Annotated in this window: 48 protein-coding genes and 1 pseudogene (1 of these 49 only partly in view); 21 read left to right on the top strand and 28 right to left on the bottom strand. The window is 70.2% G+C overall.

What is annotated here, in order from left to right; genetic code table 11:
• Positions 1 to 76 precede the first annotated feature (76 nt).
• Entirely contained in the window at positions 77 to 4492 is a 4416-nt protein-coding gene (locus DEJ14_RS02485; RefSeq protein ID WP_284180174.1) for an Ig-like domain-containing protein, read from the top strand.
• Positions 4493 to 4637: 145 nt separating this feature from the next.
• Here DEJ14_RS02485 and DEJ14_RS02480 read toward each other — a convergent pair whose 3' ends face one another.
• A complete protein-coding gene (locus DEJ14_RS02480; RefSeq protein ID WP_111085445.1) occupies positions 4638 to 5096 on the bottom strand; it encodes a DUF3060 domain-containing protein in 459 nt (152 codons plus the stop codon).
• 98 nt (positions 5097 to 5194) lie between these two features.
• Between DEJ14_RS02480 and DEJ14_RS02475 the strand changes: the two genes are divergently transcribed.
• Positions 5195 to 6340 carry a glycosyltransferase gene (locus DEJ14_RS02475; protein ID WP_181437539.1) on the top strand — a complete coding sequence of 382 codons (1146 nt, stop codon included), beginning with the start codon at positions 5195 to 5197 and terminating at the stop codon, positions 6338 to 6340.
• An 86-nt stretch (positions 6341 to 6426) separates the two neighbouring features.
• On the opposite strand, the gene DEJ14_RS02470 is transcribed toward DEJ14_RS02475, so the two are convergent.
• The 3 genes from DEJ14_RS02470 to DEJ14_RS02460 are packed head-to-tail and all read right to left on the bottom strand — an operon-like array spanning position 6427 to position 9474.
• Positions 6427 to 7551 (bottom strand): glycosyltransferase, encoded by a 1125-nt coding sequence (locus DEJ14_RS02470; protein WP_111085443.1) that lies wholly within the window; start codon positions 7549 to 7551, stop codon positions 6427 to 6429.
• Positions 7529 to 8122, bottom strand: a complete 594-nt coding sequence (locus tag DEJ14_RS02465) for an arsenate reductase/protein-tyrosine-phosphatase family protein (RefSeq protein ID WP_181437538.1) — start codon at positions 8120 to 8122, stop codon at positions 7529 to 7531. The genes DEJ14_RS02470 and DEJ14_RS02465 overlap by 23 nt, the downstream gene beginning before the upstream one ends.
• Entirely contained in the window at positions 8119 to 9474 is a 1356-nt protein-coding gene (locus DEJ14_RS02460; RefSeq protein WP_181437537.1) for a hypothetical protein, read from the bottom strand. The genes DEJ14_RS02465 and DEJ14_RS02460 overlap by 4 nt, the downstream gene beginning before the upstream one ends.
• Positions 9475 to 9563: 89 nt before the next feature.
• Between DEJ14_RS02460 and DEJ14_RS02455 the strand changes: the two genes are divergently transcribed.
• The 3 genes from DEJ14_RS02455 to DEJ14_RS02445 are packed head-to-tail and all read left to right on the top strand — an operon-like array spanning position 9564 to position 12966.
• Positions 9564 to 10976 (top strand): tyrosine-protein kinase domain-containing protein, encoded by a 1413-nt coding sequence (locus DEJ14_RS02455; RefSeq protein ID WP_181437536.1) that lies wholly within the window; start codon positions 9564 to 9566, stop codon positions 10974 to 10976.
• Positions 10973 to 12052: a polysaccharide pyruvyl transferase family protein gene (locus DEJ14_RS02450; protein WP_111085440.1), complete on the top strand. Its 1080-nt coding sequence runs from the start codon at positions 10973 to 10975 to the stop codon at positions 12050 to 12052. Before DEJ14_RS02455 ends, DEJ14_RS02450 begins: the two co-directional genes overlap by 4 nt.
• Positions 12049 to 12966, top strand: coding sequence for a glycosyltransferase family 2 protein (locus tag DEJ14_RS02445; protein ID WP_181437535.1), 918 nt, complete (start codon positions 12049 to 12051; stop codon positions 12964 to 12966). The genes DEJ14_RS02450 and DEJ14_RS02445 overlap by 4 nt, the downstream gene beginning before the upstream one ends.
• Before the next feature lie 52 nt (positions 12967 to 13018).
• Here DEJ14_RS02445 and DEJ14_RS02440 read toward each other — a convergent pair whose 3' ends face one another.
• On the bottom strand, positions 13019 to 14629 hold the full coding sequence (locus DEJ14_RS02440) for a GH39 family glycosyl hydrolase (protein ID WP_181437534.1): 1611 nt from the start codon (positions 14627 to 14629) through the stop codon (positions 13019 to 13021).
• A gap of 186 nt (positions 14630 to 14815) precedes the next feature.
• Between DEJ14_RS02440 and DEJ14_RS02435 the strand changes: the two genes are divergently transcribed.
• Entirely contained in the window at positions 14816 to 15871 is a 1056-nt protein-coding gene (locus tag DEJ14_RS02435) for an acyltransferase family protein (protein WP_111085437.1), read from the top strand.
• Positions 15872 to 15880: 9 nt separating this feature from the next.
• Positions 15881 to 17080 carry an ankyrin repeat domain-containing protein gene (locus DEJ14_RS02430; RefSeq protein WP_146249753.1) on the top strand — a complete coding sequence of 400 codons (1200 nt, stop codon included), beginning with the start codon at positions 15881 to 15883 and terminating at the stop codon, positions 17078 to 17080.
• A gap of 13 nt (positions 17081 to 17093) precedes the next feature.
• Here DEJ14_RS02430 and DEJ14_RS02425 read toward each other — a convergent pair whose 3' ends face one another.
• From DEJ14_RS02425 to DEJ14_RS02395, 7 genes are all read right to left on the bottom strand, one after another.
• Positions 17094 to 18284, bottom strand: coding sequence for a glycoside hydrolase family 1 protein (locus DEJ14_RS02425; protein ID WP_111085435.1), 1191 nt, complete (start codon positions 18282 to 18284; stop codon positions 17094 to 17096).
• 12 nt (positions 18285 to 18296) lie between these two features.
• Entirely contained in the window at positions 18297 to 19166 is an 870-nt protein-coding gene (locus DEJ14_RS02420; RefSeq protein WP_111085434.1) for an alpha/beta fold hydrolase, read from the bottom strand.
• Positions 19163 to 21022: an ABC transporter ATP-binding protein gene (locus tag DEJ14_RS02415; RefSeq protein ID WP_258373276.1), complete on the bottom strand. Its 1860-nt coding sequence runs from the start codon at positions 21020 to 21022 to the stop codon at positions 19163 to 19165. The genes DEJ14_RS02420 and DEJ14_RS02415 overlap by 4 nt, the downstream gene beginning before the upstream one ends.
• Complete coding sequence (locus DEJ14_RS02410) at positions 21019 to 21969, bottom strand: ABC transporter permease (RefSeq protein WP_111085433.1); 951 nt, start codon at positions 21967 to 21969, stop codon at positions 21019 to 21021. Before DEJ14_RS02410 ends, DEJ14_RS02415 begins: the two co-directional genes overlap by 4 nt.
• A complete protein-coding gene (locus DEJ14_RS02405; RefSeq protein ID WP_111085432.1) occupies positions 21966 to 22946 on the bottom strand; it encodes an ABC transporter permease in 981 nt (326 codons plus the stop codon). The genes DEJ14_RS02410 and DEJ14_RS02405 overlap by 4 nt, the downstream gene beginning before the upstream one ends.
• Positions 22943 to 24700: an ABC transporter substrate-binding protein gene (locus tag DEJ14_RS02400; protein ID WP_258373275.1), complete on the bottom strand. Its 1758-nt coding sequence runs from the start codon at positions 24698 to 24700 to the stop codon at positions 22943 to 22945. The genes DEJ14_RS02405 and DEJ14_RS02400 overlap by 4 nt, the downstream gene beginning before the upstream one ends.
• Before the next feature lie 313 nt (positions 24701 to 25013).
• Complete coding sequence (locus DEJ14_RS02395) at positions 25014 to 26075, bottom strand: LacI family DNA-binding transcriptional regulator (RefSeq protein ID WP_258373274.1); 1062 nt, start codon at positions 26073 to 26075, stop codon at positions 25014 to 25016.
• A gap of 267 nt (positions 26076 to 26342) precedes the next feature.
• On the opposite strand from DEJ14_RS02395, the gene DEJ14_RS02390 reads away from it, so the two are divergent.
• Complete coding sequence (locus tag DEJ14_RS02390) at positions 26343 to 26495, top strand: hypothetical protein (RefSeq protein ID WP_159570996.1); 153 nt, start codon at positions 26343 to 26345, stop codon at positions 26493 to 26495.
• Between the two features lie 167 nt (positions 26496 to 26662).
• Here the strand turns inward: DEJ14_RS02390 and DEJ14_RS02385 are convergent, their stop codons facing one another.
• On the bottom strand, positions 26663 to 27364 hold the full coding sequence (locus DEJ14_RS02385) for a GntR family transcriptional regulator (RefSeq protein ID WP_258373273.1): 702 nt from the start codon (positions 27362 to 27364) through the stop codon (positions 26663 to 26665).
• A 75-nt stretch (positions 27365 to 27439) separates the two neighbouring features.
• Between DEJ14_RS02385 and DEJ14_RS02380 the strand changes: the two genes are divergently transcribed.
• Positions 27440 to 28657, top strand: coding sequence for an MFS transporter (locus DEJ14_RS02380; RefSeq protein WP_284180173.1), 1218 nt, complete (start codon positions 27440 to 27442; stop codon positions 28655 to 28657).
• 144 nt (positions 28658 to 28801) lie between these two features.
• Here DEJ14_RS02380 and DEJ14_RS02375 read toward each other — a convergent pair whose 3' ends face one another.
• Positions 28802 to 29965: a baeRF2 domain-containing protein gene (locus DEJ14_RS02375; protein ID WP_111085428.1), complete on the bottom strand. Its 1164-nt coding sequence runs from the start codon at positions 29963 to 29965 to the stop codon at positions 28802 to 28804.
• Positions 29966 to 30152: 187 nt separating this feature from the next.
• On the opposite strand from DEJ14_RS02375, the gene DEJ14_RS02370 reads away from it, so the two are divergent.
• The 4 genes and pseudogenes from DEJ14_RS02370 (at position 30153) to DEJ14_RS02355 (ending at position 36572) form a co-directional block, all read left to right on the top strand.
• Positions 30153 to 31511, top strand: a complete 1359-nt coding sequence (locus DEJ14_RS02370; protein WP_111085427.1) for an ABC transporter substrate-binding protein — start codon at positions 30153 to 30155, stop codon at positions 31509 to 31511.
• A pseudogene (locus DEJ14_RS02365) lies at positions 31508 to 32428 on the top strand (carbohydrate ABC transporter permease); the annotation flags it as partial. The gene DEJ14_RS02370 and the pseudogene DEJ14_RS02365, both read left to right, overlap by 4 nt.
• Before the next feature lie 167 nt (positions 32429 to 32595).
• A complete protein-coding gene (locus tag DEJ14_RS02360; RefSeq protein WP_111085425.1) occupies positions 32596 to 33531 on the top strand; it encodes a carbohydrate ABC transporter permease in 936 nt (311 codons plus the stop codon).
• A 2-nt stretch (positions 33532 to 33533) separates the two neighbouring features.
• On the top strand, positions 33534 to 36572 hold the full coding sequence (locus DEJ14_RS02355; protein ID WP_111085476.1) for a glycoside hydrolase family 2 TIM barrel-domain containing protein: 3039 nt from the start codon (positions 33534 to 33536) through the stop codon (positions 36570 to 36572).
• Positions 36573 to 36677: 105 nt separating this feature from the next.
• Here DEJ14_RS02355 and DEJ14_RS02350 read toward each other — a convergent pair whose 3' ends face one another.
• Entirely contained in the window at positions 36678 to 37103 is a 426-nt protein-coding gene (locus DEJ14_RS02350) for a DUF3151 domain-containing protein (protein WP_111085424.1), read from the bottom strand.
• Between the two features lie 273 nt (positions 37104 to 37376).
• On the opposite strand from DEJ14_RS02350, the gene DEJ14_RS02345 reads away from it, so the two are divergent.
• Positions 37377 to 38948: an ABC-F family ATP-binding cassette domain-containing protein gene (locus tag DEJ14_RS02345; RefSeq protein ID WP_111085423.1), complete on the top strand. Its 1572-nt coding sequence runs from the start codon at positions 37377 to 37379 to the stop codon at positions 38946 to 38948.
• Between the two features lie 19 nt (positions 38949 to 38967).
• On the opposite strand, the gene DEJ14_RS02340 is transcribed toward DEJ14_RS02345, so the two are convergent.
• Positions 38968 to 39663 (bottom strand): SDR family oxidoreductase, encoded by a 696-nt coding sequence (locus DEJ14_RS02340; RefSeq protein ID WP_111085422.1) that lies wholly within the window; start codon positions 39661 to 39663, stop codon positions 38968 to 38970.
• 10 nt (positions 39664 to 39673) lie between these two features.
• On the bottom strand, positions 39674 to 40165 hold the full coding sequence (locus DEJ14_RS02335; RefSeq protein WP_111085475.1) for a DedA family protein: 492 nt from the start codon (positions 40163 to 40165) through the stop codon (positions 39674 to 39676).
• Positions 40166 to 40223: 58 nt separating this feature from the next.
• Here DEJ14_RS02335 and DEJ14_RS02330 point away from each other — a divergent pair, with 58 nt between their 5' ends.
• A complete protein-coding gene (locus tag DEJ14_RS02330) occupies positions 40224 to 40985 on the top strand; it encodes a DUF3800 domain-containing protein (RefSeq protein ID WP_181437533.1) in 762 nt (253 codons plus the stop codon).
• 46 nt (positions 40986 to 41031) lie between these two features.
• Here DEJ14_RS02330 and DEJ14_RS02325 read toward each other — a convergent pair whose 3' ends face one another.
• The 9 genes from DEJ14_RS02325 to DEJ14_RS02285 form a co-directional block, all read right to left on the bottom strand.
• Positions 41032 to 42063 carry a YihY/virulence factor BrkB family protein gene (locus DEJ14_RS02325; RefSeq protein WP_111085421.1) on the bottom strand — a complete coding sequence of 344 codons (1032 nt, stop codon included), beginning with the start codon at positions 42061 to 42063 and terminating at the stop codon, positions 41032 to 41034.
• A 4-nt stretch (positions 42064 to 42067) separates the two neighbouring features.
• A complete protein-coding gene (locus tag DEJ14_RS02320; protein WP_111085420.1) occupies positions 42068 to 42583 on the bottom strand; it encodes a hypothetical protein in 516 nt (171 codons plus the stop codon).
• Positions 42584 to 42740: 157 nt separating this feature from the next.
• Positions 42741 to 43784 (bottom strand): Gfo/Idh/MocA family protein, encoded by a 1044-nt coding sequence (locus DEJ14_RS02315; RefSeq protein WP_111085419.1) that lies wholly within the window; start codon positions 43782 to 43784, stop codon positions 42741 to 42743.
• A 238-nt stretch (positions 43785 to 44022) separates the two neighbouring features.
• A complete protein-coding gene (locus tag DEJ14_RS02310; protein ID WP_111085418.1) occupies positions 44023 to 44949 on the bottom strand; it encodes a prenyltransferase in 927 nt (308 codons plus the stop codon).
• Positions 44946 to 45344 (bottom strand): lycopene cyclase domain-containing protein, encoded by a 399-nt coding sequence (locus tag DEJ14_RS02305; protein ID WP_181437532.1) that lies wholly within the window; start codon positions 45342 to 45344, stop codon positions 44946 to 44948. Before DEJ14_RS02305 ends, DEJ14_RS02310 begins: the two co-directional genes overlap by 4 nt.
• Positions 45341 to 45673, bottom strand: a complete 333-nt coding sequence (locus DEJ14_RS02300; protein WP_111085416.1) for a lycopene cyclase domain-containing protein — start codon at positions 45671 to 45673, stop codon at positions 45341 to 45343. Before DEJ14_RS02300 ends, DEJ14_RS02305 begins: the two co-directional genes overlap by 4 nt.
• Entirely contained in the window at positions 45673 to 47313 is a 1641-nt protein-coding gene (gene crtI, locus DEJ14_RS02295; protein WP_243692360.1) for a phytoene desaturase family protein, read from the bottom strand. The genes DEJ14_RS02300 and crtI overlap by 1 nt, the downstream gene beginning before the upstream one ends.
• A complete protein-coding gene (locus tag DEJ14_RS02290; protein WP_258373272.1) occupies positions 47310 to 48248 on the bottom strand; it encodes a phytoene/squalene synthase family protein in 939 nt (312 codons plus the stop codon). Before DEJ14_RS02290 ends, crtI begins: the two co-directional genes overlap by 4 nt.
• Complete coding sequence (locus tag DEJ14_RS02285; RefSeq protein WP_111085415.1) at positions 48245 to 49303, bottom strand: polyprenyl synthetase family protein; 1059 nt, start codon at positions 49301 to 49303, stop codon at positions 48245 to 48247. Before DEJ14_RS02285 ends, DEJ14_RS02290 begins: the two co-directional genes overlap by 4 nt.
• A 21-nt stretch (positions 49304 to 49324) precedes the next feature.
• Between DEJ14_RS02285 and idi the strand changes: the two genes are divergently transcribed.
• The 6 genes from idi to DEJ14_RS02255 all read left to right on the top strand — a co-directional run bounded on the left by idi (position 49325) and on the right by DEJ14_RS02255 (position 56800).
• On the top strand, positions 49325 to 49867 hold the full coding sequence (gene idi, locus DEJ14_RS02280) for an isopentenyl-diphosphate Delta-isomerase (RefSeq protein ID WP_111085474.1): 543 nt from the start codon (positions 49325 to 49327) through the stop codon (positions 49865 to 49867).
• Positions 49868 to 50215: 348 nt separating this feature from the next.
• The gene (locus tag DEJ14_RS02275) at positions 50216 to 51280 is read left to right on the top strand and encodes a magnesium and cobalt transport protein CorA (protein WP_111085414.1); all 1065 of its coding nucleotides are present in this window, start codon (positions 50216 to 50218) and stop codon (positions 51278 to 51280) included.
• A 164-nt stretch (positions 51281 to 51444) separates the two neighbouring features.
• Entirely contained in the window at positions 51445 to 52464 is a 1020-nt protein-coding gene (locus DEJ14_RS02270) for a LacI family DNA-binding transcriptional regulator (RefSeq protein WP_111085413.1), read from the top strand.
• Between the two features lie 367 nt (positions 52465 to 52831).
• Positions 52832 to 54355 carry a multiple monosaccharide ABC transporter ATP-binding protein gene (mmsA, locus tag DEJ14_RS02265; protein ID WP_181437544.1) on the top strand — a complete coding sequence of 508 codons (1524 nt, stop codon included), beginning with the start codon at positions 52832 to 52834 and terminating at the stop codon, positions 54353 to 54355.
• Positions 54352 to 55644 (top strand): multiple monosaccharide ABC transporter permease, encoded by a 1293-nt coding sequence (mmsB, locus tag DEJ14_RS02260; RefSeq protein WP_111085412.1) that lies wholly within the window; start codon positions 54352 to 54354, stop codon positions 55642 to 55644. The genes mmsA and mmsB overlap by 4 nt, the downstream gene beginning before the upstream one ends.
• A 52-nt stretch (positions 55645 to 55696) precedes the next feature.
• Positions 55697 to 56800 carry a substrate-binding domain-containing protein gene (locus DEJ14_RS02255; RefSeq protein WP_111085411.1) on the top strand — a complete coding sequence of 368 codons (1104 nt, stop codon included), beginning with the start codon at positions 55697 to 55699 and terminating at the stop codon, positions 56798 to 56800.
• Between the two features lie 163 nt (positions 56801 to 56963).
• On the opposite strand, the gene DEJ14_RS02250 is transcribed toward DEJ14_RS02255, so the two are convergent.
• On the bottom strand, positions 56964 to 57311 hold the full coding sequence (locus DEJ14_RS02250; protein WP_111085410.1) for a HepT-like ribonuclease domain-containing protein: 348 nt from the start codon (positions 57309 to 57311) through the stop codon (positions 56964 to 56966).
• Positions 57308 to 57671 carry the 3' portion of a helix-turn-helix domain-containing protein gene (locus DEJ14_RS02245; RefSeq protein WP_181437531.1) on the bottom strand. It continues 152 nt past the right edge of the window, so 364 of the gene's 516 nt are visible here — the last part of the coding sequence; the start codon falls outside the window, past its right edge; it ends in the stop codon at positions 57308 to 57310. The genes DEJ14_RS02250 and DEJ14_RS02245 overlap by 4 nt, the downstream gene beginning before the upstream one ends.

Here is a 57671-nt window from a genome sequence, read left to right as displayed (position 1 = left end):
TGCGCTGGCGTGGCTGGCGCGTGCGTATCTCCCTTCCCGAACGGTCGCGCTCTGCGACCTGTCCTGAAAGATGCACATGTCTCACAAGAAGAGGGCCTCGACGGCCTTCAAGTCCATCGGTGCGGCCGGGCTCGCCGCCGCCACCATCGTCTCCGGGTTGTCGTTCGGTGCACCCACAGCGTCTGCTGCATCCATCGTCACCACGAAGACCCCGAGTGAACGCGCCGGTGCGCGAGCGACCGACCTCGGTCAGGTCGCAATGGTCTGGAAGTCGGGTAGTTCTTGGTACGCCATTACCCGAAACCAGAACAACGATCGGGTCCCGACTGCTTTCTCGACCGAATCCGAAGCGAAGCGAGCAGCGAGCTTGACCTGGAAGCTGCAGCTCAATGACGACGGTACGTTCCGATTTGTCGTCGGTGATCGTTGCGCGACAGACCGGTATGATTCTGACACCTACCGCGCATATCTCTTCGACACCCGCATCGTGTGCGGCCAAGGCGCCGATACGTGGAAACTCGCCAGCGGTGGAAAGATCCAGAACACCGAGACGAACCGGTACGTCGGACCCGTAGCGTCATTCGTGCAGGAGAACGGCCGTCCGTGGTACGCGATGGGAACCGGAAGTGGGTATCAGTTCCCTGGAATCACCGACCTCGTTCAGGCCGCGCAGAAGCGCGCACTCGACGCGTCGATCACGAAAGTGAACAACATTGCGCGGACTGCCGTCGTCAGTGGCACGGCGACTCCGAAGGCGACAGTGTCGATCGGCAGCAAGTCCGTAACCGTCGACGATGACGGCAAGTGGTCGATGACCGTTGAAGGACTGAAGGACGGCGCGAACGACCTCATCGCGATCCAGAAGATCGACAACGTCGAGCATGACCGGAAGACGGTCACGGTGACGATCGTCGATGGTGGCACGCTCGTGGGTGTCGATCAGGGTCCGGTCGAGTTGACGCGTGGCGAGTCGGCCGAGGTGCCGTTCCTGGTGCAGAACAACGAGACCCGCACGAACATGGTCGGCTCCGTGACGCTCACCGCGCCGGAGGGCACCACCTTCGACGCCGGGCAGACCACGGTCGCCGTCGGCTACCGCTCCGGTACCAGCGGGGACTTCAAGCCCTACACCAAGCTCGACCTGAAGGACGGCGTCCGGTCCGATGACGGCCGCACGATGACCTTCACGCTGAACACCGACGGCGGCAACATGGTCACCGGTGAGCAGTACCGCTACATCCTCAAGGTCACCGCAGCCGACGATGCGGCTGCAGGTTCCGGCGAGATGGCGTTCGTCTACGCCGGCGACAGCTCCAAGGGCGACTTCCGCGCACAGGGCAAGACCACGACGACGATCGACACGGCCGTGGTCGACCTGACCGCGAAGGTCGACTCGGTCGACCACTCGGCCAAGTCCGCGGTGATCTCGGGCACCGCGACGCCCGGTGCGAAGGTCTCCGTCGGCAGCCAGGAGGTCGACGCCGACACGACGACCGGTGCATGGTCCATGACGATCACCAACCTCGACTCCGGCGCCAACCCGCTGCACGTCGTCCAGACGATCGACGGCACGGAACACGACGCCAAGGACCTCGAGGTCGTCATCAACGACGCCGCGATCTCCGGGCAGGACGGCGCGCCCGTCACCCTCGAGCGCGACGCCGAAACCTCCGTCGAGGCGCTGTTCAAGACCAACGGGTCGATCAGCCGCCCGCAGGGCACGGTCGAGTTCACCGCTCCTGAGGGCACGACCTTCGCGGCGGGTCAGAACACCATCAACGGCTCCTACAAGGTGCCCGGCGACGAGTGGACGAACACCGCGATGACGCTCTCGAACGGCGTCCGGTCCGAAGACGGTACGAAGTACACCTACGACTTCCGGACCACCACGTCGACCTGGAACCTGCCAGGCGATTCCCTCATGCGGTGGAACATCTCGGTCAACACCCCGGCGGACGCCGAGGCCGGCACGCCCTCGATGTCGACCAAGCTGGTCGGCACCGCGACCGAGGGCGCGTTCAACACCACCAGCACCACCCAGACCACGATCGAGAACGCGGAAGCTCCCGCTCCGGCCCCCCTGGTCGTCACGAGCCCGGAGAACGGCTCAGCGGTCGACGTGAAGCGTCCGGTGTTCTCGGGTACCGGTGACGAGGGCGCCACGATCGAGGTCCGCGGCAAGTCCGGCCGCCTCGTCGCGACCGCGACCGTCGAGAACGGTACCTGGAGCGCCCCGGCGGGCTTCGACCTGAACGACAACGTGTACACGCTCGACGTCTTCCAGACGCCGCTGCAGGGCTCGCAGTCGCAGACGGAAGTCACCTTCCGCGTCGCGACGAACCCGCTGACCACCGAGCTGACCGCCGTGGGCGCCTTCGACCCGGACGACGTCACCAAGCCCGCGACGATCTCCGGCGACGCCACCACCGGCGCCACCGTGATCGTCAAGGACAGCCTCGGCAACGAGGTCGGCCGCGTCGAAGCGAAGGACGGTGGGTACACGATCCCGGTCCCGCCGTCGTTCGCCCACACGGGTGTCAACGACTTCACCGTCACCCAGACGAAGAACGGCCAGACCTCTCCGGCGAAGGACGTCTCGCTCGACTACGGCACGCCGCAGCCGATCCGGATCACCAGTCCCGCGAACGGCTCGACCGTGCAGAAGCAAGGCCTGACCTTCACCGGTACCGGTGACGAGGATGCTCGCATCGATGTCCGTGGCAATGTCCGCGCGATCGCGACCGGTACCGTCAAGGACGGCACCTGGACCGCTCCGGTGATCGTGGACCTGTCGAACAACGTCTACGACCTCCGCGCGGTGCAGACCACCAAGGGTGGCCTCACCACGCAGGCGCCGATCACGATCACGATCACCGACGAGGCGCCGGTTGCTCCGCTGACCGCGACCGCCGCGTTCAACGCAACGGACGAAAACCTGCCGGCCACGATGACGGGCACCGCGAACCCGGGCGCGACCGTCACGGTCAAGACCAAGGACGGCCAGCTGGTTGGCTCCGCGGTCGCGATCAACGGCAGCTACACGATCACGATCCCGGCGGACAAGGCGCGCTTCGGTGTCAACGAGTTCACCGTCACCCAGACCGTGAAGGGTGAAGTCTCGCCCGCGCTGGAGCGTTCCCTGGACTACGGCAACCCCGCAGCTCCCGTGATCACGTCCCCGGACAACGGCGCGACCGTCACCAACGGCTCGATCCGCTTCACCGGCACCGGAGCCACCGGCGCCAAGCTCGACATGCGCGGCAACACCTCCTCCATCGGTGACACCAAGATCACCGACGGTGCGTGGACCGTGGACGTCACCCGCCAGCTCAACCCCAACGTCTACGCCCTCCACGCACTCCAGACCAGCAAGGGCGGCCTCACCCAGCGAACCGACATCACCGTCACCGTCCAGAACGAGGCGCCGGTTGCTCCGCTGACCGCGACCGCCGCGTTCAACGCAACGGACGAAAACCTGCCGGCCACGATGACGGGCACCGCGAACCCGGGCGCGACCGTCACGGTCAAGACCAAGGACGGCCAGCTGGTTGGCTCCGCGGTCGCGATCAACGGCAGCTACACGATCACGATCCCGGCGGACAAGGCGCGCTTCGGTGTCAACGAGTTCACCGTCACCCAGACCGTGAAGGGTGAAGTCTCGCCCGCGCTGGAGCGTTCCCTGGACTACGGCAACCCCGCAGCTCCCGTGATCACGTCCCCGGACAACGGCGCGACCGTCACCAACGGCTCGATCCGCTTCACCGGCACCGGAGCCACCGGCGCCAAGCTCGACATGCGCGGCAACACCTCCTCCATCGGTGACACCAAGATCACCGACGGTGCGTGGACCGTGGACGTCACCCGCCAGCTCAACCCCAACGTCTACGCCCTCCACGCACTCCAGACCAGCAAGGGCGGCCTCACCCAGCGAACCGACATCACCGTCGTGGTGCGGAACGAGCAGATCACGGACCTGACCGCGACGGGCGAGTTCCCGAAGGAGGTCGAGCAGGAGGCGTTCATCACGGGTAAGGCGCAGAACGGTGCCGACGTCATCGTGAAGGAAGGCTCCACTGTCATCAAGAGCGTCAAGGCGGTCGACAGCGCCTACACCGTCCAGGTCCCCGCGACCGTCAGCGGTGAGCGCACCTTCACCGTCACCCAGACCATCAAGGGCAAGGAGTCCGCTCCGAAGACCGTGATCCTGGACTACGGCACCCCCGCCGCGCTCTCGATCACCTCTCCCGCGAACGGCGGGATCGTTCCGGGGAACCAGATCGTGTTCACCGGCACCGGTGAGCCCGAGGCGAAGGTGGTCCTCAACGGCACCGTCAGCCGCCTCGGCTCCGCCACGGTGAACGACGAGGGTTCTTGGTCGATCACCGTCGACCGGACCCTGCGCCCGCAGGACTACACCCTGTTCACCAAGCAGATCACGAAGGGCAACCTGAACGGCCCCGCCGATCAGCGCACCATCACCGTGACGCAGTAACACCCACCAGCAACACCACCGGGCGCCCCTCCACACCAGGAGGGGCGCCCTTCCACGTCCTCGGCACTCGATCGATCAGTCGTGGCAACGCAGAAGCCGCCGGCCTCAGGGCCGGCGGCTTCTGCGGTGGAACAGGAGGTACGGGTCAGCGGGTGACGAAGACGTTCCCCGTGCCCTGGTCGTCGACCTTCGGCTTGTTGTCCGAGGTGACGCGGTTGCCGTCGGTCTCGACGCGTACCGAACCGACGGTCTTCGCAGAGACGTCGTTGATCGAACCCGAGACGACCAGCTTCTCGACGTTGCCGAGGTGCACCACGGCGTTGCCCGCCGTGATCTCCACCGACGCGCAGTCGCCGAGGGTGACGTCCTTGTTCGCCTGGTCGATGACGGCCTTGCCGTCCGTGCACTCGGCCTTCGTCTTCTCGATGTCGGCGGGCGGGTTGCTGAACTGCTTGCTGTCGGCTTCGGCGCTCGAGGTCGCGCTCGGCTTGGCAGTCGGCTTGTCAGCGCCGTCCCCGGAGCAGGCAGTCAGCGCGCCGAGGACGCCGACGACGGCGAGCCCGGTGACGAGGAAGCGGCGGATCGGGGGGATGGGGGTCGTCATGACGGTTCCGTTCTCGTGGTGTGGGCGGTTGCGGGCACTCCGTCGAGCCGATGACATTCGTATGTCACGTTCTATACAATACGCGATATGCTGCATGTGTGACAAGCAACCCGCGGCCCGTCGTGGCCTTCCTCAGCCACAGCGCAGCCCGCTCCGGGGCCGAGCTTTTCGTCGCTCGCGTCACTGCCGCGAGCACACGGATCGAACCGGTCGTCATCCTCGGAGAACACGGTCCGCTCGAGCAGGTACTGGCGAGCGCGGGGGTCCGGTACGAGGTGGTCGCGCTGGACGACGCCGTCCGCGACCACAGCGCCGGCTCGGGCAGCGGCGCGCTCAGGAAAGCCGTGTCGACGGTGCGCACGACGCGTCACCTCGGCCGAACCCTCCGTCGCCTGCACGTCGCCGTCGTGACGACGCACTCCGCGAAGGCCCACGTCTACGGCGGCCTCGCCGGCCGCCTCGCGGGGATCCCGGTGGTCGCTCACGCGCACGACGTCGTCGGCAGCGCCGGGTCGTCGCGAGCCAACACGGCGCTGCTCCGCACAACCCTCGCACTGCTCCCCCAGACCGTGATCGCCAACTCACGGACCACCGCGCGGTCGCTCGGCCGCCTGGTGCGACGAGTGACCGTCATCGGCTGCCCGACGGTGGTGCCGGACGCCGTCCCACCACGGGCCGACACGGAGCCCACGATCGGCATGGTCGGGCGCCTGACCCCGTGGAAGGGGCAGGACGTCGTGCTCCGCGCGTTCGCCGCTGCTCGGGCAGCCGGCCTCGACCCCTCGACGCGCCTCCGGTTGGTCGGTGCAGCCCACTTCGGCGACGACGAGGCGTTCGAGCGCAGACTGCACGGGCTCGCCGCCGAGCTCGGCATCGCCGACATCGTGGACTTCCGCGGCCACCAGCGCGACGTGGTCGCCGAGATCGCCGCGTGCGACGTCGTCGTCCACGCCAGCACCCGTCCGGAACCGTTCGGTCAGGTCGTCCTCGAGGCGATGGCACTCGGTCGACCCGTGATCGCCGCCGACGCGGGCGGCCCCGCCGAGGTCGTCACGGACGGGCACGACGGCCTACTCGTCCCGCCCGGCGACGTCGAGGCGCTCGCGTTCGCCTTGGTGCGGCTGGCGGCCGACCGGGAGGCCCGTACCCGACTCGCGGAGAACGGCCGTCAGACCGTCACGCGGTACGCCCTCCCCCACGTGGTCGGTCAGGTCGAGGACGTCCTGCTCGCCGCCGTGCGCTGACGCACGGCAGCGGCTCCGAGCCTTCGCCCGTCGTCGCCGTCAGCCGACCCGCAGGACGCACACCGGGCCTCCTGACCGACGCTCCGTCACACGCGCGAGACGCTGCGGATGCCGGTCCACGATGCGACCTCGTGCTGGAAGCGCGCCGTCGAGAAGGTCTCGGCGCGCTGACGACACGCGTCGGCGTCGAGCCCGACGGCCACGTCGACGGCCGAACGCAGGGTGGCGTCCGCGAAGTCGTCGAGCACGATGCCGCTGCGCCCCGCCTCGACGGAGTCGCACGCGCCGCCCGAGGCGTTCACGACGACCGGGGTGCCGAGCGCCATGGCCTCGACGGGCATGATGCCGAAGTCCTCGACCGGCGGGAACACGTAGACGGCGGCGCGCTGCAACAGGGCGGCGAGGAGTGCGTCCGAGGGGCGGACGACGAACCGGACATCCGCGCCGGACGACTGCGCGAGGTCCTGCAGTCGCTCGAGGTCGGGCCCGTCGCCCGCGAGCACCACCGGACGCCCCGAAGCGCGACCAGCCGCGATGACGACGTCGAGCCGCTTGTACGGCACGAACCGCGATGCCCCGAGTACGAAGCCCACCGGCAGGGACTCGAGCAAGGCCCGATCACAGTCGCCCAGCACGTCCGACCATTCGTCGACGGCGGTGAGTCGTTCGACACCGACCGGTGGATGGATGACCACCGAGTCGACGCCCCAGCAGTCGCGGATGCGCTGTTGCACGAACCGGCTGTTCGCGGCGACGTTGTGCAGACCGCGGGCCCGTCGGCGGTCGACCGCCCGGAGGACCGGTCCGGCGATGCGCGCGGCGGCCGAGGCACCACGGGCGTCGAGCTCCGGGTTCCAGAGGTACCGGGCCGGGGTGTGGACGTAGGTGAACTGCTGCGCCGGGTCGACGCCAGGGACGCGGGCCTGGTGCGCGAACAGGTGCGAACTGACGAGGGCCCAGTCGTACTCGTCCAGTCGCCGGAGGCCGTGTGACCACAGTGTCGGGAGGAGCGGGACCGCCAGCGCCTTCCGGCCTCGGAGCGGTGTCCGGGCGATCGTGCTCTCGATGACCCGGCGGCCGGAGTACCGGTCCGGAGCGTCGTTCCAGAGTGCGAAGAGATCGGCGTCGGGGTACTCGTCCGCCATCGCGTCGAGGACCCGCTCGGCGCCGCCGACGGCCTCGATCCACTCATGCACCAACAGTCCGCGCACGGTCCGCTCCTTCCGTTGCTCGCTCGGCGCACGCGACGAGGACGGCGATCGCCTCGTTCGCCAGCTCGCACATGCGCTCGTGGTCGGCCGCGTCGCCACGGACCGGATCGGTGATGTCGTCGTCTGCGGGTTCAGCGGGGGCGGTGGCGAGCCGCGACCGCGCGACGAGGCGCGGGAAGTCGTCCCAGAAGCCCGTGTGGACCTCGTCTTGCACCAGCAGGGGCCGAGCGAGGCGAGCGAACTCGCGGAGGGTGAACGTGCGTCGGAGCAGCACGGGGGCGAGGTCGAGGACCGCGGCCCGGTGCTCGCGCTCGAGGGTGAGCACGAGCGCGTGGTCGGCGAGCACGGCTGCGGTCAGCGGTGTCGCGGCGAAGCCCTCGGGATCGCCACCCGCGCACCGGACTGCGTCGGCGGAGCGCGGGAACATCGCGCTGTCCGCCACCGCGGCGGTACCGGCACTCGACACGCTGAACCGGCCAGGTGCGACGGCGTCGAGGCGCGCCTGCAGCACGCGTTCGACGTACGGGGAACGGCAGACGTTCCCCTCGCAGACGATGAGGATGGCGGTCACGGTCGGACTCCTGACGAGACGAGGGCGGGGGCGGTCGCGTTCGGGGCGCCCGGCGGGATACGGACCGGCGTGGGGGCCGGGTGGTCTCGGCCCCGCGTCCAGGTGGGCACGGCGCAGGCCGCGATCAGCACCCAGAGGATCGGCGTCGAGAAGTCCGGCGTGCCGACGAACTTGGCGACCACCAGGGCTCCGAGCGCGACGGCTGCTGCGACCGTGGCGGGCGTGCGGATCGCCGTGACGAGCACTCCGGACACCATCACGGCGAAGGCCGCTGCTCCGGGGATGCCGACCGTGGAGAGGAGCGACATGCCGAACGACGACGGGCGGTTGCTGCCGAGCCCCGCGCCGAGCCCGAGCGTGTCGGACAGGACGCCCCAGCTGAACGCGTCCGCGCCCGTCCGGGAGTCGTAGGACTTGCTGTCCACCTTCTCGGCCACGAGCTCCTGGATCGGAGCCAGCAGGTGGTCACCGGCGACGAGGGCCACGACGGCGGCCGTGAGCGTGCCGATCACGAGCCACGGGGTACCGACACCGCCACGGAGGACGTACCGGACGGCGAGCACGACGACACCGAGGCCGATGACCACGGCGGACGCGACCACGGCGGTCCCCGACGATGCCTGCAGGAGGTTGGAGCACGCCAGGGCGCACGCAACGGACCACAGGAAGCGCGACCGGCCCCGGGCACGGAGCGCCGCCACGATGAAGAACGCGGCCGCAGGCAGCGAGAACGCCGCGAGCTCGCTGGGCTCGCTGAACACACCGCGCAGTCGGTCGTCCGGCGTGGTCCAGGCGTAGGCGACGTTCGGCAGCGTGTCGAAGACCGGCGCGAGGACGTCTGCGCGCACCGCGAGCAGGAGCCCGCGGATGGTCGTCAGGACCGTGCCCACGGTCAGCGCGACCCCGGCCGCGACGACGGCACCGCGGACCCGCACGAGGTAGAGCGCTGCGCACGCCGCCAGCAGCAGGTACCCGAGCTGTGCGCCGTTGCTGACCGAGTACGCGAGCACTCCGGGATCCGCCACCTGACTGTCGACCCCCTCGCGGGCGACGAGCACACGGGTGCCGGCGAAGAGCCACGGTGCGAGTGCTGTGACGATCGTGGCCCAGGCGACGAAGACCGCGAACGCGTTCGCGCTCCAGTGCGCGGTCCCGAGGCGCGGGGAGCTGAGCAACGCAACGGCCGATGCCGCGGCGGCCAGAGTGAAGAGCGGGACGCCGTTGCCGCCGACGACGACACCCGCCGAGTAGGGCAGACCCGCCGCGACACCGATGACGACCGGCAGCCAGCCCCGGCGGACCGACAGGGCGATGCCGAGCGCTGCGATGAGCGCGGTCCCGAGCAGTGTCATGCCTACCTTTCACATGGCGGTTGTTTTGATATTTCACATCGGCTAACATCGAGTATCACACATCGGTCGACATGAAGGGAAGGGTCCGGATGACGCTCGCGCAGTTCATCGACGTGCTCCGGCACCGCTGGCTCTCGATCGCGGCCGTGCTGGTGCTGGCCACCGGGATCGCCGCCGCCGTGTCCGCCGTCCAACCCCCGCAGTACCGCGCGACGAGCGAGGTGTTCGTGTCCGTCGCCGGCGGCGCCTCGGTCGCCGACCTCAGCCAGGGCAACACCTTCTCGGCGGCGCGGGTCAAGTCGTACGAGGCCTTGGCCGTCACCCCGCAGGTCCTCGGGCAGGCGGCGAAACAGCTCGGACTCCCGCCCGGTTCCGGGCTTGGCCGAGTGGTCACCGCGACGTCGAAACGTGACACCGTGCTCATCTCGATCAGCGCGACCGACTCGTCCCCGACGCAGGCCGCGGCGATCGCCAACGCCGTGACCGACCAGCTCGTGAAGGTCGTCGACCGGGTCGAGCGGTCCGCGTCGGCGGCGAGCGACCTCGTGCACCTCAGCGTCTTCCAGCGCGCGACCGCGCCGAGCGCGCCGTTCGCACCGCGGCTCGCGGTGAACCTCGCCATCGGCATCCTCGCCGGACTCGCGCTCGGCGTCTCACAGGCCGTGCTGCGCGAAGTCCTCGACACCCGGCTCCGCTCGTTCGAGGCACTCCGCCGGCTCACCGACGCGAGCGTCCTCGGCGAGTTCGCGGTGGACGAGACGATCGCCAAGCAGCCGCTCGTCTCCGTGGACAACCGCTACAGCACGCGCGCAGAGGCGTTCCGGCAGCTCCGGACGCACCTGACCTACACGAACCTGGACGGCGACGCGCAGAGCATCGTCATCACGAGTGCGACCCCGGGCGAGGGCAAGTCGTCGACCGCGGTCAACCTGGCGCTCATGCTCGCGCAGAACGGCTCGAAGGTGATCCTCGTCGACGCCGACCTCCGACGTCCGACCACCGGAACCTACCTGGGGATCGAGAGTCGGGTCGGGCTGTCCACGGTGCTGACGCGTCAGGTCGATCTGGACGACGCCATCCAAGAGGTCGGGTCCGACAACCCGCTGCACGTCCTCGCCGCCGGCCGCGTCCCGCCGAACCCCAGCGAGCTCCTCAGCTCGAGCCGGATGGTCGCGCTCATCCGCGACCTCGAGTCCCGCTACGAGTACGTGATCGTCGATGCGCCGCCGATGCTCCCGGTGACCGACCCGGCAGTGCTCGGTGCGGTCTGTTCCGGCGTGCTGCTCGTGGTGAGCGTGAACGGCCAGACGAAGCGTGCCGACTTCACCGCGGCCGAGCGGACGGTGCAGCAGGTCGGCGCCCGGCTGCTCGGCCTCGTCGTCAACCGGCTCCCGGTGCAGCGGCGGGCGAAGACCTACTACAACTACGAGCCGTCCGCGCCACTCAGCGAGAGTCCTCGCCGCGCTTCCCGAGCCCGCCTCTCCTCAAAGGACCCACTATGACCCGATCCGACCGCCGTTCGCTCGTCTACCTGGGCTGGCAGGGGAACGCCAACTTCGGCGACGACCTGCTCCACGAGACCTGGCGCGCAGCCCTCGACGATCCGCTCGACATCGTGGCCCCGCTCAACGCTCGTGACTACCTCCGTGGGGCGGCCTCCTTCGCGCGCGACCGACTGCGCACCCGCCGAGCCGAGCGCGTCGTCCTGATCGGCGGCGGTACCACCGTCGGCTTCGCGGCGTGGGCGGAGCACGCACGGCTCGCTGCCCGGAACTACGGCGCGGCCGGGATCGTCGGCGTGGGACTCGGGGCAGCCGCCAGCTCGGACACGTACGCGCTCGATCGGCACCAGCAGGACTGGAAAGCCTGGCACGACCTCGACCGACTCCGGATCGCCGGTGTCCGCGGACCGATCACCGAACTCGAGGTCACGACGCACCTCGGCCCGGTCACGATCAGCGGCGATCCGGCGCTCCTCTACCCGCTCGTCCGGTCGGTGCAGCCCGCCGGCGCCCCAGGCGAGCGGCGGATCGGCGTGAGCCTCGGCTCGGACCCGACCTCGCGGTTCGACGTCGAGGCCGTGGCCACCGCGGTGGACGCGCACGCGCGTGCCACCGGAGCCGACCAGGTGGTGGCGTTCGCACTGTCCGTCCCCGATCAGTCGGTCGCACGGGCGCTGTCCGAACGACTCCGGACCCCGTCGGTCGTCCACGAGTACACCGACGTCGCCGAGACGATGTCGGTGATCGCCGGCTGCGACCTCGTCGTCTCCGAGCGCCTGCACGGTGCCGTCGCCGCGGTCTCCCTCGACGTCCCGACCGTGCCGCTGTCCTACGCATCGAAGTGCGACGACTTCTGGGCCAGCCTGACCGGCCACCCGGCACCGATCACCGTGGGGCACACCGCGGACGACCTCGTGCGCGCGATGCGGCAGGCGGACACTGTCCGATCGGCCATCACCGGAGCGGTGTTCGCGCAGCAGGAACGGCTCGAGGGCATCCGTCGTGAGCTGTCGGAATGGCGGCGCGGTGCGCGGTCGACGACGGCCCTCCTGGACCCGAGCGGGGCGTCCGCATGACCACCGCCCACACCTCGGAGCACCGGTTCCACCTGGTCATCTCGACGATCCGCCCACCCGAGCACATCGAACGTTGCCTCGAGTCCATCCGCCGCGCGAGCGTGCCCGTCTTCGTGACGGTCGTGGAACAGCGACCCGCACCCGATGCGCTCCCGTTCCTGCAGGACCTCATCGACGCCGGCCACGCCGAACACGTCCACGAGCCGGTGGTCCGCGGCGTGAGTCGTGGCCGCAACCGAGGTCTCGCGGTGCTGCGGGGGGACATCGTCGCGTTCCCGGACGATGACTGCTGGTTCGACGACGGCGTGCTCGAGCTGCTGTCCGAGCGCTTCGACGAACACCAGCTCGACGGCGCTGCGATCCCGTGCCGTGCCGCCGACGACAGCGGCACGATGCTGCGCTGGCAGCGCCGACCGAGCAGGGTGACGAGCTGGCGGGTCCCGCGGACGATCGTCGCGGCCGGCATCTTCCTGCGGCGGGAGCTGATCGAGCAGAACGGGGTGTTCGACGTCGCGCTCGGCACCGGTTCGGCGACCCCGTTCGGATCCGGGGAGGAGAACGACCTCGTCATCCGGGCGCTCCGTAACGGTGCGCGAATCGACTACATGCCGGACACGACGGTCCGCCACGGCGACTTCCGCCACGACGGCATGACGGACGAGACCTTGGCGAAGGTCCTGCGCTACAACCGTGGTTTCGGGCGGGTCCTCCGGAAGCACCGGCTGCGCGGACAGGCCGCGTACTGGATCGCACGGTCGGTGGCTGCCGTGTTCGTGGCCCGGGTGCGACGAGACCGCGACGGTCTGCGGTTCCAGCGGGCACAGCTCCATGGGCGATGGCAAGGCTGGCACGGACTCGACGACCACGGCGTCCGACACCCGTTCGACCCGACCACGACTCCGCGCGTCGCCTGACCCGACGTGCGGGACGACGGCCCCGCCGGAGCTCCGGCGGGGCCGTTCGGGGCTACTCGTCCCAGACGACGAACCGCGGGATCCACTTGGCGGACATGTCGAGCTTGCCGCCGGACCCGGTGATCGGCCGTTCCGATCCGGTGGGTTCCACGAGCCGTCCGGTCCCCCGGAGCGAGACCCGGACGGAGGTCGACCCGGACTGCGACGACGACTGCCAGACGATACGGGTGTGGTGCTTGCCGTCGGGCGAGGTGAACCGCATGTGCCGCACGGCACCGGACCGGTGCTCCGCCACGAACCGCTTGCCGGCCAGGACGCGTTGCATGGTCGCCCAACCGGCGGCCGAGGTCTTCGGTTCGTACCCACTGGCCGCGGTTCCGGTCAGTCCGAAGGTCCGGGCGAGGCCGTTCGGGTCGGCGAGTGTGGGTTCGGCCATCTCGAACAGGTACAACCGCTCGACGCCGTACCGCGCCGCGATGCCGTAGGTGCGCAGGATGTACGCGGTCTGGTCCTCGGGTTGAACCCACCCGGCACCGCCGAACCGCGTCGGCCACCCGACCTCGGTGATCCAGATGGGCAGCGGCGTCCCGTCGGCGCGCGGGTGCAGGTCGGCCGTCTTCCGGAGCCACGCGAGGGCGTCCTCGATGCACGGACTGGTCTCGACGCACGTCTCGGGCGCCCACGGATTGCTGTACGGGTGCACGCTGACGGCGTCGACGTGGTCTGCCCCACCGGCGGTGAACCAGTCGGCGAGCCAGGCACGCTCCTTCGCGGACACCGAGTTCTGGGTCGGTCCGACGATCGTGGCGGAGGGGTCCGCGTCACGGATGACCGCTGCCGTGACACTCGCGAGCGCGATGTACGCCGCCGGGGTGTCCGGCAGGGCTCCGTGGTTGTTCGTCCACTCGTTCCAGACCTCGTACGACAGGTCGGCGTCGGGGTGCCGCGCCCGCATGTGCGTGACGGCCTCGCGGACGTAGCGCTTCCATGCCGCGGCCTGAGCCGGCTTGGCCACGTCCGGCGGGACCATCGCGCCGCCGGTGTACGCGACGTGGCCGTAGTCGAGGACGAACAGCGGGCGGACGCCGCGGTCGCGCACGATCGGGTCGATCCGGGCGTCGACGGCGGCGAAGTCGAAGGTCCCGGCGACCTTCTCGACGGCGCTCCACTGCAGGTCCTGCCGGTAGGTGCCGGCGCCGAGGGCATCGAGCGTGGGGAGCGCGCCCGACACCGGGTTCACGCCCAGGCCGAAGTACGGGTCCTGGGCCGCGGGACCGGCGAGGGTCCGGAGGAAGCGGTAGGACGCGGTGGCACCACCGGGGGCGTTGACGGTCAGCCGGTAGGTGCCCGACGGGAGGTCCCGCGCGGGGTGCACCTCGACCGACTGGACGGCTGACCGCCCGGAGCCCGACTCGACGATGGTCCCCGTGGTGTCGTTGATCTTCCAGGAGACGTCGGCGGCACGTTCGACACCCCCGACCGTGAAGCGTGGCTGCTGGTCCGGCCCGAAGAGACCGCTGCCGCCGACCGGGCGGATCGTCGGCGCCACGGACGTCGGAGCCGCGGCTCGGGCGGCTCGGGACTCCGTCGGGTCCGACAGGACGGCGACGAGCGCGACCCCGGCGATCGCGGCGGCAGCGAGGCCGCGGTGACGACGGGACACGCGAGTTCGCGCGGTGCTACCAGGGGGAGGTGCGGTGAGGTGCATCCGGCCAGCCTGCGACAGGTCCGGGCGTTCGGAGTAATCCTCGGTATTCATGGCAGGTGCGAGGCGTACGAGTGATGCTCATGTGGAATACAACATGTGGAGAACTGGCCTCCGACACCACCCCGGCCGCAGTGTGGGGTGATGGCCATCTCGCGACCGACGTTCACCGGCATCCAGGTGCTGCGCTTCGTCGCCGCACTCCTGGTCGTCTGCTCCCACGTCCCGACCTACCTGCACGCACGACTCGACACATCCCCGGCGGACGTGCCGACCGGGCAGATCGGCGTCACGGTGTTCTTCGCGATCAGCGGGTTCGTGGCCGTCGTGGTCACGCGACGCATCCCGCAGCCGACCGCGTGGGGCTTCCTGCGCCGTCGACTCGTCCGGATCCTCCCGCTCGCGTGGACGGTGATGACGGTGAAGCTGCTCATGGTGGTGATCGCCCCGGCGACCCTCGAGCGCACGTCGACGTCCCCGACGTACATCGCGCTGTCGTACCTGTTCCTGCCGGGCCGCGGTCCGGACGCGGTCGTCGAGCCGTTCTACACGGTCACCTGGACGCTCTCCTTCGAACTGCTCTTCTACCTGGTCGTGACGATCGCCCTCGCCACCCGCACCGACCCGTTCCGACTCGCCGCCATCGTGTTCACCGGTCTGGCTGTCGCCTCCGCGTTCCGCGGGCCCGAAGGCTGGCCCACGTGGCAGTTCCACGCGAACCGGTTCGTCCTCTGCTTCCTGGTCGGGATGGCCGTCGGGGCCTGGGCGCTCGACCGGTCCACCCGAGTGCTCGTCGTCCGGCTCACAGCGATCGTCGCGCTCTGGCTCGCCGTCGGCGCGGTGGCGGGGGCGTCACTCCCGAGCCTCGCGCTGCTGCCGCTCGCGACGGTGGTCCTGCTGGTCACGGTGGCGAGCGAACCCCTGCTGGGCCGTCGGGTCGGCCCGGTCGGACGCACGCTCGGTGATGCCTCGTACGCGCTCTACCTGACGCACCCCATCGTCGCCCCGGCCACGGTCGCGGTCGTCGCCGCGGTCGTCTCGGGCGCCGCAGCGCCGGTGGTCGCCGCCATCGGAGCGCTGGTCGCGGCGGTTGCAGCCTCGGTCGTGGTGTGGTGGACGATCGACCGTCCCGCCACCCGGCTGCTGCAGCGCGGGCGCCGGGACCGGCGAACCCGGGGGCGTCGGGTGTCGGGCCGGTAGTGTCGAGCCGTGCGATGGAGTCGAGTGAACTGGCCGTCCGTGGGCTACGTCTCCCTCGAGGACTTCGACGGGCAGCGGGAACACGTCGCCCGGGTGCTCGAGGACGCTCCCCCGGCCGTCGCCGCGCTCCTGACCGTCAAGTGGACGGACTCCCGCATCGCGCGCTGGGACGTCGAGCACCCGGACCTCGAGCACCCGGACGACGACGATGACGACGACACCGCGACGACCGTCGACCTGCCGGGCCACGGCGTCCCCGACCCGGTCGTCGTGCACACCGAGGTCATCGTCCGCAACGACGAGGTGCTCGACACCCCCGACGGCCTGTGGCGCCGGTGGAACCACGCCAGGGTCACGCTCCGACTCCGCGACGCGGTGGTCGACCCACCGGGCACCGACCCCGCAGCACTGCTCGCCGGGGATGCCCACGTGCTGCGCGGTGAACTGGAGTACCTGCACGAACTCGACCAGTGGGAGCTCCGCCTGCTCGTGTCCCCGGTCGGCGAGGTCGCGATCCGCTTCCGGGGCGTCCGGGTCGCGATCCGCAGCGTGCCCGAGTCCGTCTACACGGAACTCGACGCGCGGCCGCCCCGCGGTTGGCACGGTCCGGTGCCGGACGGCTGGGTCGAGTACGCCACCGAGGTGGTGCGTGCCGCCGCGTACGGCGACCTGGGCGGGCTGCACCTGGCCGACGACGCGAGCGACGTCGACGACGTCGACCCGCGCTGGGGATTCGCCCCGCTGCACGCCGCCGCGTGGTTCGACCGGCCCGAGATGCTCGAGGAGCTCCTGCGTCGCGGTGCGTCGCTGCAGCTCACCGACACCGAGGGGCGGACGCCGCTGACGCTGGCGATCGACCGCGATGCGCGTCGGGCGATCAACGTGCTCGTGGCCGCGGGTGCCGACCTGGAGGCCCGGGACGCCGACGGCAACACCCCGATCGTCCGCGCCGCCTGGGGTGGCCACGCCGCGATCGTGCGGTCGCTCGCCGCCGCGGGTGCGGACACCAGGGCGCTCGGCTCACGGGGCGCGTCCCTGCTGATCGCCGCGGTCGACTCCGGTGACCTGGACACGGTGCGGTCCGTGCTCGCCCTCGACGTCGACGTGAACGCCGAGGACGACGAGGGCTCGACCGCCACCGCTCGCGCAGAACTGCTCCGCGACCGAGCGGTCGCGGAGCAGTTGGCGCACTACTACTCAGGGAGCTGATCGAGCGGGCGGGCTACTCCGCCGTCTCGAGGGCGTTCGCCTGGGCGACCCCGCCGTACCAGCGGGCCGACTCCTTCGGCGTGCGCTCGAACGTCTCGGGGTCCCACGAGACCAGGCCGAAGGTCGGCCGGAATCCGGACGCCCACTCGTAGTTGTCCAGGAGCGACCAGTGCTGGTAGCCGAGGACCTCGATGCCGTCCTCGATGCAGCGGTGGATGCCCTCGAGGGCGCCCTGCGTGTACGCCTGTCGACGGGTGTCGTCGGCGGTGGCGATGCCGTTCTCGGTGATCATCAGCGGGACGCCACCGGACAGCTCCCACGCACTGCGCAGCCCGTCGGCCGAGGCCTCCGGGTAGAACTCCCACCCGGTCAGGGTCGTCTCGACGTCGTCTGCGACCGGCAACGGCCCGTTCGGTCCGATGAACGTCCGGGTGTACGCCTGCACGCCGAGGAAGTCGTCGCCGGCGGCGTTCTCGAGGTACCAGTCGTCGCGCGGGTACCCGTACTCGCGGAGCATCGCGTCCGCGCCGGGCTCACCGTTCGACTTGAAGGCCTGGGTCGCGATGGTCCACCCGGACTGGAGGCCCGACACCTGTCCCAGCACCTCGCGCGACCGCTTGTGGCTGGCCAGCAGGGCGTCGGCGACACCGAGATCCGGGTTCGGCAGGCCGTACGCCACCAGGTTCGACGCGTCCTCGCCGCCGGCGAGCATCGCCGCGATGTTCGGCTCGTTGATCGTGCAGACGTACCGGACACCGTCGGACACCACGGGCAGCGCGGCTTCGGTGTATCGGGCGAACAGGTCGGCAGCGTCGGGTGCGCGCCAGAAGCCGTCTCGTTCGAACCAGCGGGGCACCGTGAAGTGCATGAGGGTCACGATCGGCTCGATGCCGAACTCGTGGCACGTCTCGACCATGCGGCGGTAGTGGTCGACCTCGGCGCGGCTGACGAACCCGCGCTCCGGCTCGATGCGCGCCCACTCGATGCTGAACCGGTACGAGTTCAGGCCGAGCTCGGCGGCGATCCGGATGTCCTCGCGGTAGCGGTGGTAGCTGTCCGCGGCGTCGCCGGACGGCTCGACGATGGTGGTGTCGGGCTCGTGCTCGTGCACCCACCAGTTCGAGTTGACGTTGTTGCCCTCGATCTGGTGCGCGGCGGTGGCGGCGCCCCAGAGGAAGCCCTTCGGGAAGTCGAGCGTGCTGATGACGGGGTCCTTTCAGTGGGCGTTCATGAACGCGTCGAAGACGGCGACGGTCCCGAGCGGGTTCTCGATCTGGGGGCCGTGGTAGCTCTCGGCGATCACCTCGTACGACGCACCGAGACGCGAGGCCATGTCCGCCTGCCACGGGATCGGCCAGGCGCCGTCCCAGACGCCGTGCGCGACGAGCACCGGCAGTCCGGTCGCGCGGAGTTCCTCGGTGGTGTCGGCGCGGTCCTCGAGGATCGCTGCGCCACCGAGCACGCTGAGCACGCTCGTGTGGTCGAAGCGCTCGCGGACCATCCGGGCGTCGTCGGGGAGCTCGGCGTCGGGGCGGCCGGCCCAGAGCGGGTTCTGCGCGTCGAACAGCGCACGGTTGGAGCACGTGTCGGCGACGATCGTCTTCTCCGCGGCCTTGCGGTACGACCAGCCGTGCGGGCCGGAGCAGAACATCGTCACGTCGCGGAACGACGTCGGGGAGGCGATCGCTGCGGCGCGGACGATCACGCCGCCGAGCGAGTGGCCGATGAGGTGCACCGGAGCGCCGTCGTCGAGCAGTTCGGCGACGCGGACGACGTCGGCGGCCTCCTGCTCGAGCGTGTACGCCGTGCGGTCGTCGGGCGAGACCGAGTCGGCCTGTCCACGGCGGCTGATCGCCACCGCCGACCACCCGGCGTCGCGGAGGAGCGGCAGGAACGTGCGCCAGTCCTCCTTCGAGCCGGTGTACCCGGGGACGATGAGCACGACACCCTTCGACACTCCGGACGGCACGATCCGGCACGCGGTGAGGCGGCCGATCGGCAGGTCGATCCCGACGACGTCCACGCCGTCCGGCGTCGGCAGGTGGCCGAACGCCGGCACCGCCGGGAAGTCGTGCAGCGTCGTCACAGCCGGCCCCGCTCACCGACCGAGCTCGCAGGCTCGCTCGGCACTGGCGTCGCGGCGCCGCTTCGCGACGCTCCCAGCTCCAGCGTGCGGCGGGGGTTCGGCACGGCGTCGAGCAGGGCGATCGTGTACGGGTCCTGCGGGTTCTGCAGCACCTCGGCGGTGCGGCCCCGCTCGACCACGGCACCCTCGTGGAGCACCATCATGTCGTCGGTGATGAGGCGCGCGCTGAGCAGGTCGTGCGTGATGTAGAGCAGCGAGACGCCCCACTGCTCACGCAGGTCCTCGAGCAGGGCGAGCACACCGGCGCGCAACGTCACGTCGAGCATCGAGACCGGCTCGTCGGCGATGATCACCTGCGGGTCGGATGCGAGTGCCCTGGCGATGACGACGCGCTGCCGCTGTCCGCCGGAGAGCTGGTGCGGGAGTTTCTGCGCGAACTGCTCGACCGGGGTCAGGCCCACGGTCTCGAGGAGCTCGAGCACGCGGCGCCGGGCATCCTGACCCTTCAGCTCCGTGTAGTTCGCGATCGGGCGGGACAGCGTGTACTCCACCGTGTGCAGCGGGTTGAGCGCCGCGTACGGGTCCTGGAACACCATCTGCACCTCGGAGCGGAGGTCCCGCAGGCCGCGCTTGCCCAGGCGTGCGACGTCGAGGTCGCCGAACCGGACGGTACCGGTCGTCGGCTTCTCGACCCCGGTCAGGAGCTTCGCGATGGTCGACTTGCCCGAACCGGACTGACCGACCAGGGCGAGCGACTGCCCCGGCTCGAGGGTGAACGACACGTCGCGCACCGCCTGCACGGGCTGCTCGCCGCGGCGCGGAGCCGGGTAGGTCTTCACGATGTTCGAGACGACGATCGGGTTCTTCGCCGCCGAGCGCTCACGCGAGCCGACGGTGCTGAACGACGACGTGGTCTCCTGGCGCTTCTCGCCGGAGGCAGCACGTTGCGACCGGTCCGGGAACCCGGGCAGCGACACGACCTCCGCGCGCGGGTCGGCGTAGTGCGAGAGCAGCATCTGCGTGTACTCGTCCTGCGGGTTGCGCAGGAGCTCCTTCGAGCCGCCGTCCTCGACGATGCGGCCCTCGTGCATGACGAGCACGCGCTCGGTGGCCTCGAGCACGATGCCGAGGTCGTGGCTGATCAGGATCGCCGTGAAGCCCTCTGCCTGCTGCAGCTCGATGATTGTGTCCATGACGGCGTGCTGCACGAGCACGTCGAGTGCCGTGGTCGGCTCGTCGAACACCATGAGCTGCGGTTCGAGCGACAGGGCCAGGGCGATCGAGACGCGCTGCCGCATGCCGCCGGAGAGTTCCCCCGGGAACCGGGCGAGCATCGACGTCGGCAGCTTCACCTTCTCGATGAGCTCCTTCATCCGGGCGTCCCACCGGTCGCGCGACACGTGGCCGTGCGCCTTGAAGATGTCGATGAAGTGGTTCCGGACGGTGCGCACCGGGTTGAGCGCGTTCATGCCGGACTGCAGCACCATCGCGAAGCCGCCCTGGCGCTGCTGCCGGAGCGCTTCCTCGTCGAGGTCACGGATGTCGTGGCCGTTGAAGACGATGCTGCCGCCGTTGGTGCGCGCCGGCGGCTTCTGCAGACGCGTCAGCGCGTAGCCGAGCGTCGACTTGCCCGAACCGGACTCGCCGACCAGGCCGACGAACTCGCCCTTCCGAAGCTGGAACGACACGTGGTCGACGGCTTGGACGGCCGTCTGGCCGGCCGATTCGTACACGACCGACAGGTCGCGGACGTCCAGCAGGACGCCCTGGGCGTCACCACCGTCGGACGGGAGGCCCGTGGCGGCGCCGTCCCGCACCTCCAGGCCGTCATCTGCGTACGTTCGCGAGCCGCTCATGCGGTCGCCTCCTTGCGCTTCGGGCGCGCGCCTTCGCGCAGCCGCGGGTTGGACACGGCGTCGACGCCGAAGTTGATCAGGGTGAGGCTCATCGCGAGCAGCGCGATGCAGAGGCCGGGGGCGAAGAGCAGGATCCACTGGCCGGTGAGCAGTGCGTTGGAGTTCTGCGCCCAGTAGAGGATCGTGCCCCAGCTGACGATCGACGAGTCGCCGAGCCCGAGGAACTCGAGGCCGGCCTCGGCCAGGATCGCGCTCGTGGCCGCCCCGAAGAACGAGCCGACGATGAGCGAGGTCATGTTCGGCAGGATCTCGCGGAACACGATGCGGGTCGCACCGTCACCGGAGAACTGCGCGGCCGTCACGAAGTCGCGACCGCGCAGGGACTGCGTCTGGCTGCGCAGGACGCGTGCGCCCCAGGCCCAGCCGGTGACGACGATGACCGCGATGATGACCGCGATGCCGCCGTTCTGCAGGTACGCCGCGATGACGATCATCAGGGGCAGGCCCGGGATGACCAGGAACAGGTTCACGATGAAGCCGATGACCTCGCCGATCCACCCGCGGACGTAGCCCCAGCTGAGGCCGATCGCGACGGCGACGAGCGTGGACAGGATGCCCGCGACCGCGCCGACCATCACGGAGATCCGTGCGCCGTAGATGATCTGGGACAGGACGTCCTCGCCGGCGGCGGTGGTGCCCATCCAGTGGTCGGCGGTCGCGTCTGCGGAGCGGGCGAACCCGTTCTGGCTGGCGCCGTACGGGGCCAGGAGCGGCGCGAAGATCGCGACCAGCACGAACACCGCGAGGATGATGATGCCGATCCGGGCCTTCGAGTTCGACCAGACGACGCCGAACTGCCGGGCGATGCTGCGCCAGCGGCTCGGGGCCTGCTGCTCGTCCTGGGTCCGGACGGCGACGGTTGCGTTGGGGGTGCTCGTGTTGGTCATCGACGCGTCCTCGGGTCCAGGACGCCGTACATGACGTCCACGATGAAGTTGGCGATGAGCACCGACACGGTGATCATCAGGAAGAGGGCCTGCATCAGCGGGTAGTCCTGCCCGATGACGGCGTTGAACAGCAGGTAGCCGATGCCGGGGTAGCCGAAGACCTGCTCGACCAGCACCGAACCGCCGACCACGCCACCGAGTGCCAGACCGAAGCCGGTCAGGTTCGGCAGGATCGCGTTCCGCGCCGCGTACCGCACGGCCACGGTGCGGCCGCGAAGACCGTTCGCCTCGGCGAAGGTCACGTAGTCGTCACCGAGCGTGTTGATCATCGCGTTGCGCATGCCGATGATCCAGCCGCCGAGGCTCGTCACCAGGATCGTGACCGCGGGCAGCACCGCGTGCTGCAGGGCATCGGCTGCGAACGCTCCGTTGAGCCCCGGGGTGGTGGTCGCCGAGTAGGCACCCGTGGTCGGGAACCAGTGCAGCACGTAGCCGAGGAAGAACAGCAGGAGCAGGGCGGTCCAGAAGTACGGGAACGTCGACATGAACGACCCCGACAGCGTCGGGAGCGAGTCCAGCCAGGTGCCGCGCTTCCACGCCGCCGCGACGCCGATCAGGGTGCCGAGGACGAACGCGAGGATCGTGACGACGCCGACCAGGATGAGCGTGTACGGCAGGGCCTTCGACACGAGGTCGCCGACCGGCTGCGGGTAGAACGTGTAGCTCACCCCGAAGTCGAGCGTGACGACCTGGTGCAGGTAGTTGACGTACTGGTCCCACAGGTTGCCCGTGGGGACGCCGAGCTGGGCCTCGATGGCCTTCTTGGTGGCTTCGGTGACGGGGCCGTTCTGGCTGAGCTTCGCCAGCGCGGCGTCCGACGGGCTGCCCGGCATCAGGCGTGGGAGCACGAAGTTCAGCGTGACCGCGGCCCAGAGGGTCAGGACGAAGAGGACGAGTTTCTGGAGGATGTACTTCACTTCTGGTCCTCTTGCTGCTTCAGGATCTCCTGGCCGGCTGCGCTGTCCCGGAGCCGGAGCTTCGAGAAAATGAGCAGCGGCGCGGAGTCGTAGTTCTGCGGGGCCATGTACGGGTCCTCGGCGCTGGGCCAACCGACGAACTTGCCGGTGTTGAACAGCCCCCAGAGCCCGCCGTAGTACATGCCGATCACGGGCAGGTCGTCGTACACGATCTCCTGCAGCTGGTTGAGGATCTCCTGCTGCTTCGCCGTGTCCGTCGTCGCCTTGTACTCGTCGAGGAGCTTCTGGGTGTCGGCGTTCTTGTAGCGCTCGTAGTTGTTCACCGTCGACTTGCCGACCGGCTGGTAGAAGTCGCTGCTGAGCAGGGAGTTGAACGCCTGGTAGACGTCACCGTTGCCCATGCCGCCCATCGCCATGTCGAAGGTGCCGTTGTTGATGTTCTGCTGGTACCCGGCGGGCTGCGGTGCCTGGATCGTCACCTTCACGCCGATGGCCGTCAGGTCGCGACGGACCTCCTGCGCGGCGCGGAGCCAGTCCGAGTAGCCGTTCGCGGTCATGATGGTGATGGACAGCTGCTTGCCGTCCTTCATGATCTTGCCGCCCTGCTCGGTCCAGCCGGACTTCGCGAACGCGGCCTTCGCAGCGTCGACGTCCTGCGTGATCATGCCCTTGTCCGGGATGTCCGGGTTGAGGTACTGCTCCTGGTTCGGCAGGATCAGGCCGGTCTGGCCCGCTGCCGCCAGGTTGCCCTCGGACGCGGTCTCGGCGATGTCGTCACGGTTCAGCGCGAGCGAGATGCCCTTGCGGACGTTGACGTCGTTGTACGGCGCCTTCGTCAGGTTCGGGATGAGGCCGATCACACCACCGGCCGGGAACCACCATTGGTTCGTCCCCGACGCGGCACCCCAGGTGCCCTTGACGTCCGAGATGAACGCGTACGCCCAGTCGTAGCCGCGGGTGACGGTGTCGAGCTGCGTGTTCGTCGCCGGCAGGATGAGGTGCTTGATGGCGATCTTGTCGGCCTGCCAGTACGTCGGGTTCTTGTCCATCGAGTACTGCTGGTCGGTGTAGTTGCCGAGCACGAACGGACCGGTGCCGACCGGGTTCGGGTCGCGGAACGTCGTGGGGTCCTTCACGCCGCCCCAGTGCTGCTCACCGAGGATGTACGTCGCGCCGATGATGTTCAGGCTCGGCACATCGTCGCTCTTGAGGTGGAAGACGACGTGGTCGCCGTCCACCTCGATGCTCTTGATGTGCTGCCAGGCGCCCTTGACGTCCATCGCCGGGAACTTCTTCAGCAGGTCGAACGTGAAGACGACGTCCTTCGCCGAGAACGGAGAGCCGTCGGACCACTCGACGCCCTGGCGGATCGTCATGTCGATCGTGCTGGCGTCCGGCTGGCTCCACTTGCTGGCGAGCCACGGGGTGCCCTTGCCGTCGAGGGGGTTGATCTCGATGAGCGGCTCGTACATCCACTTGGAGGCCGTGCGGGCGTTCGCGATGTACGGGTTGAAGTTGCGGTCGAACAGCGGGTTGCCGTGGTCCGCGTTGATGAGCATCGTGTCCTTGCCGATCGTGGGATCGGGTTCGGACCGGACCTGGATGCTGCAGCCGGTGGCCATGAGGGCCACGGCTGCGAGCCCGGCGATCGCCGCGACGAGGCGTCCGCGTCGTCGGGTGCTGCCGGGGCGCGTTCCGGGAGCGCGGGTCCCGGGGTCGCGCTTGCCGCGCGTGCGCTGTGGGGGAAGCGTCATTGCTCGGTCGACCTCCGTGTCGAATCGGTACTGCGCCAATGTATGCGCTTACATCGCGTCGCGCAACACCGGGGTTCTTTGCCGGGGCGGTACGCAGGCGCGGACGGCAGCAGCGAGCGTCGCACGGTGCGAGGAGCGTCGCGCATGGTGCGAGGTTCCGTTCTCGGTGCGAGATCGCCAGGCTCGCACCGAGCACGCAACCTCGCACGGGACACCTGCGGCCCGCACGGTGCGAGGCGCGGCGCCTCGCACGGGTCACCTGCGGCCCGCACGGTGCGAGGCGCGGCCGCACCGCGCGCCGCACGACCGCTCGTCACAGCGCCGGCGGGCAGCTCTCGCGCAGCAGCACCTCGACCGGCAGCCGGACGGCGCGCGGCGGCCCCTCGCGGTGGTCCAGCCGGTCGACGATCGCCCGCACCGCCGCACGCCCGAGCTCCCCCATCGGCTGGTGCACGGTGGTGAGCCGCGGCGACGAGAACCGCCCGGCGTCGATGCCGTCGAACCCGGTGACGACGACGTCCTCGGGCACGCGCAGGCCCCGGGCGGTGGCGGCGTCGAGCACCCCGAGCGCCGACTGGTCGTTCGAGCACACGATGGCCCGGGGCACCTCGTCCGCCAGCAGCGTCGCCGCCAGCTCGCGCGCCCGCGCCCGGCCGAAGTCACCGTGCACCACCCGGACCGACGACGCCGGCACCCCGTGGTCCGCCAACGCCGACCGGAAGCCCGTCGAGCGCTCCATGTCGTCCGGCGAGTCGATCGGCCCAGCGACGTACGCGAGCGACCGGATGCCGAGCCGCCCGATCACGTGCGACGCGAGCGTCCGCATGCCGGCGCTGTTGTCCACGCTCACGGAGTCGAACCCGTGCGAGCGCCGGTCGTCGGCGAGCACCACGACCGGGATCCGACGGGCGACGTGCTCGAGCAGGTCGTCCGGCACGGTCTGTGCGAGCACGGCGAGGCCGTCCACCCGGCCGGCGACGTCGTTGACGATCACGTCGCGCGAGGACCCACGACCGGCGGCGACCATGAGCGCGAGTCCGCGCTGCCAGGCCTCGGTCTCGGCACCCCGCAGGACCTCGTCGAAGTACAGGTTCGAGGAGAACGGCTGCGTCACGTGTCGGCGGTCGTCGACCACGCGGACGCCCCCGTCGGTGACCAGGTCCGGCCGTTCGTCGGGCACCACGTCGAACCCGGGCAGCAGCAGTCCGACGACGCCGGTGCGCTTGCCGGCGAGGGCTCGTGCGTTGCCGGAGGGGACGTAGCCGAGGCTGCGGATCGCCGCCTGGACGCGGTCCCGGGTGCCCTCGCGGACGGCGTCCGGCGTGCGGAGCACGCGCGAGACGGTCGCGATCGAGACGTTCGCGGCACTGGCCACGTCGTAGACCGTGGGAGGTGCGGTACGTGGTGCAGCCAAGCCGTGCCTCCCGTCCGACGTCCGCTGGTGCGCACCGGGGCGGCGCGGCCGCACCATCCTAGGCATGCTCTCCCTCGGCACTTTTCCACATGTGACGCCGGGGCCTTGCGGCGACGGAAGCGAGCGCGCGACACTGTCACGACCTCAGTACGTCCCGTGAGGAAGCGCACCGGCGGGCAGGATGCCCGCGCACACCACGATGCCCACACGCAGGGGAAGGACACCGACATGTCACAGGCGACACGATCCGGAAGCAAGCTGGCGAACCGCGCGAGCCACGACGAGGCCGAGGTGCGCGACGCGCTGCTCGAGCGCACCGACGGCGGCGGTTCGACGTTCGACCAGCTCGACGCGACGGAGGAGCGCGCGGACCGCCCGTAGCGGGTCACGCCCGGAATCGACCGGGCGACGGCCAGGAGGCGCGGACCGGCAGTTGCTGTCGGGTCACGCCTCCTGGCCGTCGCGTCCAGGGCCCTTCGCGTCACGGCGGACCGGGTCACGCCCCGCGCGTCCGACGGCTCGAGTCCCGTCAGGTCACGCGGTTCGCGTCAGCGCTCGGTGGCCCCGACGATCGTCATGCCCGCGCCGCGCAGTCGGCGGCGTTCCTGGGCGATCCAGCCGAGCAGGCGGTCGTTCGTCCCGGCGACGTGCGCTGCGACGAGCTCGGCCGCACGGTCGGCGTCGCCGTCGCGCACGGCGTCGATGATGGCGCTGTGCTCGTCCCATGCGGCGTCGCGGGCCTCGGGCGTGCGCACCTCGATCCACCGGGTGCGCTCGAGACGGGTCAGGGCATCGGCGATCGCGTCGGTGATGAACCGGTTGCCGCCGAGCGCCGCCAGGTCGAGGTGGAACGTCGAGCCCATCCGGATGCCGGCCTGCTGGTCGGGCGTTGGGCGCAGGGCGTCGAGGTGCCCACGGACCTCGGCGAGCTGTTCGGCGCTCGCCCGCTCGACCGCCAGTCGGGCGGCGGCGGGTTCGAGCACGCCCCGGAGTTCGGCGAGCGAGGCGATCTCGTCGAGGTCGATCGGGGTGACCGTCCACGAGCGACCCTCGTGCAGGATGAGGCCCTCGCGCTCGAGCCGCGACAGTGCGGCACGGACGGGGGTCCGCGAGGCGTGGAACCGCGCTTCGAGACCGCGCTCCGAGATGCGCTCGCCCGGCGCGATGTCGAGCGTCAGGATCGCGGCACGCAGGTTGTCGTAGAGCTGGGCCGTCTGCGACACCGGGGTTGCATCGGTCGTGTCGGTCACGGCCAACAACTCTAGCGGGGACGCGGTCGGAATGGTATACCGTTGTGGTATACCAACTGCTTCCGACATGGGACGATGCGAGCCACCACGATGACCGCGACCGCCGCACCACCGACGCCCACCACGATCGGCCGCAGAGCGTGGGCGATGCTCGCGCTCGGGGTCGCCGCGCAGGCCGCCGGGACCCTCGTGGTGACGGCTCCCGCTCTGCTCATCCCGTACCTGCACGCGAACGGCACGTCCCTGACCGTGGCGGGCGTGCTCGCCGCCGCGCCGACGTTCGGCATGGTCCTGACGCTCATCGCCTGGGGCGCGATCACCGACCGGATCGGCGAACGGATCGTGATCGCCGGCGGACTCGTGCTGACGACGCTCGCGGTGGTCGGGGCCTGGCTCGCCGCGGGAGACCCGGTCCTGCTCGGGCTGGCGTTCCTGCTGGGCGGCATGACGAGCGCGTCGACGAACGCCGCGAGCGGCCGGGTCGTCGTCGGGTGGTTCCCGAAGGAGCGGCGCGGGCTCGCGATGGGCATCCGGCAGATGTCGCAGCCGCTCGGGGTCACGCTCGCGGCGGTCACGGTGCCACAGCTCGCCGAGGGGTCCGGGATCCGCGCGGCCCTCGTCCTGCCGATCGTCCTCTGCGCCGTGCTCGCGGTGCTCTGCGCCGTCGGCATCCAGAACCCGCCCCGACCGGCACGGCACACGGCCCCGGCCGAGGCGACGGCGAACCCGTACCGGGCGAGCGGGTTCCTCTGGCGGATCCACGTGGTGTCGATCCTGCTCGTGGTGCCGCAGTTCACCCTGTCGACCTACGGGCTGGTGTGGCTCGTCGGACTGGGCTGGTCGACGGCCGCGGCCGGGCTGCTCGTCGGCGCGTCGCAGTTCGTCGGGGCGATCGGACGGATCCTCGTCGGGGTGTGGAGCGACCGCGCCGGCTCGCGGGTCGGACCGCTGCGGATCGTCGTGGTGAGCGCCGCCGTCGTGATGGGGCTGCTCGCGATCGTCGACGTCACCCACCTGGCGGCCGGGGCCGTGTTCCTGGTCATCGCGACGAGTGTCACCGTGGCGGACAACGGCCTGGCCTACACGGCGGTCGCCGAGGCCGCCGGGCCCTTCTGGTCCGGCCGGGCACTCGGCACGCAGAACACCGGGCAGTTCATCGCGGCGAGCGCCGTCGGTCCGGGTGTCGGCGCCCTGGTCACCGCACTCGGGTTCGCGGCGTCGTTCGGCATCGTGGCCGTCCTGCCCCTGCTGGCCCTGCCGCTGGTCCCGCGCGCGGACCGGTCGCACGACTGACCCGCGCGGGGTCGGGGCGCCGAGGTTCCACGACTCGCCGCATGCGGTTCGCCGAGGTTCCAGCGAGCCGCGGCGCGAGCCCCGAGATGCCGAGATTTCGGAACCTCGGGGCGCGCACTCCCGGGGGGCGAGAGAGAGCAGCCGCTACGCGGGGACCACCGGACCGACGGGCCAGCGGAGCAGCGCGGCGGCGGGAGCACCGCCGGGCAGCGACGCGGCGTTGACGAGCACGAGCTCGGCGTCGGTCAGCACCGCGGCCCGCACCAGCGCGCACACCGCCGGGACCGCGCCGATGACCGGCGTCCCGGCGGCCTGCTCCGGTGCGGTGGCGACCCACGGCGCCCCGGCGAGCGCGAGCAGTGTCCGGTCACCGATGGCCACGGCGTCGAGCGCGACGGTCGCGCCCTGGGCCTGCTGCAGCGCCTCGACGACGGGTCCGAGGCCGGTGACGACCTGGTTGTCGCCCCGGCCGCTGTGGGTCCGGAGCGCGTCCTCCAGGTCGTGCCGCCGGGTGGCGACGACGCGGGCGAGTGCGGTCTCGACGTGCTCGACGAACGCCTGCTTCGAGCCGGCGTCGGCGCGCGGGTCGCCCGGGAACACCGAGACGAGTGCACGGGTCTCGGACGAGAGCGCCTTCACCAGCAGCTCGCGCGCGGTGACGTCACCGGCGACGACGACGAGTCCGGGGCGGATCGTCCGAACGGCCTCGTCGACGGCGGCAGCGGTCTCCGACGAGTTCTGCTTCCAGATCTCCTCGGTGTGCTGCTGCCAGTGCGGCTGCTTCCACCCGGTGCCGGCCTTGGCGTAGTGCAGGGTGTCGTTCCGGCCCGCCACCTGCTGCTCGGCCGCGTCGGCCGCGACCGGGGCGTGGCCGAGGCGGTAGGCGCGGAACGCCCCGCCCTCCTTGCCGGCGTGGACCACCAGGAACGGCAGGTCGACGGGACGGTGGGCGACGAGCGGCACCAGGTCCGGCACGGCTCCGACGCCGACGGACTCCGATCCGTGCAGCGGCCCGGGCAGGACCTCGCTCAACACGACCTCGCCGTCGTGCACGAGCACGTACCGGGTGACGGGTGAGGGGACACCGGGCTCCTGCTCGAACTCACCGGCGACGGCGTCGACGACCTCGTCGGACGCACCCTGTGCCCGGAGCCCCTCCTCGACACCGCGGAGCTTGAGCGCCGCCTGTCGTCGGGGATCCTCGACGTTGCCGGAGACGTCGGCGTAGGCCCAGGCCCAGGTGCCGCCGCCCTCCAGTCGCTCTCCCAGGATCCGGTGCAGTTCGCTCGTCGCGTTGGTCGACGTCATGGCAGCTCCTCTCGGACGGTTGCCGGAGCCGATGAGCCCCGGCGCTCTCACGTGCGACCACACTCCACCTCGCCGCCACCGGGCGTCCACAGTCGGGAGCGAACACCCAGGCGCGAATCTGCAACGACGCTCGGTTTTGTGGTTGGCTGAGCTGGACCCCGAATCGACGACGAACCGGAGTGCGGCAATGACGCCACGACCACGACCCATCTCCAGACGACAACTCCTGGGCTTCGGCATCGGCACGGCGGCGGCAGGGCTGCTCGCCGGCTGCGCGGTCCCCGGTTCCACCAACGTGAACAAGGCCGCCCTCGTGCCGGCCGCCGCGTCGGGCGAGACCGTCCAGCTCACCTACTGGGCCTGGTTGAAGGACCTGCAGAAGGTCTGCGACGTTTGGAACAAGACGCACCCGAACATCCAGGTGTCGGCGAACTGGATCCCCGGCGGCAACAGCGGCGGGTACCAGAAGATGTACTCCGCGCTGGCGGCCGGCGGCGGTCCGGACATCGGTCAGGTCGAGCTCCGGCAGATCCCCGAGTTCATGCTCGCCAACGGTCTCGTCGACCTCGCCCGCTACGGCGCGAAGGACTTCGAGTCGAAGTACGACGAAGCCGCGTGGGCGCAGGTGTCCTTCGTGGACGGCGTCTACGGCATCCCGCAGGACACCGGCCCCATGGGCTTCTACTACCAGACCGCCCTGCTCGAGCAGGCCGGCGGCGAACCCCCGACGACGTGGGACGAGTGGCGCGACCTGGCCGAGAAGGTCCGGAAGACCGGCAAGCAGAACTACCTCGAGGTGTTCCCGGTGTCCGACGCGTCGCCGTTCGCCGCGTACGCGCAGCAGGCCGGCGCCCGCTGGTTCAAGGTCGACGGTGACGAGTGGGTCGTCGACATGACCGACGACAAGACCCTGATGGTGGCGGACTTCTTCGACGGGGTCATCGACGACGAGCTCGTCGACACCAGCGCCGGTGCGTACTCCCCCGGCTGGTACGCCTCGGCCGCGAGCGGCAAGATCGCCGCGGTCACGAGCGCGAGCTGGGGCGACGCCCTGATCGAGTCCGTGCAGGGCGGCGAGGGCAAGTGGAAGGTCGCCCCGATGCAGAAGTGGGGCGCCGACGGCTTCGGCTCGAGCGCCATCGGCGGTTCGACGGCAGCGGTCCTGGCCAACGCGAAGCACCCGAGGGAAGCGCTCGAGTTCATCACCTGGATGACCACCTCGAAGGAGGGCATCGACGCGATGATCAAGTACTGCGGCATCGGCTGGTCGCCCGCGGTCGACTACATCGGCAAGCAGCGCGAGCAGCCGTCGAAGTGGTTCTCCGGCCAGAACTACAACGAGGACGTCTTCGTGCCGGCCTCGAAGGAGCAGAACATCGACTGGTCGTGGTCCCCCGTGACCCAGTCGGCGTTCACGAGCCTGCAGAACCAGTTCCGCCGCAAGCTCACCTCCGGCCTCAAGCTCTCCGACGCGGTGGAACTCGCGCAGCGGGAGATCGTCCAGTCCTTCAAGGACAAGGGCCTCAGCGTCAGGACGGCACGATGAGCCAGCAGACCAGCACGCGACCCGCCTTCCGCACGAGCACGAAGGCCACGAGTGCGCAGAAGCGTGCTCCGTGGATCCTGCTCGCGCCGTTCCTGGCCCTGTTCCTGCTGACGTTCATCATCCCCATCATCAGTGCCCTGTTCCAGTCGTTCACGACCGTCGACCGCGAGGGTCTGTTCGGCGAGGACGGCGTCGTCGGCAAGTTCGCCGGCTTCGACAACTACGCGATCGCCCTGCAGGACTCCGGCTTCGTCGCCTCGATCGGCCGCATGTTGCTCTTCGGCATCGTGCAGGTCCCGGTGATGATCATCGCCTGCACGATCCTGGCGCTGCTGCTCGAGTCGGCGAGCGCCCGCTGGCCGGGCTTCTTCCGCGCGATCTACTTCATGCCGTACGGCGTCCCCGGCGTCATCGCGACGATCCTGTGGTCGTTCCTGTACGTGCCCGGCCTGTCGCCGATCGTGTCGCTGCTGCAGTCGATGGGGCTGCAGCCGGACTTCCTCGGCGCGAACAGCGTGCTGTGGTCGATCGCGAACATCGTCACGTGGACCTACACGGGCTACAACATGCTCATCATCGTGGCGCAGCTGAAGTCGATCCCCGGCGAGGTCTACGAGGCCGCGAAGATGGACGGCGCCGGCCCGTTCCAGGTCGCGTGGCGGATCCAGATCCCGCTCATCGCCCCGGCCCTGGTGCTCACGACGGTGTTCTCGATCATCGGCACGCTGCAGCTCTTCGCGGAGCCGCAGATCCTGTCCACGGTCGCCCCGGCGATCGACACCGAGTACACGCCGAACTACGCCGCCTACACGAACGCGTTCGCGTTCAACGAGTACGGCGTCGCGAGTGCGCAGGCGGTCATCATCGCGCTGGCCGCGTTCATCCTGTCGTTCGCGTTCCTCGCGTTGACGAACCGCGCGCCGAAGGACGAACGCGACCGGCGCAAGCGCGCCAAGCGTGACGGCCAGGAGGCCCGCACCGCGCTCCAGACGCGTGCTGCGGCGGGCAGCACGGGTACCTCCCAAGCCGCACCGGGCCTCCAGGCCAGGTCCGGTCTGCAGAACGGAACGAAGGGGGCGGACGCATGACCAGCGAAGCCATCGAAGCGCCGGCCACGGCGAAGACCGCCGTCCCCGTGGACACCACGTCGATCTCGGCGCACCAGCGCCGCAAGCTCGACCGGTCCCCGCGCTCGCAGATCGTGGTGACGGGCATCCTCGTCATCGTCGCGCTGTACTTCCTCGTCCCGCTGTACTGGGTCGTCATCGCCGCGACGAAGACCACCGGCGCGCTGTTCTCGACGAACGGGTTCTGGTTCGGCGGCGAGTTCGCGCTGTGGAGCAACCTGCAGCAGGTGTTCACCTACGACGGCGGCATCTTCGTCCGCTGGATCGCGAACAGCATCCTGTACTCCGGCGTCGGTGCGGTCCTGGCGACCTACTTCGCCGCGGCCGGCGGGTATGCCCTGGCGAAGTACGACTTCAAGGGTCGGCAGTTCGTGTTCGGCACGATCCTCGGCGGCGTGCTCGTGCCGGGGACCGCGACGGCGCTGCCGCTGTTCCTGCTGTTCTCGACGCTGGGCCTGACCGACACCTACTGGAGCGTGCTCATCCCGAGCCTCGTCTCCCCGTTCGGCTTGTTCCTGTGCCGCGTGTACGCCGCTGCGTCGGTGGACACCACGCTCCTCGAGCAGGCACGCATCGACGGCGCCAGCGAGCTCCGGATCTTCCACACCGTCGTGCTCCGCCAGATGACCCCGGCTCTGGTGACCGTGTTCCTCTTCCAGGTCGTCGGCATCTGGAACAACTTCTTCCTGCCGCTCATCATGCTGGCAGACCAGAAGCTGTACCCGATCACACTGGGGTTGAACAACTGGCGCTCGCAGGTCGACCGCCTGCCGGAGTTCTACCAGCTCACCACCGGCGGGGTGCTCGTCTCGGTCATCCCGCTCGTCATCGCCATCATCGTCCTGCAGCGCTTCTGGCGCGGGGGCCTCACGGAAGGATCGGTCAAGGGTTGACCATCTCCGCACTCGACGACCTCCACTCGACCTCGCCGGGTTCGGCATCACGGCTCCCGCCACGGGCCGCGCTCCACACCGACGCACCCTCGCTGTCGCTGAACGGCGACTGGCGCTTCCGGTGGTCGCCGGTAGCGTCGGTGTCCGACGCGTTCGCCACTGACGACGTCGTGGACGACGACCCCGCCTGGGGCGAGCTGCCGGTGCCGTCGCACTGGGTGCTGCACGGCCACGGGTCGCCGAGCTACACGAACCTGCAGTACCCGTTCCCGATCGACCCGCCGCACCCGCCGGACGAGAACCCCACCGGTGACCACCGCCGCTCGTTCGAGCTGCCGGCGTCGTTCGCGGCGGCCGGCCGTGTGCTGCTGCGCTTCGACGGGGTCGAGTCGCACTTCCGGGTCTGGCTGAACGGCACGCTCGTGGGCTGGTCGACCGGGTCCCGCCTGGCGACCGAGTTCGACGTCACCGAGCTGCTGCGACCGGGGTCGAACGACCTGGCCGTCCGGGTGCACCAGTGGTCGGCGGCCTCGTACCTGGAGGACCAGGACCAGTGGTGGCTGCCGGGCATCTTCCGCGACGTCACGCTGCTCGCCCGTCCCACGGCACCGATCGACGACGTGTTCGTCCAGGCGTCGTGGGCTCCCACCCTGGGCACCGCTGCGACGGCCGGGACCGCGGCGTCCGGACGGCCGGCGACCGGCAGCGGGACGATCACGTTCCCGACGCTCGACGCCGTGTTCCCGGTGCGGTTCGCGGTGCCCGACCTGGGTGTCGACGTGACCTGGGCGACGGCGGACGACGTCACCCCGATCGCGGTCGAGGGCGTCGAGCCGTGGAGCGCGGAGCTGCCGAAGCTGTACGACGCGACGGTGTCGACCAGCACCGATGCCGGCGGTACCGCCGGTGGCGAGACCGTTTCGTTGCGGCTCGGCTTCCGCACCGTGTCGATCGAGGGCGACCGGTTCCTGGTGAACGGCGAGCGCGTGGTGTTCCACGGCGTGAACCGGCACGAGACCCACCCCGTACGCGGCCGCGTCTTCGACGAGGAGCACGCCCGCGCGGACATGGCGCTCATGAAGCGCAACAACGTCAACGCGATCCGCACCTCGCACTACCCGCCGCACCCCCGCGTGCTCGACCTGGCCGACGAGCTCGGCTTCTGGGTGATCCTCGAGACCGACCTCGAGACCCACGGGTTCATCTTCACCGGCTGGGTCGGCAACCCCTCCGACGACCCGGCCTGGGCGGACGCCTACCTCGACCGCGTCGCACGGACCGTCGAGCGGGACAAGAACCACCCGTCCATCGTGATGTGGTCGCTCGGCAACGAGTCCGGCACCGGCCGGAACCTGGCGGCGATGTCGCAGTGGGTGCACGACCGCGACGCCGAGCGGCCCGTGCACTACGAGGGCGACTACACGGGCGAGTACACCGACGTGTACTCGCGGATGTACCCGTCGCTGCAGGAGACCGAGTCCATCGGTGGCGGCACCCCGACGCCCCTGCTCGGCTGCGGCCCCGCCGAGGCGGCACGGCAGCGCTCGAAGCCGTTCATCCACTGCGAGTACGTGCACGCCATGGGCAACGGCCCCGGCCAGATCGCCGAGTACGAGGCCCTGGTGGACCGCTACCCGCGCCTGCACGGTGGGTTCGTGTGGGAGTGGCGTGACCACGGGCTCCTGGCGCAGACGGCGTCCGGCGAGGACTACTACGCCTACGGCGGCGACTTCCACGAGGTCGTGCACGACGGCAACTTCGTGATGGACGGCCTGGTCCTGCCCGACGACTCCCCGACGCCGGGGCTCGCCGAGTTCGCGGCCGTCGTCGCCCCGATCCGCCTGGCGGTGTCGGACACCACGATCCTGGTCGAGAACCGGTACCACTCGGCCTCGACCGCCGGGCTGCGGTTCTGCTGGACCCTGTCGCGGAACGGCGTCGTCGAGGCCTCCGGCCGGTTCGCCGCCGGTGTGGTGGCCGCCCGCGAGTCGGCGACCGTCCCGGTGCCGTCCGAGGTCATCGACGCGGCCACCGCCGAACTCGCACCCGGCGACGAACTCTGGCTCGACCTGACCGCCGAACTGGCGGGCCCGACCGCGTGGGCGGACACCGGCCACGTCGTCGCACGCACCCAGCGGCTCGTCGCGAGCCGTGTGGCGGACGCACCACGGGCCTCCCGGCACGGGTGGGACGGCGACCGTCTCGGCGACGGGACGTTCTCGGACCGCGGCGACCTGGTGTCCTGGAAGGGACACGAGGTCGCAGGGCCCCGTCTCGAGCTCTGGCGCGCCCCGACCGACAACGACCGACTGGCGTCGCAGGGCGGCTACGAGACGGCGGACCCGGTGCTGACACACGGTGTCGGTGACCCCGATGCTCCCCCGTCGGCCTCGCGCTGGCGAGACCGCGGACTGGACCGGCTGACCCACCGCCTGGTGTCGGTGGCACGGACCGACTCCGGCCTGGAACAGCGGGTGCGGGTGGCGGCGGCGAACAGCGGGTGGGGCCTCGAGGTCACGCACCGCTGGACCCTGACGTCCGACGGGCTGGTGCTGCAGACCGACGCGGTGCCGTTCGGGGCGTGGGACGTCACCTGGCCGCGGATCGGGGTGCGGTTCGACCTGCCGGCCGGGTTGGCCGACGAGACGGCCACGTGGTTCGGCACCGGACCGCTCGAGTCGTACGCCGACTCGTCGCACGCTGCCAGGGTCGGTCGGTTCACCGCCCCGGTGCGGTCGCTCGGGGTGGAGTACTCCAGGCCGCAGGAGACCGGGCACCGGCCCGACCTGCGCTCGTTGTCGGTCGGGCCGTTCACGGTGTCGACCGTGGGGTCGCACCGTGCGGGCTTCACCCTGTCGCCGTGGACCGCACAGCAGATCGACCGCGCCGAGCACCCGTACGAACTGCCGACCTCGGACCACCTGTACCTGTACCTCGACGCGGCACAGCACGGGCTCGGCAGCCGGGCGTGCGGCCTCGACGTGCTGCCGGAGCACCAGCTCTGGCCGCAGGCGTTCAGTTGGAGCGTGTTGCTGGCGTAGGCGGGTCTGCGTCCGGCTCGTCCGCGCCCCGCTGGCGTCGTCGCGCCCCGTCTCTTCGGGGCGCGATGACCGCCACGGGGCGCGAGTCGTCGGCCGCGCGCCGCGCTACGCGCCGGCGGACAGCGCGCGCAGGGCCTCGGGGTCGCTCGCGTTCAGGAAGTCGGTCAGGCGCTCGGGCTCGCCGGGTTCGTCGATCGCCTCGGCCGCACGGCGCAGGGCGAACAGGGCGCGGAGCACCCCGCGGTTCGGCTCGTGCGACCACGGCACCGGACCGGCACCGCGCCACCCTGCCTTCCGCAGGGCGTCGAGCCCGCGGTGGTACCCGACGCGGGCGTAGGCGTAGGACTCCAGGCTCGCGCCGCGCTCCCAGGCCTCGTCGGCGAGCAGGGCCCACGCCAGGCTCGACGACGGGTGCGAGACCACCACGCTGGCGACGGGGGTGTCGGCGGCGAGCGCCGCGGTCACCTCGGGTTCGGCGGGGAGCAGGGTCTCGGGGTTCGTCGAGGGGTTCGGCAAGAGGTTCTCCGGCATGCCCCCAGCCTGTCATCCCTTGCGCGTCCCCGTGGCCGGGATTACCGTGGGAGGCACCTCGTCGTCATCACGAGGCCCCCGGGGCGGGAGACCGACCGGCGGCACGGATGGCGGACACGGGGGTCCCCGACGGAAGAAGACGGATTGCTGTCGATCACCGGTTCTGCTCAGCCCACGCGCTGACACCGTGATCGCGCGCCCCGTCGGGCGCTCCACCGCTGAAGCGGTGGGTTCGGTGTCGTGCGCCCAGCATCGACACCGGGAGGCATCCCCATGCCCAGCAGTCCATCCGTCGTCCTGCACGACGTCACCTTCGCCTGGCCCGACGGCACCGTCGCGCTCGACCACCTCACCGCCGCCTTCGGGCGTGGCCGGACCGGCCTGGTCGGGAGGAACGGGGCCGGCAAGTCAACGCTGGTCCGGCTCGCCACCGGCCGGCTCCACCCCACGTCGGGCACCATCTCCACGTCCGGCCCCGTCGACCACCTGCCGCAACGCCTGGCAACCGGGACCGACGACGCCGTCGCCGACCTGCTCGGCATCCGGTCGACGCTCACCGCGCTCCGGGCCGTGCTGTCCGGTGACGCGTCGCCCGAGCACTTCGAGGCGGTCGGCGACGACTGGGACCTCGAGGAACGGGCCGCCGCGGAGATCGCGAGTGTCGGACTCGACGGCGCCGATCTGGAACGCCCGGTGTCGACGCTGTCGGGCGGCCAGTCCGTGCTCGTCGCCGTCGCCGGGGTGCGGTTGCGCGGCCGTCCGATCGCGTTCCTGGACGAACCGACGAACAACCTCGACCGTCGGGCACGGGGGCTCCTGCTCGACCTGGTCGACGACTGGCGCGGCACCCTCGTGGTGGTCAGTCACGACCGGGAACTCCTCGAGCACGTCGACGAGACGTGCGAGCTCCGCGCCAGCGCGATGACCGTGTTCGGCGGGACGTTCAGCGCGTTCGAGGAGCACCTGGCCGTGCAGCAAGCGGCCGTCGAACGCGAGGTCCGGGTCGCCGAACAGCGACACCGCACCGAGAAGCGGCAGCGCATCGAGGCCGAGACGAAGATCGCCCGGCGCGCCAAGGCCGGCGAGAAGGCGGGCCGCTCGATGCCGAAGATCCTGGCGAACGAGCAGCGGAAGAAGGCACAGGAGACCGCCGGTCGGCTGCGCGTCGGGTACGCGGACGACGAGGCCGCCGCACTCGCCACCAAGCGCGAGGCCGAACTCCGGCTGCGCGACGACGAGTCCATCCACGTGACCCTGCCCGACCCGGACGTGCCGGCGTCACGACAGATCGCGACCGTCACGGTGCGCGGGCGGAACGTGATCGTGCAGGGGCCGGAGCGGATCGCGGTCACCGGGGACAACGGCGTCGGCAAGTCGACCCTGCTCGAACAGCTCGTCGGGGCGCCGGATGCCCGGGAGCACCCGCTGCCCGACACCGGCGCCGTCGCCCACGTCGAGCGGATCGCGTACCTGCCGCAGCGGAAGGACACCCTCGACGACACCGCCACGGTGCTCGACAACGTGCGCCGGGACGCTCCGCACGTCCCCGTCGCCGAGGTCCGGAACCGCCTCGCGAAGTTCCTCGTGCGCGGCGACACCGTCGACCGGCTCGCCGGGGCGCTGTCCGGCGGGGAGCGCTTCCGGGTGGCGTTGGCGAGCCTGGTGCTGGCCGACCCGCCGCCGCAGCTGCTGGTGCTCGACGAGCCGACGAACGACCTCGACCTGACGAGTGTCGACCAGCTCGTCGACGCACTGCGGGCCTACCGCGGCGCCCTCGTCGTGGTCAGCCACGACGAGACGTTCCTCGACAGGCTCGAACTCGACGCGCGCATCGAGCTGCGGTGAGGAAGCACCCGCAGCGCCGTCAGCGCCGTCGGGTCGGTCGGATCGCGAGCGACTCGACGGTGCCGCGCTCCGGCAGGTCGACGACCGTCCGGACGGCGGCGGCCACGTCCTCCGGCGCCAGGTAGTACGCGGTGTCGTAGTCCTCTCCGAGCTTGTCGGTCAGGGCACGCTGCATGTCCGAATCCGTCCGGCCCGGGTGCACGCTCGAGACCCGGACGCCGTTCGCCCGTTCCTCTTCGCGCAGGGCATCGGCGAAGGCCCGCAGCGCGAACTTCGACGCCGCGTACACGCCACCGCCGGGGCCGGAGTGGAACCCCGAGCCGCTGTTGATCGGCACGACGATGCCCCGTGCCGCCCGGAGTGCCGGGAGCGCCACCCGGGTGAGCTCGGCGACCGCGAACAGGTTCGTGGCGAAGACCTGCTCCCACACGGCGCGCGGGGTGTCGGCGATGGTCGTGCCCTGCTCGACGCCGGCGGAGTGCACGAGCACGTCGAGCCGGTCGGGCAGCGCCGGCAGGTCCCCCGCGCCGAGGTCGCCGACGAACGGCGCAGCACTCGGAAGCTCGGCGACGAGGGCGTGCACCGCGTCGGCGTTCCGTCCGCCGACGAACAGGTGGTGGGTGCGACCGAGGTCGGTCGCGATCGCGCGGCCGATGCCGCGGGTGGCACCGGTCACCAGGGCGACCGGACGGTTCTGGAGCTGTTCTGTCGTCACGTGGGCCAGCCTACGGAAGCCGGGCCGGGCCTCCCGTCCGGTTCCGGGATCTGTGGAGAACCGTCACTCCGACGACTGCCGCGACCACCAGGACGGCCACCGCTGCGATGCCCCACGGCGAGCCCGCCAGCGCGGCGACGACCGCCCAGAACACCGCGAGCCCGACCGTGGCGTAGAGGAAGGCCCACGCGACGCACCCCGGCACCATCGCGATCGTGTACCGCCACCACGCCACTCGGGCGAGCCCCGCGGCCGCGTTCATCACCGTCTGCAGCCCGACCACCACGAAGCTCACCGTCACCACCGGCAGGCCCCAGCGTTCGAGGAGGGCGGAACCGCGGCGGATCGCAGGCGAGTGCAGCCAGCCGCCCCAGCGGGAGCGGGACGCACCTGTCACCGCGAGTCGCGCGACCCAGTACGTGGCCTGCGCGCGGCAGAACACGATCACGAAGAGCGCGAGGACGAGCTGCCAGAACGGCAGCCCGTCGAGGAAGTCGGGCACGGTCGCACCGTAGCGCGCCGAGCCCCACGGACGCCGGGAGTACGTCAGTATCTGGTACATGGAACGTCACTCAGCCTCCGCCGAGCGCATGCGCCTCTTCTACGTCGATGACTCGGGGAGCGCCGAGCACGGCGGGCTGATCGTGTACGCGTGGGTCGAGGTGTCGCCGACGTCGTGGGCGCCCGCCCTCCGCACCTGGCTCGACCTGCGGAAGGAACTGGCACGGGACTTCGGGATACCGGTGTCGCGGGAACTGCACTGCACGCACTACACCCAGGGCCGCGGCAAGGTGGCAGACCACCCGCCGGCGCGACACGTTGCGAAGAGCGCAGACGGAACGATGGTCGTCCTGTGGAAGGACCTCGGGCGTGAAGTCGGCGAACGATGCCTGCGCACCCTCGCGCTCCTTCCCGGTGTCCGCGTGGGGTCGGTCTTCCGGTGGGTGCCAGAGGGCGGGAAGGCGTGGGGTGCCGCGAAGTACGAGACGTACGCCGATCTCGTGGCGATGATCGATCGCGAGCTGGCCGCCGAGGACGCCTTCGGGATCATCACGATGGACGGTGACGACGAGAACTACCGATCGGCGCATCGTGCCCTTCCGCTGGCGACGCGCCGAGTGCTCGAGGACCCGGTGGCACATGACAGCCGTCGGTCGCAGTGGGCGCAGATCGCCGACCTCGTGGCGTACACGGTGAACATCCACCTCAATCGGCACCCACGCAACGCGTTCGGATGGGATTGGTACGACCAGCACCTGCGGCCCCTGGACCGGAACGGTGCGCCGTTGCAAGTGCCCGAAGAAACAGCTAGACCCGCCTGATCCACGAGAGTGGGGCGGGTCCGCTGTACCAGTTTACCGGATTCGGTCAGTCGCCGTCGGCGCCCTGCCGGATCCTGATCCCCTCGAGGACGTCCTGCGCGCGCTTCTCGTCCTGCTTCTCGATCTGGCGGGTGTCGCGCTCGGGGAGCTGGATGTCCTCCTCTGCCCGGATGCCCGCCTGCAGCTCGCGGCCGCGCTCGATCTCGGCGTCGAACTCGGCACCGAAGAGCAGCGCGTTGTTCGTGATCCAGATCCATAGCAGGAAGACGATGACCCCACCGAGGGAGCCGTAGGTGGCGTTGTAGTTCGAGAAGTTCCCGACGTAGAAGCCGAAGCCGACGCTCGCGACGATCCAGATGAGGAGCGCCAGGATCGACCCGCCGCTGACCCAGGTGAACTTCGGCTGCTTGACGTTCGGCGACCAGTAGTAGAGCACCGCGACCACGACGATCGCGATGATCAGCAGGATCGGCCACTGCACGATGAGGAGCACCGTCGCAGCGACGTCCCCGAGGCCGATGACGTCACCGAAGCTGCGGGCGAGCGGACCGGAGACGAGCGTCAGCAGTCCGAGGACGAGCAGGATGACGGTCGCGAGCGTCACGCCGAGCATCGTCGGGCGGAGCTTCCAGATCGGACGCCCCTCGCGGACGTTGTAGATTCGGTTCATCGCCCGGCCGAACGCGCCGACGTAACCGGAGGCCGACCAGAGGGCACCGACAAGACCGACGATGAACGTGACCGGGGCGGCGGGCGAGCGGACGAGTCCCTCGATCGGGTCCTGGAGCAGGTCCGCGACCTGGCCGCCGCCGACGTTGCGGACGACATCCAGCAGCGACGTGATGGTGTCCGACGGGTTCGACACGAGACCGAGGATCGAGACGATCGCGAGCAGTCCGGGGAAGAGCGCGAGGACCGTGTAGTACGTCAGGCCCGCTGCGAGGTCGGTGCACTGGTCGCTCGAGAACTCGCGCAACGTCTTCTTCAGCGTGTAGACGAGCGTCGGCTTCGTGAGGTCGGTGGGGTTGTCCGGCTTCCGGGAGTCGTCCGGATCCGGCTTCTGCTGTTCCTGCGCCATCGGACTACCCCCGCGCCTTCAGGGCCTGCTTCGACCGCTTCACGGCGGCCTTGCGGTTCTTGTCCGCCCGTCGCTGCACCGCGGCGATGCCGGTCTGCTGCTTCACGCGGGCCTTGTGCGCCGGGTCACGGTCCAGTGCCTGCTCGGCCGCCTTCGCCCGGGCCTTGCGCCCCTTGCGGCCGGACTGCGCCTGCTCCTTCGCCGAGGGGCCGTCGCCGCGCCCGCCGAAGGGCAGCAATGCGGTGAACGCCGAACTCACCGGTGGCGTCGCCAGGTGGCCTGCGGGGCGGTTGCGGATCGCGATGCCGGTGATGATCGCCGCGATCCCGGTGAGTCCGGTGATGCCCATCGCCACGAGCGGGGTCGGGTCACGGTGCCAGCGCTGTCGGGTCTTCGCGGCTGCGAGCCGTGCCCGCGCCGGGAGGTTCGCACGGCGCTTGAGCTCGGTGACGGTGTCGGTCATGCGCTCGCGCGTGCGGACGTTCGCGAGTTCGAGCTCGGGGAGACTGTCCTTGGCCATTCCCCAGTTTCTACACGGCTGGGCCGGGGGCGCGCCCAGATGGCCGCGGTGCGGCCACCCGGTCGGTGTCGCTCCCGCGGCAGTGGGCGCGGCCCCACGGCGGACGGGAGGCCCTTGGCGGGCCCGCCACGGGCCTCCCGTCCGTCGGTCACGGCGTTCAGGACGGGACGACGACGTCCTCGGGCTGGCCGCTGGCAGCCGAACGACCAGCTGCCTCCATGAGTGCGAGGCTGCGCAGGTTGTCGCGGCCGCTCGTCGCCGGTGCCGGACCGCCCTCGACCGAACGGGCGAAGGCCTGCAGCCCACCCTGGCGGTCGGTGTGCTCGAGCACGGGCAGCTCGACGGGCTCGGCCTCGTCGTCCTGCGTGCGGCGGAGGGTGACCACGTCGCCGTCGACCGCGTTCGGTGCTCCGTCGCGGCTGGTGAACCAGAGTTCACCGTCCTCGCCCTGGATGCTCCACTCGCCGGCCCACGCCGTGCGGGGGCCGCGGCTCAGCCAGCTGCCGCGGTAGCTCACGACCAGCCCACCGTCGAGCTCGATGAGCATCGAGGCGATGGCTTCGTCCTGGTACTTGCTGTACGACGGGAAGGTCGCCTTGGCGAAGACCCGGACGGCCTCTTGTCCGGTGACCATCCGGAGCAGGTCGAAGTGGTGGATGGCCATGTCGTTGATCATGGCGTGCGGGAACTTGTAGTGCGGGTGTTCCTCGAACGCCAGGTCGTTGTCCCACTGCCGGAAGTCGACGTTGATCGCGGAGAGTTCGCCCACGGTGTTCGCAGCGAGCAGGTCCTGCACGGCACGCGGCGCCGGGTACCAGCGGTAGTTCTGGCTGACCTGCAGCACGAGGCCGAGCTCCTCGGCACGGCGCACGGCGGTGACGGCTTCGTCCGTGGTGTTGGCGAACGGCTTCTCGACCAGGACGTGCTTGCCGGCGTCCAGGGCCTCGAGCGCGAGCGGCACGTGCGTCACGGCGGGGGCGGTGATGACGACGGCGTCGGCCTCGACCCCGGCGAGCGCCTCGGTGAGTGACGCGAACGCGGCGGACGCGGGCAGCCCGAGGTCCTGCTGCACGGCGGTCAGCGTCGCCGGCACCGGGTCGACGATCCCGACCACCTCCACTTCGGAGACCTCTGGGATGGCGGTGCGGGCCCAGTTGCCGCCCCACCCTCCGAGACCGACGTGGATGATCCGGACCGTCATGCGTGCACTCCTTCGTGGCTGCCGCGTCACGACTCCCGTGACGCGTCCGTCCAGTCTGTCAGTGCTGCGCGCGGCGGGCGCTGTCGGTCCTGCGCGCGGCGGGCGTCGAGGTTCCACGACATGCCGTGTGCGCGGCGCCGAGGTTCCACGGAGCGCGCCGGGCGACGTCGAGATGCCGAGATTTCGGAACCTCGGCGGGACGCCGGAGCTCGACGGGACGCTGGAGCGGGCAGCGCGTTCAGTGCGTGAAGGCGTAGGCGATGAGCGCCATCGTCACGATGAACCCCGCCAGGTAGTTGATCCAGAGGAACCGCTTCCACCCGGCGTTCGCAGCCTCGGCCCCCTGGTCCGTGATGTTCCACCACGGCAGCACGTTGAGCGCGTACGGGATCACGACGACGGCGGCGATCGGCCCGGGGAACGCCGAGAACAGCAGCGCGACGCCGGCGACCAGGTACGCGACGAACGCGAGGCGCACGGTCGCCCGCGCACCGATGACGGTCGCGACGGAGCCGATGCCGCCGGCCCGGTCGGCGAGGACGTCCTGCACGGCGCCGAACGCGTGCGAGGCCACACCCCACAGGAAGAACGCGACGCAGACGGCGACGAGCTGCCCGGTCCAGTGCGGTCCGGCGAGCGCGAGACCGTAGATCGCGGGCGAGACGAAGTGCGTCGACGAGGTCAGGGAGTCGAGGAACGGCTTCTCCTTGAACCGCAGCCCCGGCGCCGAGTACGCGATGACGGCGAACACGCTGATCGCGAGGACGAGCCACGACCACGGCCCGTTCCCGCTCACCGCCCCGAGGACGACGAGCGCGACCAGGAACGGCACGTTCGTGATGACGACGGCCCAGAGCGTGGTGCGGTGGACGCTCTTGTCGAGCAGTGCCCCCTCGACGCCGCCCTTGCGCGGGTTGCGCAGGTCGGACTCGTAGTCGAAGACGTCGTTGATGCCGTACATCGCCAGGTTGTAGGGCACCAGGAAGTACACGACGCCGACCAGGAACGCGACGAGCGAGAACCCGCCGCCGCCCTCGACGCCGACCCCGCTGCCGAGCAGGTACGCGGCACCGAACGGGTAGGCGGTGTTCACCCAGCTGATCGGGCGCGACGAGACGAACAGTGCTCGCAGGGTCGACGGCCTGGAGGCGGTGCTGGCGTTCACTTCGTGTCCTCCGGTGGTGCGGTGGTCGGGTCGGGCGCGGGGCGCGGGCCCGTCCGGTCGAACAGGACCCACAGGCTCGGCAGCAGCACGATCGCCGCCATCGCGTACGCGAGGTCCTCGACCGGGATCGCCCCGATCTTCGCACCGCTGATGAGGGAGGGGTCGTAGGCGACGATGCGCAGGGTCACGATGACGTTGTCGAACACGATCGTCATCACGAGCAGTGCGATGCCCGCGATCACCGATGTGAGCACCGCGACCCGGCGGCCGGGCCCCGGTGCGCGTCCCGCCGCTCGTGCACGGCGCGCGGCCACGATGCCGGCGACGACCGCCACCACCGCCACGACGGCGAAGAACGGCAGGGCCAGGAGGGCGTAGGCACCGGAGCCGGTCACGGGCGCCGCCGTCCGAGCGACCGCTGCACGACGGGCCGGACGAAGCCGACCAGGTCCATCGTCGAGTAGCAGAGCAGCAGCAGGAAGAAGAGCTCCTCGAGTGGCACTTCGGGCGCCAGGAGCACCCCGGTCAGCAGGTGCTGCGGGCCGATGAAGAAGATGCCGTACGCGACCCCGGCGACGTCCCACACCATGAAGAACGCGACACCGACGACCATCACCGCAGCCGCACGCCACGGTGCTCGCCAGAAGAACAGCCGGAAGCGGGCGTCGAGCACGGTCATGCCGATCAACGACACGACCAGGCCGGCGAGGTACAGCCCCGGCATCAGACGGTGCCGGCCTGGTTCCGCGGGGTGCCGAGCGGCGTCGGCAGCGGCTCGGTGCTCGTGTCGCCGTGGATCCGCTTGAGCAGGACCTCGGCGCTGATCAGGCACATCGGCAGACCGATGCCCGGGATCGTGGACGCCCCGGCGTAGTACAGCCCCTCGACCTTGGCCGACGCGTTCTTCTCGCGGAAGAACGCACTCTGCTTGAGCGTGTGCGCGGGGCCGAGCATCGAACCGTTCCACGCGTTGAGGTCGTCGGCGAAGTCGCGCGGGCCGATCGTCCGGCGCACCCGGATGCGGTCCCGCAGGTCGGGGACGCCCGAACGCTCGGCGACGACGTCGATGGCGCGGTCGGCGATCTGCTCGACCTCGTAGTCGCCGGCACCGTCGATCCCGCCCTTGCCGATGGACAGGTCGGCGGGCAGCGGCACCAGGATGAACAGGTTGCTCGAGCCGCGGGGCGCGACGGACGGGTCGGTCTCGGACGGCGCGCAGACGTAGATCGACGCGGGGTCGGGGACGTGCCGGTCCTTGCCGAAGATCGCGCCGAAGTTCGCCTTCCAGTCCTCGGTGAAGACGAGGGTGTGGTGCAGCAGGCCGGGCGTCGGTCCGTCGATGCCGAGGTAGACGAGCACGGCGCTCGGCCCAGGGTCGCGGGTCTTCCAGTGCTCGGCGCCGTGGGTGCGGTGCTCGCGGTCGAGCAGCTGCATCTCGGTGTGCTGCAGGTCGGCGGCGCTCACGACCAGGTCGGCCGGGGCGGTGTGCTGCACACCGTCGCGGTCGCGGTGCACGACCCCGGTCGCGACGCCGTCCTCGACGACGATCCGTTCGACCTTCGCGCCGGCGATGATCTTCGCGCCCTCGGCACGGGCAACGCGCTCGACCGCGGCGATCACCTCGGTGATGCCGCCCTTCGGGTAGAGCACCCCGTCGGCGAGGTCGAGGTGGCTCATCAGGTGGTACATGCTCGGCGCGGCGTACGGGCTCGTGCCCAGGAACACCGCCGGGTAGCCCAGGATCTGCCAGAGCCGCCGGTCCTTGACCGCCGAGGCGGCACGAGACGACAGCGGCTGCAGCAGGAGCCGGGCGAGCTTCGGCAGTCGACGGAGCACGTCGGGGGCGGCGAGCTTCGTGAGGTCCTGGAACGTCGTGTACAGGAACCGGCGGATCGCCATCGCGTAGGTGTCCTCGGCCGAGGCGAGGTACTTCCGGATCCGCTTGCCGGCTCCGGGCTCGACGGACTCGAACAGCGCGATGTTCGCCTCGGCGTCGGCGCGCAGGTCGATCGGCTCGTCGTTGCCCTCGCTGTAGACGCGGTACCCGGGGTCGAGCTTCACGAGGTCGAGTTCGGCGTCGGCCGAGGTGCCGAGCAGCTGGAAGAAGTGGTCGAACACCTCGGGCATGAGGTACCACGACGGCCCGGTGTCGAACCGGAAGCCGTCGCGCTCCCACGAACCGGCACGGCCACCGAGCTGCGACCGCTGCTCGAGCACGGTCACGGCGAAGCCGTCCCGCGCGAGCAGCGCTGCGGACGCCAGTCCGCTGATGCCCCCGCCGATCACGACGGCACGTCGAGCGGGCACCTTGCGCCGGGTGGTGGCCGCGACGGCCGTCGGACGGGAGGCGCGGGGCGGGGTCATGACGTGCCTCCTGGCCGACGGGTGGCCACCTTCGACCGCACGGGGGCACGTCCGGCGAGCACCTGTGCGGCCAGGCGTGCCTTCACCGGGTTCGGGACGCGCACGCGCGTCGTCACCAGGCGCGTCGCCGGCGTGCGGGCGATGCGGTCGTTGAGTTCCTGGAACAGGGCGTGTGCGAGCCCGACGGCGTTCCGGGCGTCTGCCGGCAGCAGCCGGATGGTGCGGGCCGCGTGGTCGAGGTCAGCCTGCACGTCGGCGACCAGGCGCTCCTTCGTGGCCTCGTCGAACGAGCGGATGTCGACCCCCGGGAAGTACGAGCGGCCGAGCACCTCGAAGTCGGCGTGCAGGTCGCGCAGGAAGTTCACCTTCTGGAACGCTGCGCCGAGCGCACGGGCCCCCGCGATGAGCTCCGCCTGGTCGAAGGTCGGGCGGCCGGCGCGGTGGACGAACGCACGCAGGCACATCAGCCCCACGACCTCGGCCGAGCCGTACACGTACGCCGCGAACGAGGCGTCGTCGTGCTCGGTGCGCTCCAGGTCCATCCGCATCGACGCGAAGAACGGCTTGGTGAGCTCCGCGCCGAAGCCCGTGACCCGTGCACTCCGGGCGAACGCGTGCACGACGGGGTTCACCGAGAAGCCGAGGGCGATTGCGCGCTCTGTGTCGGCCTCGAGCTCGTCGAGGACCGTCCGTGCCAGGTCGGGGTCGAGCCCCGCCTCGGTCGCGGGACCGTCGACGACCTCGTCGGCGACGCGCACCAGCGCGTAGACGTTGCGGATGTGCTCGCGGGTGTCCTTGGCGAGCAACCGGCTCGCCAGGCCGAACGACGTCGAGTAGCGGTCGATGACGACGCTCGACGCTGCCTCGGCCGTGGCGTCGTACAGGGGCAGCCGACCGGACGGCGCGCTGCCGGTCCGGGTGGTCTCGGTCGTCACCGGGCGCGCTCCACGAGTTCGGTCACGAGGCCCTCCAGGCGGTCGGCGAGGTCGTACGGCAGTCCGGAGAGTTCGGCACGGGCGAGTGCGACGTGGTCGGCGATCCGGGACTCGGCTGCGGCACGGGCGCCGCAGGTGACCAGGGTCGCACGGAGTTCGGCCGCGCGTTCCTCGGTCAGGTCGGGGTCGCCCAGGTAGGGAGCGATGTCCGGCCAGCAGTCCGTCGTCGCCGCGTACGCGATGAGCATGGTCCGCTTGCCCTCGCGCAGGTCCCCCAGCACGCTCTTGCCGGTGGTCGTCTCGTCGCCGAACACCCCGAGCAGGTCGTCGACGATCTGGTACGCGATGCCGATCTCGCGGCCGAAGGCGCCGAGCGCGGTGACGACGGTCTCGGGCGCGCCAGCGAGCACGGCGCCGGACTGCAGCGGCGCCTCGAACGAGTACACGCTCGTCTTCGCCCGTTCCATCGCCAGGACCTCGTCCACCGTCGGCATCACGCCCAGGGCCAGGTCGACGTCGGTCATCTCACCGGCAGCGCTGGCGAACACGGCTTCGTCGAGCAGTTCGAGCAGACGCCCACGACGCTCGCCCGTCACACCGGAGGACTCGATGAACCGCGGTGCGCCGGAGAGCGCCAGGTCGCCCGCGATCACGGCGGCGCTCATCCCGCGGTGCTCGGCGGTCGGCAGCGGCAGCCCGCCGGTGGTGCCGGCGTCGCGGTAGGAGCCCGCGACGTTCGGCTGGCCGCGGCGCGCCCAGTCACGGTCGATGACGTCGTCGTGCACCACCAGCGCGGTGTGCAGGAGTTCGTAGGCAGCTGCGACGTGCGCAGCAGCGTGCACGTCGTCCCCGCCGAGGCCGAGGTACGCGGTCAACACCATGCGCGGCCGGAAGCGCTTGCCGCCCAGGCTCGCCTTGCGGAGCACCCGCCAGAGTTCCTCGGACGGACGGCCGTAGCGCGCGGCACGAGCCGAGGACACGACGAAGAAGCGCTCGAGACAGTCGTCGACGAGCGCGAGGTCGATGTGCGCCACGGTGGCCGCTTCCTCGCTCATTGGCCTAACCTATCGGTGCAGATGAGCGCTTTCCCGGAAACCGTGGTCCTGCTGGCCGACGACCGTACCCCGATCGGCACAGCGGACAAGTTCACGGTGCACACAGACCACACGCCCCTCCACCTGGCCTTCTCGTGCCACGTCCGCAACACCGACGGGGACGTCCTGGTGACCCGTCGCGCCCTGTCGAAGAAGACGTGGCCCGGTGTCTGGACGAACACGTTCTGCGGGCACCCCGGCCCCGACGAGTCGTTCGAGGACGCCATCGCCCGCCGGGCATCGCGCGAACTCGGCATCACCGTGCGCGACGTCGAGCTCGTGCTGCCGGACTTCCGGTACCGCGCGGTCGACGCCTCGGGGATCGTCGAGAACGAGGTCTGCCCGGTGTTCCGCGCCGTCACCGATGACCTGCCCGCCCCCGCGGACGACGAGGTCGCCGAGTACGCCTGGGTCTCCGAGGACTCGCTGCGGGCCGCCGTCGCCGGTGCGCCGTTCGGCTGGAGCCCCTGGCTGGGCTGGCAGCTGACCGAGCTCGAGGCCGCGGGCCTGCACATCACGCGCTGACCCGGCGCGGCCGCCTGGGCCGAGACTCGGGCTCAGCGACACTCCTCGTGCCCGCGAGCACGAGAACCGTCGCCCAGGCCGAGTCTCGGTCGAGCGCGGCCGAGCGCTTGGCTCCCTCGTGCGTCCGGAGTAGGGTCTGACGTCGGCCACGGTTGTGGCCACGAGGCTGCGCACCGCGGCCGCACGACCAGGAGAAGGGCAGGTGAGGCGCGATGTCGGGTGACCATCCTCGCGCGGGCCGGCAGCCCCTCCCCCTCGCCGCCGCGCCCGTGTCCTAGATCTCCTCCGCCCGCCGCGGTCCGCCCGCGGCATCGCGCCTGCCTGCTCCCGACCACGAGGAGCACGCGCATGGCAATGATCGACAACGCGATCTACGTCGAAGGACGTCGCATCGACTCTCCGTCGACCCTGTCGCTCGGCGCACGCCACGAGGTCGCACGGTGCGACCTGGCGTGGATCGGACTGCTCCGCCCCGACCCGAAGGAACTCGATGCCGTCGCGACCGAGTTCGACCTGCACGAGAACGCGGTCGAGGACGCCCGCAAGGGGCACCAGCGCGCGAAGCTCGAACGGTACGGCGACACGCTCTTCCTGGTGCTCCGTCCGGCCTGGTTCGACCGCACCGCGGGCACGGTCGAGTTCGGCGAGGTGCACCTGTTCGTCGGCGACCGGTTCGTGGTGAGCGTCCGGCACGCCGAGCGCCCCGACCTCGCGGCGCTCCGCGCCCAGGTCGAGGCCGACCCGGAGTTCCTGGCGCTGGGCTCGGAGGCCGTGACCGCCGCGGTGCTGGACGAGGTCGTGGACGGCTACGCCCCGGTGGTCGAGGTGCTGCAGGACGGCATCGACGCCATCGAGGACCAGCTCTTCGCCGGGCAGGTCGACCCCGGCGTCTCGAAGCGCATCTACCAGCTGCTCAGCGAGGTGCTGTCCTTCCAGCGCGCCACGAAGCCGGTGCCCGCGATGGTGAAGGGCCTGCTCCGCGGGGCCGACAAGTACGGCGTCGACGACGAGGTGCAGCACCGGCTGCGCAACGTGCTCGACCACGCCCTGCGCGTGACGGAGCGGGTCGACTCGTTCCGGTCCCTGCTCGAGAACGCCCTGACCCTGCACGCGACCCTGGTGTCGCAGGAGCAGAACGAGGCGATGCGGCGGATGACCAGTGCGAGCCTGGCGCAGGGTGAGGAGAGCCGGCAGCTCGCCCGCGCTGCACACCGACAGGGCGAGGAGGTCAAGAAGATCTCGTCGTGGGCGGCGATCCTGTTCGCCCCCGGTCTGATCGCCGGTGTCTACGGGATGAACTTCGACCACATGCCCGAGCTGCACTGGCGGTACGGCTACCCGGTCGCGATCCTCGGCATGCTCGCCCTGATGGGTGTGTTGTGGGCGATCTTCCGCAAGCGCAACTGGCTCTGAGCCACTGCGAGGGTGCAGCGAGGCTGCGGCCCGGCATGCCACCGGGCCGCAGCCTCGACGACGTTCAGGTGGCGTCGATCCGCCGGACGTGCATAATGATCTGGCCCGGAATGTGAACGTGCACATCGACGTGCCACGGCCCCGGGCGGAAACGAGCAGCAGCAATGGCGTCATCGCGGGCACAGCAACCGCGTTCGCCCAGCATCCGTGACGTCGCACGGATCGCGGGCGTCTCCCACCAGACCGTGTCGCGGGTGCTGAACAACTCCGACGCCATCCGCGACGCCACGCGCGACAAGGTGCTGGCGGCGATGGAGCAGCTGCAGTACCGGCCGAACCGTGCGGCGCGGGCCCTCGTCACGAGCCGCACACACACGATCGGCGTCCTGACGGCCCGGCGCGCCCACTACGGCCCGGCGGTCGCGCTGCAGGCGATCGAGGACGCGGCGATGCTGCGCGGGTACTCGGTGACGACGGCGAACATCGCCGAGGCGACCGACACCGCGGTCCGTGAGGGGCTCGGGCACCTGCTCGACCTGGACGTCGAGGGCATCGTCGTCATCGCACCCCAGCAGCGCGTGTTCGACCTGATCGAGGAACTCGGCATCCGCACGCCGTACGTCACGATGCGGGCCAGTGTCGGCGAGGACCCGACCGCCCTGTGGGTCGACCAGATGGAGGGCGCGAGACTCGCGACCGAGCACCTGCTCGACCTGGGCCACGAGTACATCCGGCACATCGCCGGCCCACAGGACTGGATCGAGGCGGACGCCCGCATGCAGGGCTTCCTCCGCGCCATGTCCGACCGCGACATGCCCGTCGTCCCGCCGATCCTCGGCGACTGGACGGCGGACTTCGGCTACCACGCCGGCCGCGAACTCCTGCGGTGGCGGGACTGCACCGCGGTGTTCTGCTCGAACGACCAGATGGCCCTGGGCGTCATGCACGCGGCGCGCTCCTACGGCCTCGACGTGCCGGGCGACCTGTCCGTGGTCGGCTACGACGACATCCCGGAGGCGAAGCACTTCTGGCCACCGCTCACCACGGTGCAGGTCGACTTCGCCGAGCTCGGACGCCGCTGCGTCGACCTGCTCCTGCCCGGCGAGGACGAGCTGCTCCGCCCGATCGACATCGTCCCGCAGCTCGTCGTGCGCGCGTCCACGGGAGCCCCGCGCGGCCGGTGACCCGACCGGTGGAACGTGCGGGACTCCGCACGATCACCCCAACGCGGGGGACGTGATCGGCCTGCTTCCGCCAGATCACGCAGGCCGTTACGAAAACGCGACCAATCCGAATTGACAGCCGCACCGGGGACGTGCGTAAATTACCTCCGTCCAGCCGATGTGACCGTTCACATGAGCGTCACACGAGCAGGACACCGGACGCGACAACGAAGTCCACGCAGGCCACCTGCGCCCATTCGCTGCCGCAGCAGAACCACCCGAAGAACTGCCGCATCGCAGCGGCAGAAGGAGATGCACTGTGGCGTCACACCCGATCGACACCGGACTCGAGACCCGGTCGATCACCGCACCCGAGACCATCCTCGAGATGCGCTCGATCACCAAGGAGTTCCCTGGTGTGAAGGCGCTCTCCGACGTCTCCCTCAGCGTCCGCGCCGGCGAGATCCACGCGATCTGCGGCGAGAACGGCGCCGGCAAGTCGACCCTGATGAAGGTCCTCTCGGGCGTCTACCCCTACGGCACCTACAGCGGCGAGATCGTCTACGAAGGCGAAGAAGTCCGCTTCTCGAACATCAAGCAGTCCGAGCAGGCCGGCATCGTCATCATCCACCAGGAGCTGGCGCTCATCCCGGAGCTCTCGATCACCGAGAACCTGTTCCTCGGCAACGAGCCCGGCCGCTTCGGGCGAATCGACTGGACCGCCGCGCAGCTCCGTGCGCAGGACCTGCTCGCCCGCGTCGGCCTGGCCGACGACCCGGACACGCAGATCAAGAACCTCGGTGTCGGCAAGCAGCAGCTCGTCGAGATCGCGAAGGCCCTGCACAAGGACGTCAAGCTCCTCATCCTCGACGAGCCGACCGCCGCGCTCAACGAGAACGACTCGCAGCACCTGCTCGACCTGATCGTCGGGCTGAAGGCCAAGGGCATCGCGAGCATCATCATCAGCCACAAGCTCAACGAGATCGAGCAGATCGCCGACGAGATCACGATCATCCGCGACGGCAAGGCCATCGAGACGCTCAACGTCAAGGCGGACGGCGTCAACGAGGACCGCATCATCCGCGGCATGGTCGGCCGCTCGCTCGAGAGTCGGTTCCCGGACCGCACTCCGAAGATCGGCGAGACCTTCTTCGAGGTCCGCAACTGGACCGTGCAGCACCCGCTCGACTCGTCACGTCTGGTCTGCAAGGGCTCGAACTTCCACGTCCGCCGCGGTGAGATCGTCGGCTTCGCGGGCCTGATGGGCGCCGGACGCACCGAGCTCGCGATGAGCCTGTTCGGTCGCTCGTACGGCACCTGGCTCGACGGCCAGATCATCAAGGACGGCCGCGAGATCAAGGTCACGAACGTCCAGCAGGCGATCGAGAACGGCCTCGGCTACGTCTCCGAGGACCGCAAGGCGCTCGGCCTGAACCTGCTCGACACGGTGAAGCGTTCGACGGTCGCCGCCGACCTGAAGAAGATCTCGAAGGTCGGCGTCGTCGACTCGCTCGAGGAGTACTCCGTCGCCGAGAAGTACCGCAAGATGCTCCGCACCAAGGTGCCGAGCGTCGAGGACAACGTCGGCAAGCTGTCCGGTGGCAACCAGCAGAAGGTCGTCCTGTCCAAGTGGATGTTCACCGACCCGGACATCCTGATCCTCGACGAACCCACCCGCGGCATCGACGTGGGCGCGAAGTTCGAGATCTACGGCATCATCCAGCAGCTCGCGGCCGAGGGGAAGGGCATCATCCTCATCTCGTCCGAGCTCCCCGAACTCCTCGGTCTCTCCGACCGGATCTACACCATCTTCGAGGGTCAGATCACCGCTGACCTCCCGGCCGACCAGGCCGATCCCGAATCGCTCATGCGCAGCATGACCTCCGCGCGGAAGGGCGCCACCGCCTCATGAACAACCTGAAACTGCTCTTCGGCAAGGGCAACAGCATCGGCCAGTACGGCATGATCATCGCCCTCATCGTGCTGTTGGTCTTCTTCTCGATCACGACGAACGGGCTCATCCTCGAGCCGACCAACGTCATCAACCTGTTCCTGCAGTACTCGTACATCCTGATCCTGGCGCTCGGCATGGTCATGGTCATCATCGCGGGGCACATCGACCTGTCGGTGGGTTCGGTCGCAGCGGTCGTCGGCATCGTCGTGGCGCAGTCCATGGCCGTGTGGGACTTCCCGGTGTGGGCCGCCATCATCCTGGGACTCGTGTGCGGTGCCCTGATCGGTGCGTGGCAGGGCTTCTGGGTCGCGTTCGTGAAGGTCCCGGCCTTCATCGTGACGCTGGCCGGTCAGCTCATCTTCCGTGGTGTGAACCAGATCATCGGCAACTCGACGTCGGTCCCCGTCCCGGACGCCTTCACCCCGATCGGTGCCGGGTTCCTCGGTGACTTCGGCCCCGACTTCGGCTTCAGCAACGGCACGCTGCTCATCGGCCTCGTCACGATCCTCGCGCTCATCATCATCGAGGCCCGGGGCCGTGCCCGCCGCCGGAAGATGCAGGCCGAGGTCCCGCCGCTGTGGGTCTCGATCGTCCGCACCGGCATCCTGGTCGCCGTCACGCTCGTCGCCACGTACCTGTTCGGCGCCGGCCCGGTCGGCACCTCGGTCCCGATCGTCGCGATCATCCTCGGTGTCCTGACCATCGTCTACGGCTTCGTCACGAAGAACACGATCTTCGGTCGCCAGGTCTACGCCGTCGGTGGCAACGCCAACGCCGCCGTCCTGTCCGGCGTCTCGGCGCGACGGGTCAACTTCTTCGTCATGATGAACATGTCGATCCTCGCCGCGATCGCCGGCATGGTGTTCGTCGCCTACTCCGGCGCCTCGGGCCCCGCGGACGGCACCGGCTGGGAGCTCGACGCGATCGCCGCCGTGTTCGTCGGTGGCGCAGCGGTCGCCGGTGGTGTCGGCACCATCTCCGGCTCGATCATCGGTGGTCTCGTGATGGCGCTGCTGTCGAACGGTCTGCAGCTCATGGGCCTCGAGTCCAACCAGGTGCAGATCATCCGCGGTCTGGTCCTGCTCGTCGCCGTCGCCTTCGACGTCTACTCGAAGTCGCAGGGACGTCCGTCGCTCATCGGCGGCATGCTGCGGCAGTTCCAGCGCAAGGACGCCGCCGAGGTCCCCGCGGCCCAGCAGCAGCCGCGCTCGATCGAGGACCAGCCCGACAAGATCACCCTCCCCTAGTCCAACCCTTCCCCTCACAGCACCACCACCTCAACGAAGAGAAAGCAATCTCATGCGCAAGAAGCTCATCGCCGGCATCGGTCTGGCACTCGTCGCGGGCCTCGCCCTCAGCGGCTGCTCGGCACGCGGCTCGTCCGACGACGCCGGCAGCACCAGCAGCATCAAGAAGGGCGACCTCATCGGCGTCGCCCTGCCGGCCAAGACCTCGCAGAACTGGGTCCTCGCGGGGGCCGCGTTCAAGAAGTCGATCGAGGACGCCGGCTTCAAGGCCGACATCCAGTACGCCAACGCCGGCAACCCCGTCCCGGACCAGCAGTCGCAGATCTCGGGCATGATCACCAAGGGCGCCAAGGCCGTCATCATCGGTGCCGCCGACGGTTCGCAGCTGACCGCGCAGGTCAAGTCCGCCAAGGACCGCGGCGCCGTCGTCATCGCCTGGGACCGCAACATCCTGAACACGAAGAACGTCGACTACTACGTGGCGTTCAACAACTTCAAGGTCGGCCAGCTCCAGGCCGAGGCGCTGCTCAAGGGCCTCGAGGAGAAGAAGGGCGACAAGCCGTACAACGTCGAACTCTTCGCCGGTTCGCCGGACGACGCCAACGCGACCGTGTTCTTCAACGGTGCGATGGACGTCCTGCAGCCGAAGATCGACGACGGCACCATCAAGGTCGTCTCCGGTCAGACCACCTTCCAGAAGGTCGTCACGCAGGGCTGGCTCGCGCAGAAGGCCCAGTCGCGCATGACCGACCTGCTCTCGCAGTACTACACGGGTGACACCGAGCTCGACGGCGTCCTGTCGCCGAACGACACCCTCGCCCGTGCGATCCTCACCGCGACCAAGGCCGCCGGCAAGGACAACCCCGTCGTGACGGGCCAGGACTCGGAGACCGCGTCCATCCCGCTCATCATGAAGGGCACGCAGTACTCGACGATCTTCAAGGACACGTCGAAGGAAGCCCAGGCGGCCGTCGACCTCGTCTCCACGCTGTCGAAGGGCGACAAGCCCGACACGACGATGGACAAGACGAACAACTACAACGGCAAGAAGACGGTCCCCGCGATCGAGCTCACGCCGGTCCTCGTCACCAAGGACAACGCCGTCGAGGCCTACAAGGGCAACGACACCCTCGAGGAGCTCGCCAAGAAGGGCTGATCTCCCCAGCACCACGGACGGCCCCGTCTCGCCTCGGCGAGACGGGGCCGTCCTGCGTCGTCCGGGGGCCGGCCACACGGCGGACGGGAGGCTCGGTGCACGTCCTGATCCGTGCCTCCCGTCCGCCGTGCACGCGCGTCCAGGGCCGACGCGACCCGCCGGCTCAGGGCCGCGTCGCGCGCAACCGACGCGCCGCGTCGGCCAGGTGCGGCACGTCCGTGTGGGCCGTGCCGAACACCACCGCGCGGGTGGTGTCGAAGTAGCGCCGCGTCAGCCGGTCGCCGAGGTCGGACACCCGCGACCACGGGATGTCCGGCTCGCTCGCGGTGAGGGTGCTCGGCAGGACACGGACCGCCTCGCCGATCTCGACCAGCCGCATCCGGACGGCGTCGTGCACCAGGTCCTCCGGCAGGCGTGCGTCCCCGACGTAGCGCCGGATCGCCTCGCACGCACCGATGACGTCGTCGAGTCGGTCCCGGACCAGGCGGTGCGTCGTCGGGTCCTGGCTCACAGCGGCACCGCGCGGCGGACGACCTCGGGGCTCATGCCGGCGGCGTCCACGACGTCGACGCGCACGCCCAGCAGCCGTTCGGCCGCGTCCTGGATCCGCATCAGCGCGAAGATGCCGAGGCCCGCATCCACGTCGATCATCAGGTCGACGTCGCTGCCCGGGCCGTCCTCACCACGGGCGACGCTGCCGAACAACCGGGGGTTCCGACCGCCGAACCGCTCGACGACGGCGATCAGGTCCTGTCGCGCCGCAGAGACGCGCTCACGCAGGGGCGGTGGGTCCTCGACCGGGAGCAGGTCGATCGACGTGGTGAAGCCCGCGGCCCGGAGCATGCGTTGGAGCGCGGCGAGCGAGGGTTCG

This window comes from Curtobacterium sp. MCJR17_020 (genome assembly GCF_003234365.2).
Classification (GTDB): Bacteria; Actinomycetota; Actinomycetes; order Actinomycetales; family Microbacteriaceae; genus Curtobacterium.
Note: the sequence above shows the minus strand (reverse complement) of the source record. Positions and strands in the feature narration are given on the sequence as shown.

Coding starts and splice junctions, on each gene's coding strand:
- DEJ14_RS02485 (WP_284180174.1), top strand. CDS start 77: ATGTCTCACAAGAAGAGGGCCTCGACGGCCTTCAAGTCCATCGGTGCG.
- DEJ14_RS02480 (WP_111085445.1), bottom strand. CDS start 5,096: ATGACGACCCCCATCCCCCCGATCCGCCGCTTCCTCGTCACCGGGCTC.
- DEJ14_RS02460 (WP_181437537.1), bottom strand. CDS start 9,474: ATGACACTGCTCGGGACCGCGCTCATCGCAGCGCTCGGCATCGCCCTG.
- DEJ14_RS02455 (WP_181437536.1), top strand. CDS start 9,564: ATGACGCTCGCGCAGTTCATCGACGTGCTCCGGCACCGCTGGCTCTCG.
- DEJ14_RS02450 (WP_111085440.1), top strand. CDS start 10,973: ATGACCCGATCCGACCGCCGTTCGCTCGTCTACCTGGGCTGGCAGGGG.
- DEJ14_RS02445 (WP_181437535.1), top strand. CDS start 12,049: ATGACCACCGCCCACACCTCGGAGCACCGGTTCCACCTGGTCATCTCG.
- DEJ14_RS02435 (WP_111085437.1), top strand. CDS start 14,816: ATGGCCATCTCGCGACCGACGTTCACCGGCATCCAGGTGCTGCGCTTC.
- DEJ14_RS02415 (WP_258373276.1), bottom strand. CDS start 21,022: ATGAGCGGCTCGCGAACGTACGCAGATGACGGCCTGGAGGTGCGGGAC.
- DEJ14_RS02410 (WP_111085433.1), bottom strand. CDS start 21,969: ATGACCAACACGAGCACCCCCAACGCAACCGTCGCCGTCCGGACCCAG.
- DEJ14_RS02400 (WP_258373275.1), bottom strand. CDS start 24,700: ATGACGCTTCCCCCACAGCGCACGCGCGGCAAGCGCGACCCCGGGACC.
- DEJ14_RS02390 (WP_159570996.1), top strand. CDS start 26,343: ATGTCACAGGCGACACGATCCGGAAGCAAGCTGGCGAACCGCGCGAGC.
- DEJ14_RS02380 (WP_284180173.1), top strand. CDS start 27,440: ATGCGAGCCACCACGATGACCGCGACCGCCGCACCACCGACGCCCACC.
- DEJ14_RS02375 (WP_111085428.1), bottom strand. CDS start 29,965: ATGACGTCGACCAACGCGACGAGCGAACTGCACCGGATCCTGGGAGAG.
- DEJ14_RS02370 (WP_111085427.1), top strand. CDS start 30,153: ATGACGCCACGACCACGACCCATCTCCAGACGACAACTCCTGGGCTTC.
- DEJ14_RS02360 (WP_111085425.1), top strand. CDS start 32,596: ATGACCAGCGAAGCCATCGAAGCGCCGGCCACGGCGAAGACCGCCGTC.
- DEJ14_RS02350 (WP_111085424.1), bottom strand. CDS start 37,103: ATGCCGGAGAACCTCTTGCCGAACCCCTCGACGAACCCCGAGACCCTG.
- DEJ14_RS02345 (WP_111085423.1), top strand. CDS start 37,377: ATGCCCAGCAGTCCATCCGTCGTCCTGCACGACGTCACCTTCGCCTGG.
- DEJ14_RS02330 (WP_181437533.1), top strand. CDS start 40,224: ATGGAACGTCACTCAGCCTCCGCCGAGCGCATGCGCCTCTTCTACGTC.
- DEJ14_RS02325 (WP_111085421.1), bottom strand. CDS start 42,063: ATGGCGCAGGAACAGCAGAAGCCGGATCCGGACGACTCCCGGAAGCCG.
- DEJ14_RS02320 (WP_111085420.1), bottom strand. CDS start 42,583: ATGGCCAAGGACAGTCTCCCCGAGCTCGAACTCGCGAACGTCCGCACG.
- DEJ14_RS02315 (WP_111085419.1), bottom strand. CDS start 43,784: ATGACGGTCCGGATCATCCACGTCGGTCTCGGAGGGTGGGGCGGCAAC.
- DEJ14_RS02300 (WP_111085416.1), bottom strand. CDS start 45,673: ATGCCGGGGCTGTACCTCGCCGGCCTGGTCGTGTCGTTGATCGGCATG.
- crtI (WP_243692360.1), bottom strand. CDS start 47,313: ATGACCCCGCCCCGCGCCTCCCGTCCGACGGCCGTCGCGGCCACCACC.
- DEJ14_RS02285 (WP_111085415.1), bottom strand. CDS start 49,303: ATGAGCGAGGAAGCGGCCACCGTGGCGCACATCGACCTCGCGCTCGTC.
- idi (WP_111085474.1), top strand. CDS start 49,325: ATGAGCGCTTTCCCGGAAACCGTGGTCCTGCTGGCCGACGACCGTACC.
- DEJ14_RS02275 (WP_111085414.1), top strand. CDS start 50,216: ATGGCAATGATCGACAACGCGATCTACGTCGAAGGACGTCGCATCGAC.
- DEJ14_RS02270 (WP_111085413.1), top strand. CDS start 51,445: ATGGCGTCATCGCGGGCACAGCAACCGCGTTCGCCCAGCATCCGTGAC.
- mmsA (WP_181437544.1), top strand. CDS start 52,832: ATGCGCTCGATCACCAAGGAGTTCCCTGGTGTGAAGGCGCTCTCCGAC.
- mmsB (WP_111085412.1), top strand. CDS start 54,352: ATGAACAACCTGAAACTGCTCTTCGGCAAGGGCAACAGCATCGGCCAG.
- DEJ14_RS02255 (WP_111085411.1), top strand. CDS start 55,697: ATGCGCAAGAAGCTCATCGCCGGCATCGGTCTGGCACTCGTCGCGGGC.